General features: G+C 60.8%; 52 protein-coding genes and 3 pseudogenes (2 of these 55 cut by a window edge). 32 read left to right on the forward strand and 23 right to left on the reverse strand.

Annotated elements, in window-relative coordinates:
• The 7 genes from HFK74_RS26945 to HFK74_RS26975 all read left to right on the forward strand — a co-directional run.
• On the forward strand, positions 1-200 hold the 3' portion of the coding sequence (locus tag HFK74_RS26945; RefSeq protein WP_180206144.1) for a type II secretion system protein. The gene continues 175 nt to the left of window position 1, outside the view; the window shows 200 of its 375 coding nt (coding positions 176-375); its start codon lies off the left edge, out of view; the stop codon is at positions 198-200.
• Positions 175-714, forward strand: coding sequence for a type II secretion system protein (locus tag HFK74_RS26950; RefSeq protein ID WP_180206145.1), 540 nt, complete (start codon positions 175-177; stop codon positions 712-714). Before HFK74_RS26945 ends, HFK74_RS26950 begins: the two co-directional genes overlap by 26 nt.
• Positions 711-1,100, forward strand: a complete 390-nt coding sequence (gene csgE / locus HFK74_RS26955; RefSeq protein ID WP_180206146.1) for a curli production assembly/transport protein CsgE — start codon at positions 711-713, stop codon at positions 1,098-1,100. The genes HFK74_RS26950 and csgE overlap by 4 nt, the downstream gene beginning before the upstream one ends.
• Entirely contained in the window at positions 1,097-1,516 is a 420-nt protein-coding gene (locus tag HFK74_RS26960) for a curli assembly protein CsgF (protein ID WP_180206147.1), read from the forward strand. The genes csgE and HFK74_RS26960 overlap by 4 nt, the downstream gene beginning before the upstream one ends.
• 30 nt (positions 1,517-1,546) lie before the next feature.
• The gene (locus tag HFK74_RS26965) at positions 1,547-2,419 is read left to right on the forward strand and encodes a CsgG/HfaB family protein (protein WP_180206148.1); all 873 of its coding nucleotides are present in this window, start codon (positions 1,547-1,549) and stop codon (positions 2,417-2,419) included.
• 992 nt (positions 2,420-3,411) lie between these two features.
• Positions 3,412-3,729, forward strand: a complete 318-nt coding sequence (locus tag HFK74_RS26970; RefSeq protein WP_180206149.1) for a DUF6124 family protein — start codon at positions 3,412-3,414, stop codon at positions 3,727-3,729.
• A gap of 364 nt (positions 3,730-4,093) precedes the next feature.
• On the forward strand, positions 4,094-5,194 hold the full coding sequence (locus HFK74_RS26975) for an RHS repeat-associated core domain-containing protein (protein ID WP_180206150.1): 1,101 nt from the start codon (positions 4,094-4,096) through the stop codon (positions 5,192-5,194).
• A gap of 195 nt (positions 5,195-5,389) precedes the next feature.
• Here HFK74_RS26975 and HFK74_RS26980 read toward each other — a convergent pair whose 3' ends face one another.
• The 4 genes from HFK74_RS26980 to HFK74_RS26995 form a co-directional block, all read right to left on the reverse strand.
• Positions 5,390-6,844, reverse strand: a complete 1,455-nt coding sequence (locus HFK74_RS26980) for a curlin (RefSeq protein ID WP_180206151.1) — start codon at positions 6,842-6,844, stop codon at positions 5,390-5,392.
• 27 nt (positions 6,845-6,871) lie between these two features.
• Positions 6,872-7,333, reverse strand: coding sequence for a curlin (locus HFK74_RS26985; protein WP_180206152.1), 462 nt, complete (start codon positions 7,331-7,333; stop codon positions 6,872-6,874).
• Positions 7,334-7,410: 77 nt separating this feature from the next.
• Positions 7,411-9,660, reverse strand: coding sequence for an Ig-like domain-containing protein (locus tag HFK74_RS26990; RefSeq protein ID WP_180206153.1), 2,250 nt, complete (start codon positions 9,658-9,660; stop codon positions 7,411-7,413).
• A gap of 35 nt (positions 9,661-9,695) precedes the next feature.
• On the reverse strand, positions 9,696-11,042 hold the full coding sequence (locus HFK74_RS26995) for a hypothetical protein (RefSeq protein WP_180206154.1): 1,347 nt from the start codon (positions 11,040-11,042) through the stop codon (positions 9,696-9,698).
• Positions 11,043-11,344: 302 nt separating this feature from the next.
• On the opposite strand from HFK74_RS26995, the gene HFK74_RS27000 reads away from it, so the two are divergent.
• The 5 genes from HFK74_RS27000 to HFK74_RS27020 all read left to right on the forward strand — a co-directional run bounded on the left by HFK74_RS27000 (position 11,345) and on the right by HFK74_RS27020 (position 19,902).
• A complete protein-coding gene (locus HFK74_RS27000) occupies positions 11,345-12,793 on the forward strand; it encodes a HAMP domain-containing sensor histidine kinase (RefSeq protein ID WP_180206155.1) in 1,449 nt (482 codons plus the stop codon).
• Between the two features lie 186 nt (positions 12,794-12,979).
• On the forward strand, positions 12,980-15,790 hold the full coding sequence (locus HFK74_RS27005; RefSeq protein WP_180206156.1) for a multicopper oxidase domain-containing protein: 2,811 nt from the start codon (positions 12,980-12,982) through the stop codon (positions 15,788-15,790).
• Between the two features lie 17 nt (positions 15,791-15,807).
• Positions 15,808-16,908: an SCO family protein gene (locus tag HFK74_RS27010; protein ID WP_257230434.1), complete on the forward strand. Its 1,101-nt coding sequence runs from the start codon at positions 15,808-15,810 to the stop codon at positions 16,906-16,908.
• A 101-nt stretch (positions 16,909-17,009) separates the two neighbouring features.
• On the forward strand, positions 17,010-18,503 hold the full coding sequence (locus HFK74_RS27015) for a HAMP domain-containing sensor histidine kinase (RefSeq protein WP_180206158.1): 1,494 nt from the start codon (positions 17,010-17,012) through the stop codon (positions 18,501-18,503).
• Complete coding sequence (locus tag HFK74_RS27020; protein WP_008054578.1) at positions 18,472-19,902, forward strand: sigma-54 dependent transcriptional regulator; 1,431 nt, start codon at positions 18,472-18,474, stop codon at positions 19,900-19,902. The genes HFK74_RS27015 and HFK74_RS27020 overlap by 32 nt, the downstream gene beginning before the upstream one ends.
• Before the next feature lie 153 nt (positions 19,903-20,055).
• Here HFK74_RS27020 and HFK74_RS27025 read toward each other — a convergent pair whose 3' ends face one another.
• Positions 20,056-20,436, reverse strand: a complete 381-nt coding sequence (locus tag HFK74_RS27025; RefSeq protein WP_180206159.1) for a hypothetical protein — start codon at positions 20,434-20,436, stop codon at positions 20,056-20,058.
• 179 nt (positions 20,437-20,615) lie between these two features.
• Between HFK74_RS27025 and HFK74_RS27030 the strand changes: the two genes are divergently transcribed.
• Positions 20,616-21,422 carry a bifunctional 2-polyprenyl-6-hydroxyphenol methylase/3-demethylubiquinol 3-O-methyltransferase UbiG gene (locus HFK74_RS27030; RefSeq protein WP_180206160.1) on the forward strand — a complete coding sequence of 269 codons (807 nt, stop codon included), beginning with the start codon at positions 20,616-20,618 and terminating at the stop codon, positions 21,420-21,422.
• An 87-nt stretch (positions 21,423-21,509) separates the two neighbouring features.
• On the opposite strand, the gene HFK74_RS27035 is transcribed toward HFK74_RS27030, so the two are convergent.
• Together HFK74_RS27035 and HFK74_RS27040 are read right to left on the reverse strand one after the other, a co-directional pair.
• On the reverse strand, positions 21,510-22,988 hold the full coding sequence (locus tag HFK74_RS27035) for an APC family permease (RefSeq protein WP_180206161.1): 1,479 nt from the start codon (positions 22,986-22,988) through the stop codon (positions 21,510-21,512).
• A 57-nt stretch (positions 22,989-23,045) separates the two neighbouring features.
• Complete coding sequence (locus HFK74_RS27040; protein ID WP_180206162.1) at positions 23,046-24,539, reverse strand: aldehyde dehydrogenase; 1,494 nt, start codon at positions 24,537-24,539, stop codon at positions 23,046-23,048.
• 235 nt (positions 24,540-24,774) lie between these two features.
• Between HFK74_RS27040 and HFK74_RS27045 the strand changes: the two genes are divergently transcribed.
• From HFK74_RS27045 to HFK74_RS33310, 5 genes and pseudogenes are all read left to right on the forward strand, one after another.
• Positions 24,775-25,530: a FadR/GntR family transcriptional regulator gene (locus HFK74_RS27045; RefSeq protein ID WP_180206163.1), complete on the forward strand. Its 756-nt coding sequence runs from the start codon at positions 24,775-24,777 to the stop codon at positions 25,528-25,530.
• Complete coding sequence (locus HFK74_RS27050) at positions 25,527-26,252, forward strand: cache domain-containing protein (RefSeq protein ID WP_180206164.1); 726 nt, start codon at positions 25,527-25,529, stop codon at positions 26,250-26,252. The genes HFK74_RS27045 and HFK74_RS27050 overlap by 4 nt, the downstream gene beginning before the upstream one ends.
• 69 nt (positions 26,253-26,321) lie before the next feature.
• The gene (locus tag HFK74_RS27055; protein WP_180206165.1) at positions 26,322-26,807 is read left to right on the forward strand and encodes an ester cyclase; all 486 of its coding nucleotides are present in this window, start codon (positions 26,322-26,324) and stop codon (positions 26,805-26,807) included.
• A gap of 53 nt (positions 26,808-26,860) precedes the next feature.
• Positions 26,861-27,133, forward strand: a pseudogene (locus HFK74_RS27060) (pyridoxal-phosphate dependent enzyme); the annotation flags it as partial.
• A pseudogene (locus HFK74_RS33310) lies at positions 27,130-27,213 on the forward strand (hypothetical protein); the annotation flags it as partial. The pseudogenes HFK74_RS27060 and HFK74_RS33310, both read left to right, overlap by 4 nt.
• A 66-nt stretch (positions 27,214-27,279) precedes the next feature.
• Here HFK74_RS33310 and HFK74_RS27065 read toward each other — a convergent pair.
• On the reverse strand, positions 27,280-27,618 hold the full coding sequence (locus tag HFK74_RS27065; RefSeq protein WP_157295759.1) for a hypothetical protein: 339 nt from the start codon (positions 27,616-27,618) through the stop codon (positions 27,280-27,282).
• A 273-nt stretch (positions 27,619-27,891) separates the two neighbouring features.
• Here HFK74_RS27065 and HFK74_RS27070 point away from each other — a divergent pair, with 273 nt between their 5' ends.
• From HFK74_RS27070 to HFK74_RS27090, 5 genes are all read left to right on the forward strand, one after another.
• Entirely contained in the window at positions 27,892-28,560 is a 669-nt protein-coding gene (locus tag HFK74_RS27070; protein WP_180206166.1) for an ABC transporter ATP-binding protein, read from the forward strand.
• 1 nt (position 28,561) lies between these two features.
• The gene (locus HFK74_RS27075) at positions 28,562-31,033 is read left to right on the forward strand and encodes an FtsX-like permease family protein (RefSeq protein ID WP_180206167.1); all 2,472 of its coding nucleotides are present in this window, start codon (positions 28,562-28,564) and stop codon (positions 31,031-31,033) included.
• Positions 31,023-32,096 carry a lipocalin-like domain-containing protein gene (locus tag HFK74_RS27080; RefSeq protein WP_180206168.1) on the forward strand — a complete coding sequence of 358 codons (1,074 nt, stop codon included), beginning with the start codon at positions 31,023-31,025 and terminating at the stop codon, positions 32,094-32,096. Before HFK74_RS27075 ends, HFK74_RS27080 begins: the two co-directional genes overlap by 11 nt.
• Before the next feature lie 142 nt (positions 32,097-32,238).
• On the forward strand, positions 32,239-32,820 hold the full coding sequence (locus HFK74_RS27085; RefSeq protein WP_180206169.1) for a hypothetical protein: 582 nt from the start codon (positions 32,239-32,241) through the stop codon (positions 32,818-32,820).
• Positions 32,821-33,202: 382 nt separating this feature from the next.
• The gene (locus HFK74_RS27090) at positions 33,203-33,880 is read left to right on the forward strand and encodes a type 1 glutamine amidotransferase domain-containing protein (protein WP_180206170.1); all 678 of its coding nucleotides are present in this window, start codon (positions 33,203-33,205) and stop codon (positions 33,878-33,880) included.
• Positions 33,881-33,988: 108 nt separating this feature from the next.
• Here the strand turns inward: HFK74_RS27090 and HFK74_RS27095 are convergent, their stop codons facing one another.
• The 3 genes from HFK74_RS27095 to HFK74_RS27105 form a co-directional block, all read right to left on the reverse strand.
• Positions 33,989-35,368, reverse strand: a complete 1,380-nt coding sequence (locus tag HFK74_RS27095) for a VOC family protein (RefSeq protein ID WP_180206171.1) — start codon at positions 35,366-35,368, stop codon at positions 33,989-33,991.
• Between the two features lie 111 nt (positions 35,369-35,479).
• Positions 35,480-36,436, reverse strand: coding sequence for an alpha/beta fold hydrolase (locus HFK74_RS27100; protein WP_180206172.1), 957 nt, complete (start codon positions 36,434-36,436; stop codon positions 35,480-35,482).
• Between the two features lie 22 nt (positions 36,437-36,458).
• Complete coding sequence (locus tag HFK74_RS27105; RefSeq protein ID WP_180206173.1) at positions 36,459-37,910, reverse strand: NAD(P)/FAD-dependent oxidoreductase; 1,452 nt, start codon at positions 37,908-37,910, stop codon at positions 36,459-36,461.
• Between the two features lie 190 nt (positions 37,911-38,100).
• Between HFK74_RS27105 and HFK74_RS27110 the strand changes: the two genes are divergently transcribed.
• Both HFK74_RS27110 and HFK74_RS27115 read left to right on the forward strand, forming a co-directional pair.
• Positions 38,101-39,174: a diguanylate cyclase gene (locus HFK74_RS27110; protein WP_180206174.1), complete on the forward strand. Its 1,074-nt coding sequence runs from the start codon at positions 38,101-38,103 to the stop codon at positions 39,172-39,174.
• Positions 39,175-39,704: 530 nt separating this feature from the next.
• Positions 39,705-39,842, forward strand: a complete 138-nt coding sequence (locus HFK74_RS27115; RefSeq protein WP_180206175.1) for a hypothetical protein — start codon at positions 39,705-39,707, stop codon at positions 39,840-39,842.
• Here HFK74_RS27115 and HFK74_RS27120 read toward each other — a convergent pair.
• From HFK74_RS27120 to HFK74_RS27130, 3 genes are all read right to left on the reverse strand, one after another.
• The gene (locus HFK74_RS27120; RefSeq protein WP_180206176.1) at positions 39,832-40,701 is read right to left on the reverse strand and encodes an oxaloacetate decarboxylase; all 870 of its coding nucleotides are present in this window, start codon (positions 40,699-40,701) and stop codon (positions 39,832-39,834) included. The genes HFK74_RS27115 and HFK74_RS27120 overlap by 11 nt on opposite strands.
• A gap of 42 nt (positions 40,702-40,743) precedes the next feature.
• Positions 40,744-41,880: an arginine N-succinyltransferase gene (gene astA / locus HFK74_RS27125; RefSeq protein ID WP_180206177.1), complete on the reverse strand. Its 1,137-nt coding sequence runs from the start codon at positions 41,878-41,880 to the stop codon at positions 40,744-40,746.
• 61 nt (positions 41,881-41,941) lie between these two features.
• Complete coding sequence (locus HFK74_RS27130) at positions 41,942-42,958, reverse strand: arginine N-succinyltransferase (RefSeq protein ID WP_180206178.1); 1,017 nt, start codon at positions 42,956-42,958, stop codon at positions 41,942-41,944.
• Positions 42,959-43,300: 342 nt separating this feature from the next.
• Between HFK74_RS27130 and HFK74_RS27135 the strand changes: the two genes are divergently transcribed.
• Entirely contained in the window at positions 43,301-43,876 is a 576-nt protein-coding gene (locus HFK74_RS27135; protein WP_180206179.1) for a histidine phosphatase family protein, read from the forward strand.
• On the forward strand, positions 43,873-44,628 hold the full coding sequence (gene cobF, locus HFK74_RS27140) for a precorrin-6A synthase (deacetylating) (RefSeq protein ID WP_180206180.1): 756 nt from the start codon (positions 43,873-43,875) through the stop codon (positions 44,626-44,628). Before HFK74_RS27135 ends, cobF begins: the two co-directional genes overlap by 4 nt.
• Here cobF and ftrA read toward each other — a convergent pair.
• A complete protein-coding gene (gene ftrA / locus HFK74_RS27145) occupies positions 44,607-45,611 on the reverse strand; it encodes a transcriptional regulator FtrA (protein WP_180206181.1) in 1,005 nt (334 codons plus the stop codon). The genes cobF and ftrA overlap by 22 nt on opposite strands.
• A gap of 101 nt (positions 45,612-45,712) precedes the next feature.
• Here ftrA and HFK74_RS27150 point away from each other — a divergent pair, with 101 nt between their 5' ends.
• The 3 genes from HFK74_RS27150 (at position 45,713) to HFK74_RS27160 (ending at position 48,473) form a co-directional block, all read left to right on the forward strand.
• On the forward strand, positions 45,713-46,132 hold the full coding sequence (locus HFK74_RS27150) for a rhodanese-like domain-containing protein (RefSeq protein ID WP_180206182.1): 420 nt from the start codon (positions 45,713-45,715) through the stop codon (positions 46,130-46,132).
• Positions 46,133-46,472: 340 nt separating this feature from the next.
• A complete protein-coding gene (locus HFK74_RS27155; protein WP_180206183.1) occupies positions 46,473-47,252 on the forward strand; it encodes an ABC transporter substrate-binding protein in 780 nt (259 codons plus the stop codon).
• 108 nt (positions 47,253-47,360) lie between these two features.
• Positions 47,361-48,473, forward strand: coding sequence for a succinylglutamate desuccinylase/aspartoacylase family protein (locus tag HFK74_RS27160; RefSeq protein ID WP_180206184.1), 1,113 nt, complete (start codon positions 47,361-47,363; stop codon positions 48,471-48,473).
• An 11-nt stretch (positions 48,474-48,484) separates the two neighbouring features.
• Here the strand turns inward: HFK74_RS27160 and HFK74_RS27165 are convergent.
• The 3 genes and pseudogenes from HFK74_RS27165 to HFK74_RS33315 all read right to left on the reverse strand — a co-directional run bounded on the left by HFK74_RS27165 (position 48,485) and on the right by HFK74_RS33315 (position 50,544).
• A pseudogene (locus tag HFK74_RS27165) lies at positions 48,485-49,101 on the reverse strand (hypothetical protein).
• The gene (locus HFK74_RS27170) at positions 49,098-50,090 is read right to left on the reverse strand and encodes a hypothetical protein (RefSeq protein ID WP_368738181.1); all 993 of its coding nucleotides are present in this window, start codon (positions 50,088-50,090) and stop codon (positions 49,098-49,100) included. The pseudogene HFK74_RS27165 and the gene HFK74_RS27170 overlap by 4 nt, the downstream one beginning before the upstream one ends.
• Before the next feature lie 40 nt (positions 50,091-50,130).
• Positions 50,131-50,544 (reverse strand): PAAR domain-containing protein, encoded by a 414-nt coding sequence (locus HFK74_RS33315; protein ID WP_257230435.1) that lies wholly within the window; start codon positions 50,542-50,544, stop codon positions 50,131-50,133.
• 205 nt (positions 50,545-50,749) lie between these two features.
• On the opposite strand from HFK74_RS33315, the gene HFK74_RS27175 reads away from it, so the two are divergent.
• Entirely contained in the window at positions 50,750-51,466 is a 717-nt protein-coding gene (locus tag HFK74_RS27175; protein WP_180206185.1) for an alpha/beta hydrolase, read from the forward strand.
• A gap of 3 nt (positions 51,467-51,469) precedes the next feature.
• On the opposite strand, the gene HFK74_RS27180 is transcribed toward HFK74_RS27175, so the two are convergent.
• The 4 genes from HFK74_RS27180 to HFK74_RS27195 all read right to left on the reverse strand — a co-directional run bounded on the left by HFK74_RS27180 (position 51,470) and on the right by HFK74_RS27195 (position 54,052).
• Entirely contained in the window at positions 51,470-52,042 is a 573-nt protein-coding gene (locus HFK74_RS27180; RefSeq protein WP_180206186.1) for a hypothetical protein, read from the reverse strand.
• Between the two features lie 108 nt (positions 52,043-52,150).
• Positions 52,151-52,477: a putative quinol monooxygenase gene (locus HFK74_RS27185; RefSeq protein ID WP_180206187.1), complete on the reverse strand. Its 327-nt coding sequence runs from the start codon at positions 52,475-52,477 to the stop codon at positions 52,151-52,153.
• Between the two features lie 28 nt (positions 52,478-52,505).
• Positions 52,506-53,180, reverse strand: coding sequence for a glutathione S-transferase family protein (locus HFK74_RS27190; RefSeq protein WP_180206188.1), 675 nt, complete (start codon positions 53,178-53,180; stop codon positions 52,506-52,508).
• Between the two features lie 83 nt (positions 53,181-53,263).
• Entirely contained in the window at positions 53,264-54,052 is a 789-nt protein-coding gene (locus HFK74_RS27195; protein WP_180206189.1) for a hypothetical protein, read from the reverse strand.
• A 294-nt stretch (positions 54,053-54,346) separates the two neighbouring features.
• Between HFK74_RS27195 and HFK74_RS27200 the strand changes: the two genes are divergently transcribed.
• Positions 54,347-55,669, forward strand: coding sequence for an Nramp family divalent metal transporter (locus tag HFK74_RS27200; protein ID WP_180206190.1), 1,323 nt, complete (start codon positions 54,347-54,349; stop codon positions 55,667-55,669).
• Here HFK74_RS27200 and HFK74_RS27205 read toward each other — a convergent pair.
• Positions 55,659-56,300, reverse strand: the 3' portion of a protein-coding gene (locus HFK74_RS27205; RefSeq protein ID WP_180206191.1) for a LysR family transcriptional regulator. Its footprint extends 252 nt past the window's final position; only the last 642 of its 894 coding nucleotides appear in the window; its start codon lies off the right edge, out of view — the gene reads right to left on this strand; the stop codon is at positions 55,659-55,661. The genes HFK74_RS27200 and HFK74_RS27205 overlap by 11 nt on opposite strands.

The following is a 56,300-nucleotide window of genomic DNA, read 5'->3' on the forward strand; positions in this document are numbered from 1 at the left end:
ACACCGGTCGCTATCCCGACTCCATCGAGCAACTGGTTGAACAGCGCTACCTGCGCAATCCGCCGATGGACCCGATTGCCGAACGCAAGGACGCCTGGGTCATGGTCGCACCGCCTGAGGGCGTGGCCGGCGGTGTCGCCGATATCAAGAGTGGTGCCACAGGGAGGGCGCGTGATGGCAGCCTGTATTCCGAGTGGTAAGCCTGGGGCACAGGACGGCTTCACCTACCTGGGTGTGCTGTTCCTGATCATGGTGATGGGCATGGGCCTGGCCAGTGCCGGCGAGTTGTGGTCCACCGCCTCGCGCCGAGACCGCGAACGCCAATTGCTGTGGGTCGGCACCCAGTACGCCCAGGCACTGCGCAGCTATTACCGCAGTTCGCCAGGCCTGGCCCAGTACCCCAAGGAACTCGCCGACCTGTTGCAGGACGAGCGCTTTCCCAATGCCAAGCATCATATCCGCCAGCTGTACCCGGACCCGATCGGCGGCGGTGAATGGTTCCTGATGCGCGGCTTCGACGGACGCATCACCGGCATCAGCAGCCCGTCCACGGAGCTGCCGCTCAAACAGGCGGACTTCCCCAGCCAGTGGTCGGACTTCAACGGCATGGCCAGCTACAAGGACTGGCAGTTCGTGGCCGAGAAAGCCTTCCTCGATGGCACCTCGGGCCCGGCCAAAGGCCAGTCCACAGCGCCGGAGGCATTGCAGCCATGAAGCGCTTTTGCCTGGTGTTGGTCCTGCTGTTGAGCAGCGCAGTGAGCTGGGCCGGTGAAGAGGACGAAATGCTCGGCTTCATCATCGACGACACGATCTCGCACATCGGCCACGATTTTTACTACTCGTTCAGTGAACGCCTGCGCGCCACCAGCCCGATGGATTTCAACCTGGTGGTACGCGAACGACCTTCGGCTCGCTGGGGCAGCCTGGTGACCGTGGAATTTCAACAACGCCTGGTTTACCGGCGCTTCCTGCCGCCAAACACCGTGGAGCTCAAGGACGAGGCCTATGCCGCCGCCGACTGGGTACGCGGACAGATTGTCCAGCGCAAGCTGGAAGCCTTGCTACAGGACACCACGGACCTTGAGAGGGACGAACTATGAAAGCGAAAACGTTTTTGCAGCGCGCCGGTGGATGCATGCTCGGCCTGGGCTTTTGCGCCCTGGTCCAGGGCACGGAACTGGTCTACACGCCCATCAACCCATCGTTTGGCGGTAACCCGTTGAACGGCACCTGGCTGCTCAACAACGCCCAGGCGCAGAACGACTACGACGATCCCGACTTGAAGGATCGTACCTCGGCGGCCGGGACCTCGGCCCTGGAGCGCTTCAGCGCCCAGTTGCAATCGCGCCTGCTGGGGCAACTGCTGGACAACATTTCCACCGGCAACACGGGGAGCCTGTCCACGGACGCTTTCATCGTCGACGTGGTCGACGACTCCGGTGCGCTGACGATCAACGTGACCGACCGGGCCACGGGTGAAGTTTCGGAAATCCAGGTGAATGGCCTGGCCCCTTGAGGGGAATCGGGACAATGGGGAGTTAAGGACATGAAAAAAATAATAGCGCTAGGGCTGATGTTGGCGGCATTACAAGGGTGCAGTCTGCGCGAGCCGATGCCGGCCGAGCAGGACTCCAAAACCCCGACCCTGACCCCAAGGGCCTCGACTTACTACGACTTGATCAACATGCCACGACCCAAGGGCCGGTTGATGGCGGTGGTCTACGGCTTCCGCGACCAGACCGGGCAATACAAGCCGACCCCGGCCAGCTCGTTTTCCACCAGCGTCACCCAGGGCGCGGCGAGCATGCTGATGGACGCCTTGCAGGCCAGCGGCTGGTTCGTGGTGCTGGAACGTGAAGGGCTGCAGAACCTGTTGACCGAGCGCAAGATCATCCGTGCCTCGCAGAAGAAACCGAACACCCCGGTGAACATCCAGGCTGAGCTGCCACCGCTGCAAGCGGCGAACATGATGCTCGAAGGCGGGATCATCGCCTACGACACCAACGTGCGCAGCGGCGGCGAAGGCGCGCGCTACCTGGGTATCGACATTTCCCGGGAATATCGCGTCGACCAGGTCACGGTGAACCTGCGGGCGGTGGACGTGCGCAGCGGGCAGGTGCTGTCCAACGTCATGACCAGCAAGACCATCTACTCCGTGGCCCGCAGTGCCGGGGTGTTCAAGTTCATCGAGTTCAAGAAGCTGCTTGAAGCCGAGGTGGGCTACACCACCAACGAACCGGCGCAGTTGTGTGTGTTGTCGGCGATCGAGGCGGCGGTTGGGCATATGCTGGCGCAGGGGATCGAGCGGCGTTTGTGGCAGGTGGCTGGAGATAACTCCGTGCCTGCGCAAAATGAGACGCTGGATCGGTACCTGACGCAGAACAGGGTGGTGCCGGAGGGTGAAGAGGCGGATGAGTGAGGCCCGGCGGCCTGGCAGCCGGCCACGCTCCTGCAGATGTACCCGGTCCAAACTGTTGTAGGAGCTGGCTTGCCAGCGAAAGCGGCCTTACAGCCGACCCAGCTCCTGCAGATGTACCCGATCCAAACTGTAGGAGCCAGGCTTGCCGGCGAAAGCGGCCTGACAGCCGACCATTCTCCTTCAGGTGTACATATCCATTCCTGCGGTAACGCCCACCTATGGTTTCGCCCTTACGGCGAGTCACTTGGAAAAGCCCCAAGTAACCAAGGGCNNGCTAAACCGGCATCCATGCCGGTTTACCCACTGCGCAGAACCTCCACTCGGCCTCTCGACGGGGCAAGAAAATCAAAAGCCAGATCAAAATCAAACGCCAAAGCGAGGCGGCCTTAAAGCCGACCTGATTGCAGGTCTGTCGGCGTTCCCTCTGTAGGAGCCAGGCTTGCCGGCGAAGAACGATAACGCGGTACAACAGACACACCGCAGCACCTGGTTCGCCGGCAAGTCGGATCGCCGCCCGCTGGCTCCTACAGGGGGATGTCGCCCACAAAATCACGGTATGGGCGCGCTTTTTTTGTAGGAGCGAGGCTTGCCCGCGAAGGCGGCTTGTCAGTCGACCAATCTCCCACGGCTGTCCACGATCCCAGCAAAATCTGTAGGAACAATCCGAGGCTACATCACCTTGCGCCGTTGCCTACAACTACGCCAGAATCCGCCGGCTTGTGCGCCTTGTCCCTGGTCATTATCGTTTCCGTGTCGCTGCCAATTCGGCGACCGGGTTTAGCGATCCGCACCATGCAAAGGCGCTACAACGCCCCAGACCAGACTTAGTGCAGCCTTCGTTGTCTGCAGTTTTGTGTCATGGCGGCTGTGCGTGGGAGACCTTCGTGTCTACCTGGGTTTCCTTTGCCCCGGATCGCTAACCTGCGTACAGCTGCCACCTTTACTTGTTTAGCGATAGGTCATGGTGGTCCATCTATCAAAGGAGATTGTCCATGCCCAAGCCCAGCCCCAATCCCCCCGAATCAAATTCCGAAAATCCTGCTTCCAACCTTCATCTAAAACTCGCCATCCTCAAATCCTCCACCCCCCACAACCCCAGCTCAATGTTCCTCATCGCCCCGGACATCAGCACCGAAGACCTGCTGGCCCACGCCTGCGAATCTCTGGCATCAGCCAGCATCATGGCCACCGATTTCGCAACGTTCGTAGACGGACCCCAGCGCAGCATGTTGCTGGGCATCCAACAGGTGATCATGCTCGCCGACCTGGCGGTAAACCGAGCGCTGGACAACCTCGATCCGCAGGGCTGAGTGCGTTATCGCCCTTCGCGAGCAGGCTCATTCCCACATGGATCTACTGTAGGAGCTGCCGAAGGCTGCGATCTTTTGATTTTTCGTCTCGCGCAAGGAAGATCAAAAGATCGCAGCCTTCGGCAGCTCCTACAGGGGCTTTGCGTACTTGCATAAAAAAACCGACCCTCTCCCCAAGGTCGCAGTTTTTCACGCGGTGTAATTATTTCTGCAATACGATTGCTCTGTGGCCATACCGTACTGCTGCACGTTAGCTATCTGGGGCATGCCTATGCCGACTTGTACCTATCAGTTCTGCTAGTACCCAACTTCGACATTGCATCAGATACTCACGCTCCAACCCCGGAAAGCACGGAGCACCCCCATGTCTTCCTCTCTACATCGACTGCTCTGCCACTATCGCTACGATCCACTGGACCGTTTGATCAATCAAGCTCAGGCGGATATTCCCGTGCGTCAACGCTACTACTGCAAGAACCGTCTCGTCTCCGAGATCCAGGAGGCTCTGAGTTTTACCATTTTTCAGTACGGTGAGCTGCTATTGGCTGAAAGGCAAAGTGAGAGCGATTCAGGCGAAACCGTGTTGCTTGCCACCAATCATCTGCGCTCCGTGTTGAACAGGCTCAAGGTCAACGATCAGCGCGATACTATTGCTTATGCGCCATATGGGCATCAGTCTGTCGAAAGTGGTTTATCAAGCCTTCTAGGTTTTAATGGCGAACGGCGGGATCCGGTGACAGGACATTATCTGCTGGGTAATGGCTATCGAGCATTCAATCCGGTAATTATGCGGTTCAATAGTCCGGATAGTTTGAGCCCGTTTGGAAAGGGGGGGCTGAATGCGTACGCATACTGCGCAGCAGATCCGATCAATCGATATGATCCCAGTGGACATGTCTCTCCGCTTGTTCAAGATATTGCGTTGAAATGGCTATACAAAACTCAGACCAGATCAATAGCGCGACCCGACAGTTTCACTGTGTGGAGAAATGCGCGTGCCCCGCAGCCTAAGCTGCTCTTGGATAATCCCGTATTTCAGGGGATATCCAAGTACCTTGGGCACGCGGATATGGATAATTTGACGTTGGTTTCAAAAAAAACCAGAGAGCTTGCTGGAGCTGCTTCAGATGGAAATTTGCGTGCTAGGATCACAGGTATGCGAAAAGAAAAAGTACCTATCAATCATTGGTTGAAGAGTGATTACCTACCGCAGAGTAGAAAAGAATTATATATTCCTAAGGCGTCAGGCATCGGTAGTGCATCGTTTAAAAAGTTGGGCCCAACAATCAATGATTCAAAGTCAATGGCTCAACATATCCAGGAAGTTAGACGGGACGCAGTAAGCGATCTCTCAACCCCAAGGAGAGAAGGGCGGAATTTTTATGGCCCTAAACTAGATGATGCTTTCTGGAGCAGGGCTGAAGATTTGCTTGCTGAACGCCTCCTGGAATCATTAAGGAAGTAGTCGACTACCAGCACAGGGCTTCTGCGCGGGCCTGATCGCACATGCGATCCGAAAGCCAAGCAGTTCGTTGTAGTTGTATCCAACCAACTGTGGGAGCTTGCTCGCGAAGGCAGTGGGACAACCAACAATGTTGTTTTGAATGCGTAAAAACCGCGACCCTCCCTCAAGAGCCGCGGTTTTTTTCACGCCCTACACTTACTTCTGCAACACAGTCGCACTGTTAGCCGTACCAAACTGCTGCACGTTCGCCATTTGGGTCATGCCACTCTGGTCGACACTCGCGATGTTGCCAGTCCCCCCCTGGGTCACATAGGCGACGTTCATGCTGTCGGCCTGCTTGATGGTGATCATGTTGTCTTCGCCATACAGCTGCGTGGTGAACGCCTGGTTGCCGGTGCCTTCCTGGTTGATGTCGGTGGTGTTGTGGGTGCCGGTGCTGCTGCCCTGGGCCAGGTTGTTGGTGCCGCGCTGGTCGGCGATGAGGATGTTGTCGGTGCCGTTCTGGTCGAAGTACAGCTCGTTGTAGGATTCGCTCTGGCTGACCGTGGTTTTGTTGCCGTAGCCGGTCTGGTTGGTGGTCATGATGTGGCCGGTGTCTTTCTGGGTGAAGTTGGCGACGTTGCCATTGCCGTTCTGGTTGACGGTGGCGCGTTGGTTGCTGCCGAACTGGCCGCCCATTTGCGTTGCCGGGCCTTTCCAGTTGCTGGCGTAGACCTTGTTGTCGTTGCCCGTGGAGGTGGCGTTGAGCACATGGTCGGTGCCGGTCTGGTAGGTGAAGTGGATGTTGCCGATGCCCTGTTGATTGAGCGTCACGGTCGAGCCCATGGACTCGAACTGGTCGGCATAGATCGCGTTGAGGTCGCCGACCTGAATCACCTGGGCAACGTTGTGGTCGCCGTAGCTCTGGTCGACGATGGTTTCGTTGGTCTGGCCGTTCTGGTCGATGGTGGTTTTGCTGGCGACCTGGGTGTCCTGCCAGACTTCGCTGCCGTTGCCGTCGCCATACTGGTTGATGGTCAGGTTGCCGCCATCGCCGTAGCGCTGGTCACCGTAGGCATAGTTGGTGCCGCCGGACTGGTTGATGTCGATCTGGCCGTTCATGTGGTTGATCTGTTCGGCGGTGGCGTAGTTGGCGGTGCCGTACTGGATGATCACTGCGTTGTTGGCAGTGCCCACCTGGATCTGTTCGATGTTGGCTTCGTTGCTGTCGCCATATTGGTAGGTTTTGCCGGAGGTATTTTCCTGGCTGTCCTGGTAGACGAACGAGAAGTTGCCGTTGCCTTCCTGTTGTTGCAGGACCTCGCCACCGCCGACCCCGATCGACTGGCTGGCATGGCTGACGTTGGTGTCACCGCTCTGGTTCTGGATGATGCTGCTGTTGTTTTCGAACAGTTGCTCAGCGTAGCCGGCGTTGTAATTGCCGGACTGGTTCTGCTCGATGGTGCTGGTGGCGTTGTCTTGCACCGCGGCCGCATCGTTGCCCGTACCGGACTGGTTCTGGGTGGCGGTGCTCATGGGTGCTGCAGTCTGCTTCACATCGGCGATGTTGGTGTCACCGAACTGGTTTTGGGTCGACACGCTGTCATTGGCCAATGCCTGAGCACTGACTATAACCAGGATGGCGGCGGTGAGGGGCGTCAATTTGAACATGATGAAACCTCCAAGTGGTGCAGTGCTTTAGCGATATTGAGTGACCGATACGCTCATTCCATTTCCTGCTTGGGTCACAGCGCTTTGCTGCCCCGTGCCGGCCTGGACAATGCTGGCGTCGTTGTTGTTGCCGTTCTGGGATATCTGCGCGCGGTTATGGCTGCCGGTTTGGGTAATGGATGCGGCGTTGCCGGAACCTTGCTGGTTGATCAATGCCATCAGGTCGCTGCCTTGCTGCAGGATGTAGGCTTCCTGATTGCTGCCCGACTGGACGATCTGGCCGAGCAGCGACTGGCCGTTCTGTTGCAACAGCGCGACGTTGGCCTGGCCGTTCTGGTCGATCAGGGCTTGCTGGCCCACCGGGGGTGGCAGCTCGCCGAGGTCGGCGCTGGGCGCCAGGTCGTCGTTTTCCATCAAGTCGTCGGCGCGCACGCCTGCGCTGCTGCAAAGCAGGAGCAGGCAGAGCAGGGCGGCGGTCGACGTTTTCATGGCATGTTCCTTTTGCTAGAGAACCTTTGCGCGAGAGACCTGCCCCATCGACTCGGCGAGTCGATGGGGCGCCGGGCTCAGTTCGAGATCACCTGCACCGTACGCACGGTGCCTTGGGACGAGGTGATCGTGGCGGTCGGGTTGGCCGATGGCACCACCGTGGTCAGGTTGTTCGCCGTGAACCTCCAGCGACCGGTCACCGGCACCGTGGTGGTGCCCAGGGTTTGCAGTCCGGTCGGGGTGGTGACCTGGATGGTGATGGTGTTGCCGGTGGTCACCGACGACGTGCCTGCAAAGTCCCAGGTGAAGCGGTTATTGGAGCGGGCCGAGACCGTCGCCGTGGTCACCGCGAAGGTTTCCGCTGCTGGCCGTGGCGAGACTTGCACCGTGACCGTGGCTGGCGCCGTCGACACCGCACCGAAAGCGTCCCGGACGAAGTACGTGAAGGTCGTGGTGAAGGCCGTGGTGACCGTGGCCGGTGGGTTGTAGGTCAGGACCGTGCCGTTGCTGGTGACGGTGCCGCGACCTGTCGGTGGTTGGCCGAAGCTGTTGATCGCCAGCGGTACGTTGCCTTCCGGATCGGTGTCGTTGAGCAGCACGTTGATCGGTACCGACACACCCAGCGTCGCGATGCTGTCGGCAACGGCCACCGGAGGCTGGTTAGGCGCCACGGTGATGGTTACTGTTCCTGCAGTGGTGGAGGCCAGGCCTTTGGAGTCTTGGGCCTTGTAGGTGAAGGACGTGGTCAGCGGTACGTTGACCACGGCCGGTGGGGTGTAGACCACGGCGGTGGTGCCGTTAAGCGCCACGGTGCCCTGGCCGGTGGCCGGTTGGGTCAGCGCGGTGATGGTCAGCGGCGTGTTGCCGTCCGGATCGGTGTCGTTGGCCAGCGGGTTGAGGGTGATCGGCACGCCGAAGCTGGTGCTTCCGGTGTCGGCGTTGGAGATCGGCGCCTGGTTCTCGCCGGTGTCTGGCGCTGTTCCGACGACCACGACCGGCTCGGTATCGCTACCGCCAGAGGCCGATTTGATGGTCACGGTTGCCGGTGGCTGGGCCAGGTCGGCGACGGTCAGGCGTTGCAGGGTGCCGGACTTGGTCAACCGTCCGTAGCCCTGGGCGACCATGTCTGGTACCACCACTTCGTCAGACGAGGTGGCTTCGATCAGCAGGCTGTGATTGCTCCAGTTGTAGCGCGCGGTCTGGACTTTCACCACGTCGCTGACTTTGCTCGACGCTGCCGTTGGCCGGGTGGTACCACTCGGGTCGGTAGCGGTGAGCACCACCACTGGAGGCACGGTGGTGCCCGTCAGACGATGGCCGAAGAACAGACCGGTGTTGTCGCCGAGCATGCTGGTCAGGCACGGCGTCTGCGGTGGTCCGGGAACCAGGGCCACGGTTTCGCGGAAGCACAGGCTCGAGCCGTTGACCGACTTGCCGAAGACTTCTACCCGGGTACTGCTGGTGCCCGGGCCCGATGAGGTGCGGCGGTACGTGGCGCGGCTGATTTCCACAGGGGTTTGCGCCCGGTTGTCGAGGACCTTGCCGGAGACGGTAAAGAGGTTGGTCTGGATGGTCCCGGCCGGACCCTGGACACGTACGAAGTTGTTATTGAACGGGCTGCCGGTGACCGCTTCGGTGAGGTTCGGGTCGCCAACGTAGGTCTCGATGGCGCCGGTGTCCGGGTTCACTTCGGTGTACGGCCCGTTGACGCTGCGCAGGAATGGCCCGACTTGCCCGTTCAGGGCACCCGAGAAGTTGCCTGGTGCACCGATGCCGATGTCGCGGGTGATGTTGATCGCCCGACGGCCCGGCGTGGTGACGTTGACCGTTTCCGTGCCGTACGGGTGGGTGATGATGTAGGTCCCGGCGACAGGCACGTTCACCCGCAGACGAATCCGCGCGAAGCTTGCCTGATCGCCGTCGACAGGGTTTTCCGCCGCAAACGCCGCTTCGATCCCGGCCACGTAGGCATCCACGCCATAGCCGCCGACATCGTTGATGCTGGTCTCGGCAAGGAACCAGAACGCTTCCGGTGGCCAGTTATCCGGGAACACCATCGGCAGGGTATCGTCGAAGACCCCTGGCTCAGGGTTCAGGATGCACATGTAGGCAGGCGCGCCAGGCGCACCCGGTGCCCGCGTGCTGGTCGCCCGCGACTGGCACAGTTCCAGCGACAGCAGGTTGTTGTCCTGATACCACATGGGGAATTTCCCCGTGGCAAAGGTGTAGGGGCCGGGGTCGACGGCAGCGAGTTGCGCGAACGCACTGCCGGACAGCGAGAGAGTCAGCCCGAGCGCGTTGAGCGCGAAGCGTGGCCACTTGTTCATGATGCCTCCTGATGCGGATCTGGGCATGAGAGCGTTCATTGCACGATGACCACTTCTTCGGTGTCAGTGCCGCCATTGGATGACGTCACCGTGACCTTGGCCGGTGGAATCGGCGTGATGCCGGTCGACAGGATTTTCTCGGCGCCATCACCGCTCAGGGCGCCGATGGCGGCACCGGTACTGGAAGTGGCGGTGAGTACGGGCGGTGAGGTTTCATCGCTGGTCGAGGCCACGATGGTCAGCTGACCGCCGTTGAGGCTGTACTCGGCACGGGAAATCACCACCAGGTCGGTCAGTTCCATGGGCACCGTGGTCGGCGTGCTGGTGGGGATGGCCAGATGGTTGTCGGCGGTCACCTGCAAGGTGCTCGGCAACGTCGGGTTGGTGGCGGATTGGGCATACCAATGGCCGGTGGTGTCGGCCTCGGTCAGGTTCAGCACCGGGCTGTTGCTGTCCAGTGTCACGGTGGCCGGCGGTGGCGGGGCCATCACAAACACGTCCTGCTGGGCTACCGGGGCGCTTTCGCCGGCCTTGCGCGAGTAAGTGCTGCGTTCGGCAATGATCGGGGTGGGCCGGACGACCGTCGACAACTTGCCGGAAATGGCCATCACTGTCGTGCGCAGGTCCAGTCCGTTAGGCCCTTCGATGCGGATGTAGTTGGTGTTGAACGGGCTGCCGGTGAAGGCTTCCGACAGGTTCGGGTCGCCAACGAATTGGTCGGCCAGGCCTGTGACCGGGTTGATCTCGGTGTACGGGCCATTGACGCTGCGCAGGAACGGGCCGATGTCACTCTTGAGCGCGCCGTCGTAGGTTTTCGGCGAGCCGATGCCGATGTCCCGGGTCATGTTGATCGCGCGGCGTCCACCGGCGGGAACGTCGAATATGTCGACGCCGTAGGGGTGGGTGATGGTGTAGACGCCGGCGGTGGGCACGTCGACCCGGATACGGATACGGCCAAAACTGACCTGGTCGCCTTCGATCGGATCTTCAGCGGCGAAGGCGGCTTCCACGGCACTGACATAGGTCAGGTCGATGCCCCGGGCCGCATCGACGATGGCGCCGTCGCCGGTGAACCAGAACGTTTCATCGGGAAAGTTGCCCGGGAAGACGATGGGCTGCGTGTCGTCGAAAATACCGGGAGCCGGATTCAAAACGCACATGTAGGCGGGTGCACCGGGTGCGCCGGCAACCCTGGAACTGACAGCTTTTGACAAACACAGGTCGAGGGTTCGACCATGGCTGTCCTGATACCAGGAAGCGAAGCCGCCGGTGGCCGGCAGGTAGGGGCCAGGATCTACAGCAAACAGCGCAGCTTGGGCGGCGCCTTGAGCCAGAGCACTCACGATCAGGGCGATCGCGGTTTTGGACAGTAAAGGGTGCATGAGTATTCCCTCTATCAGAGTACCTGCCCCTTGGGATATGGGTCAGTTGAGAGGTCTTCGGCAACTCCCATGCCAACTGCCGAAAATGTCGGTGCGGGCCCCGTTGCACGGGCGTTTGCGACGCGCTCGAAGGTCGAACGGCAAATTACGGTGCGGGCGTCTTTCCCCAGCATTGGGGGTAGATGGGGGCAGAGGGGGTGATGGGGGAGGTGTGGGGGAAGTGGTGAAGGAATGGCCCCAATATCGGGCAAACGGCTGGCAGTGCGCTATAAACCTATAGGGGTTTCGCGGGAACACTATCCATGACCATGCTTGCAAAGACACTGGCGTCCGACCAGGGCGAAATTCGCTTGAGCTCGCGCAAACAGCCGTTCAATCTGCTGCGCTGGTTTTCGCTGATCAGCATGGCGGTGATCGGCACCGTGGCGGTGGCGTTGGGCTCGGTGTCGACCAAGTTCGTGGTTACCGAAAGCGTGCAGCGCGATGCCCTGTTGACGTCGCAATTCATCCAGGCGATCGCCTCGGCCGAGGTGCGCCATGTGTCGATTCCCCATGTGCGGACCATGGGCGAGTTGCTCGACCCGCGCAAGGACCGGGACTTTCCCGACGTCGACCCGCTGGCCCGCGCCAATGCCCGGGGCGAATTCCTCGACCACATCGAACATTTGCCGGATGTGATCCTGGCCAACATCTATGCCCCCGACCGCATGATCATCTGGTCGACCAACCCGGCCCTGATGGGCACCACGATTCACGCCGACGAAGACCTGGACCAGGCCTTCGCCTTGAAGATGCCCGTGTCGGCCAGTTATCACGATGTCGACAAGGCCCGCATGGAGCAGAAGTTCGTCACGCCGCCGGAATACATTTTCATCGAAAACTACATTCCGCTGTTCGATGCCGAAGGCAAGAACGTCACGGCCATGGTCGAGATCTACAAGGAACCCAAGGACCTGATCAGCCGGATGGAACGCGGCCTGGTGCTGATATGGATGGCCACGGCCCTGGGCGGCGGCCTGATTTACCTGGGGCTGTACTGGATCGTGCGGCGGGCGGCGATCCTGCTGGCGGCGCAACAGAAGCAACTGATCACCAACGAAACCTTCGTGGCCCTGGGCGAGATGTCGTCGGCCGTTGCCCACAGCCTGCGCAACCCCCTGGCCACCATTCGTTCAAGCGCCGAGCTGGCACTGGAGTTCGACAGTGGCCCGGCGCACAAGAACATCAACGACATCATCGGCCAGGTCGATCGCATGTCGAAGTGGGTACGGGAACTGCTGCAATCCTTGCGCCCGCTCAATGACGACGGCGAACCGGTCAACCTGGTGGCGGCGCTGCACGACAGCCTCATGGCTTTCGAGCAGCAGATCGTCAAGGGCCGGGTCAATGTGCTGTTCGAACCCATAGGCACGCCGATGGTGCTGAGCCAGCAGGTGCAGCTGACGCAGATCCTCAACAGTTTGCTGGCCAATGCGCTGGAGGCCATGGACGAAGGCGGTACCCTGACCATCACGATGACGCCCATCGATGCCCAACGTGTTCGCGTGGTGGTCAGCGATACCGGCAAAGGCATGAGCGAGGAGCAGCGCAGCATGGCGTTCCGGCCGTTTTTCACCACCAAGCAAGGCGGGCTCGGTGTCGGCCTGGTGCTGGTCAAGCGCATCATGGAGCGCTTTGGCGGGGCGGTGGCCCTGGAAAGCCGCGAGGGCGAGGGGACGCGCGTCAGCCTGACGTTCAGGCGCGTTCCCTGAAAATGGGTGTGAACTTTCCCCGGTAGCGGGTGCCATTCCCCAGTCGATTTTTTCGGTCATGGCACATTGATGTTGATAAGCCATTGTTTTGTCGGGTGTTAATACCTTTGTATAAAACGGTTACAAATTTGGCCGACTCCTTGCAAAACCCCCATCACCCCCTTCACATATTCGAGGCGGCTGGTGATGGACACAAAAGCGCGGTACCCCTTCAACAAATGGTTTGGTCTGTTGACGCCATTGAGCGTCGCCTTGACGATGACACTCAGCACAGGGACCTTGCGCGCCAGCCCCATAGACGATGAGCGACAGCCGGAACCGACTGATCCCTCTGCCTATTACGATGAACCTGCAGACCGGGCAGGGGCACTGAACGCCATCCTGACCATGCCCGAGGCCAACCAGGACTCCTTCGACTTGCCCGACGGGGTCAAGGGTTCACGCGATACCGAACGGTTGGAAAACGTCCTGCCGCCTGCCGCGCAAACCAGTTTCAACTACCCCACCAATGGCAAGCCGAGCCCGCTGTACGGCGCCCAGCCGTTCACCCAGCAACTGCTGCTGTTCGAAGAGTTCGGCCCGGAAAAACTCGACCCCACCACCCCGGCGGCACCCTTGCCGTTTCCCCCGGCGGCCATTGGCCCGTTACCGGCGCAAGACCCCAGCAGCGCGGCCCGCAGCGCACCACCGGGACCGGCACTCGATGCCTTCCTGCGCCAACCGGGGCTGACCCCGTTCCCCAGCCAGTACTCCAACGAGGTGGATCGCAACCCTTGGCAGGCGCAGATCGAGTACTTCCTCAACCGTCATATCGGCTCAGCGGCCGAAGGCCGTCCGCCAGGAAAGGGCTGGTCGCATCAGCGCTGGAACGAGTTCTACCCGCAAAACGCCTACAAAACCGTGCAGACCGGGGCGCGGATCAACGGTGGCTTGCGTGACGCCCGCCAGATGCACGGCTATGCCTTGGGCGAGTTCGGTCCTGGCGGCCTGTATCACAACGTCGCCGGCGTGCCGGCCACGGACGGCACGTCCAAAGGCGTCGATCCACGCTTTCACCCCAATATGCCGGTGCAGAACCACAACTCGGTCTGGACGTTCGACGGCACACTGCCGCCCAAACTGCTGATGGTCCGCTACGGCCAACCGCTGCTGATGCGCCACTACAACGGCTTGCCGATCGATCCGTCGGCCAACATGGGCTTTGGCCTGCACACCATCAGCACCCACGAACACAACGGCCACGCGCCAGCGGAAAGCGACGGTTATGCCAACGCGTTTTTCTTCCCCGGGCAGTACTACGACTATCGCTGGCCGGTCCAACTGGCCGGCTACGACAGCATCAATACCGACGCCCATGATCCGCGCGCGGCGTTCCCGTGCTCGCCAGGCGAAACCCTGTGGACCAATGACATGAGCCCGGGTCGCAAGACCTGCGAGAACGGCACGATCAAGATCCGGGGCGACTGGCGCGAAACCATGAGCACCCACTGGTTCCACGACCACATGCTCGATTTCACCGCGCAGAACGTCTACAAGGGCAACGCGGCGATGATGAACTACTACAGCGCCCTGGACCGTGGCAACGAGTCGGTGAACGATGGCGTCAACCTGCGTTTTCCCAGCGGCAGCGCCTTGCCTTGGGGCAACCGCGACTATGACGTCAACCTGGTGTTCGCCGACAAGGCCTGGGACGCCAATGGCCAGCTGTGGTTCAACCCCTTCAACACCGACGGCTTCCTCGGTGACCAGGTACTGGTCAACTGGCAGTGGAAACCGACCCTGGATGTGCGCGCTCGCAGCTATCGCTTCCGCATGCTCAATGGCTCGGTATCGCGCTACTTCAAACTGGCGTTGGTGCGAGAAATCAAAGGCACCAGCGGTGAGTTCCAGGGGCCCAAGGGTTCGGGTGTGTCCTATGCCCGCGTACCGTTCCACATGATTGCCAACGACGGCAACATCATGGAACACAGCGTGCCGTTCGACGGCACCATGGACCTCGACGCCGACGGCGATAAACAGAACCACAACGCCATCCTGCCGACCCAGGGCATTGCCGAGCGTTTCGACATCATCGTCAACTTCGCGAAAAACGGCATCAAGCCGGGGGACAAACTGTTCTTCGTCAACCTGCTGGTGCATGACGATGGCAAGGGGCCGAAAGAGCCGGTGTCGCTGGCGGACGCGCTCTCGGAAAATTACAAGGCAGTGATCAAGCAAACCAGCAAGGGACCGATGTGGGACAAGGGTGACCCGGCAGTGGGCAAGGTGTTGCAACTCAACGTCAAACCCTACACCGGTCAGGACCTGGCCATGGACCCTGCCGCCTATGAACCGGCCAAACCGGGCAAGGCTGAAGGCCTGGTGATGATCCCGCTGAAAATTCATCGCGACAACGCGGCCGACAAGGCGCTGCTGGCCAAGGCGCGCCACCGCACCTTCACCTTCGGCCGCTCCGACGGCACCGATGAAGCACCCTGGACCGTCAAGACCGATGGCGGCTTCGGTTTCCACATGGACCCTCGGCGCCTGAACGCCTCGACCCAGTTGGCCAGCGGTCCTACCGATGCCGGTACCAACGGTTTCGGCACCCTGGAGGTGTGGAACATCAAGGCCGGCGGTACGGGCTGGAGCCATCCGGTTCACGTGCACTTCGAGGAGGGGATCATCCTCAGCCGCGGCGGCAAGGCCCCACCGGAATGGGAAAAATGGGCTCGCAAGGACGTGTACCGCATCGGTTCGGAAAAGGATGGCCTGGACAGCGTTGAAATGGCGATCAACTTCCGTGAATTCGCCGGGACCTACATGGAGCATTGTCACAACACCCAGCATGAGGACAACTCGATGCTGCTGCGTTGGGACATCGAGAAGCCCGGGCAATTCCAGTTGATGCCAACGCCGCTGCCAAGCTGGGACGGTGTGCGCTACGTGAACTCTGCCGCGCTGCCAACCTTCCGCACTGGCGACGGCCTGGGTCCACAAGTAACAGTCAAACAATGAACCGCGAGGGTGTCGACATGAAGTTGCCTACCGCACGTGCGCAAGCCCTGGGCATGCACCTGGTGCTGATATTGGTCACTGGCCTGCTGGCCAGCCAGCTGCTGGTCGCCAATCCGGCACCGTCGACACCCGCACCGGTTTCCCCTGACTCTGCTTCTGTTTCCGAATCAGCCACCCCCTGGGGTGGCGACTATTTCCCCAACACCCTGCTGACCGACCAGGACGGTCGGCAGGTGCATTTTTTCGATGACCTGATCAAGGGCAAGGTGGTGGTGATCAACTTCATCTTCACTTCGTGCAGCGACTCCTGCCCGCTGGAAACCGCGCGCTTGCGCCAGGTGCAGAAGCTGCTCGGCGACCGGGTCGGCAAGGACATCTTCTTCTACTCCATCAGCATCGACCCCTTGAGCGATACGCCTGCCGTGCTCAAGGCCTACGCGCAGCGTTTTCAGGTCGGGCCGGGCTGGCAGTTCCTCACCGGGGAATTCGCCGACGTCACCGAGCTGCGGCAAAAACTCGGGCTGTTCATCGAAGGTGTCGACAACGGCCGCAGCAAGGACCACAACCTGAGCCTGATCGTCGGCAACCAGCAAACCGGTCGCTGGATGAAAGCCTCACCCTTCGAAAATCCGTGGATCCTGGCTGATCAATTGGCCAATACCTTGCATAACTGGAAACAACCGAGCATCGGCGAAAGCTACGCCAATGCCCCCGAAATCCGCCCGCCGAGCAACGGCGAAGAATTGTTCCGCACCCGTTGCGCGTCGTGCCACAGCCTCGGGCCGATGGACGGGCAGGGCATCGGCATGCGCAGCATTGGTCCGGACCTGGTCGGCGTGACCCGCCAGCGCGATCCGGCCTGGCTGAACCGCTGGATCCGCGAGCCGGACCGCATGCTGGCCGAGAAAGACCCGATTGCCACGGCGTTGTTCGAGCGCTTCGACAAGATCCCGATGCCCAACCTGCGCCTGGACGAGCGCTCGGCGCAGTCGATCATCGAGTTCCTGCAGGCAGAAACCGACCGCCAGCAGCCGCTGCCCGCACCCCTGGCCATCGGCGCTGAAGAACCGCAACACGGCCACGCGATCGCGGCACCGGACAAGGCGCAGGTGCAATAGTGGCAAAATAGTTTTATTGGGCAGCCAGTGACGGTCAATGCCACCTACACTGATCGGGAATGCGGCTGAAAAACGCTTGTTTCAAGCTATCAGGATCTCCCATGCAGATGCTGGAAACACCCAAAGTACCTGCGCCGGACAAGCCGGCATCAGAGGGCAAGGATTGGCGTCCCCCGTTCAACCTGGTGCGCTGGTTTTCCTTGGCGAGCTTTTTCATCATTGCCGGCGTGGCATTGGGGCTGGGCTACATTTCCACGCGTTTCGTGGTCGAGGAGAGCATCGAGCGCGACTCCATGCTGACCGCGCAATTCGTGCAAGCCATTGGCGAAGCCGAAATTCGCCACGCCTCGATTTCGCCGAAGCGGACCATGGGCGAAATGCTTGACCCGCGCACCGACGCAGCCTATCCCGACGTCGACCCGGGCGCCCGTGCCACGTCCCGTATCGAGTTTCTCGATCATGTCGAGCACCTGCCGGACATTCTGCTGGCCACGGTGTACGCCCTGGACCGCACCGTGGTCTGGTCCACCAACCCCGAGCTGATCGGTGTGCGCATCGAAAATGACGAGGAACTCGACGAGTCCTTCGAAATGAAGGAAGCGGTGTCCACCAGCTACCACGAAATCGACGAGGAGCGTCCCGAGCAGCGACTGCTGCATGAGCCCCAATACCTGTTCGTCGAGAACTACATTCCGATGTTCAACGCCGACAAAAGCAAAGTGATTGCCATGGTCGAGATCTACAAGGAGCCGGTGGACCTGGTCGAGCGTATCCAGCGCGGGTTCAGGGCGATCTGGCTGACCACCCTGCTCGGCGGTGCGGCCATCTACCTGGGATTGTTCTGGATCGTGCGCCGGGCGGCCCTGTTGTTGCAAAGCCAGCAGAAACAACTGGTCGCCAACGAAACCTTCGTCGCCCTGGGGGAAATGTCCTCGGCGGTCGCCCACAGCCTGCGCAATCCGCTGGCGAACATTCGTTCCAGCGCCGAACTGGCCCAGGAAATCGCCAACCAGACCGCGCAGAAGAACATCGGCGACATCATCAGCCAGGTCGATCGCATGTCGCGCTGGGTCCGTGAGTTGCTGGTGTCTTTGCGCCCGGTCAACGACGACCACGAAACCGTCGACCTGGTGCTCGCCATCGACGACACCCTGAGCGCCTTCACCCCGCAGATCCAGCGTTCGAACGTCGAGGTGCGCTTCACGCCCATCACAGTTCCACCGGTCGTCAGCCAACAGGTGTTGCTCACGCAAATTCTCAATAGTCTGTTCGCCAATGCCCTGGAAGCCATGCCCAAGGGCGGCGTACTGAGTATCGATATTGAAACACCGGCAGCCGGCCAGGTGCGCATGATCCTCAATGACACCGGCAAGGGTATGACCCCGCAGCAACAGCAAATGGTCTTCAAACCGTTTTTCACCACCAAACAGGGGGGGTTGGGCGTGGGCCTGGCCCTGGTCAAAAGAATAATGGAGCGATTCGAAGGCTCGGTCGAACTGACCAGCCGAGAGCAGGAAGGAACCCGCGTGTGTCTCAATTTCAAAGTGGCAACGGGAGGGGAATATGGAGCACAGCATACTGCTGGTCGAGGATGATGAGTTGCTCGCCGAGAATATCCAGACCTACCTGGAACGCAAGAACTTCGAAGTGACCGTCTGCCACTCGGCCGAAGACGCACTGTCGCAGTTGAGCACCTTCGTTCCGGATGTCGTGCTGACCGACAACTCGTTGCCGGGCATGAGTGGTCACGACCTGATCCAGAAGCTGCGCATCAGCGCGCCGGATCTGAAAGTGATCATGATGACCGGCTACGGCAATGTCGAAGACGCCGTGGTGGCGATGAAAGAGGGGGCGTTCCACTACGTGACCAAACCTGTGGCTTTACCAGAGCTCAAGCTGCTACTGGACAAGGCCCTGGCCACCGACCGCATGGAACGCACGCTGTCGTTCTATCAGGAGCGTGAAGCGCAGAAGTCCGGGGTGCAGGCCTTGATCGGCGAATCGGCGCCGATGGTCTACCTCAAGGGCACCATCGCGCAGTTGCTCGACGCTGAGCGGCGCATGGCCAACACCGATCTGCCGCCGGTGCTGGTGGAAGGCGAGACCGGCACGGGCAAGGAGCTGGTGGCGCGGGCGCTGCATTTCGACGGGCCGCGCAGCAAGGGGCCATTCATCGAGTTCAACTGCGCCTCGATTCCTTCCAACCTGGTGGAGTCGGAGCTGTTCGGGCACGAGAAGGGCGCCTTCACCGATGCCAAGGACCGTCGCCTGGGGCTGGTGGAAGCGGCTGATGGCGGCACGCTGTTTCTCGATGAAATCGGCGAAATGGACCTGATACTGCAGGCCAAACTGCTGAAACTGCTGGAGGACCGGACCATCCGCCGGGTCGGTTCGGTGAAGGAGCGCAAGGTCGACCTGCGGGTGATCAGCGCCACCAATTGCAACCTCGAGCAAATGGTCCAGCAGGGCAAGTTCCGTCGCGATCTGTTCTTCCGCCTGCGCATCATCTCGATCAAGGTGCCGCGCCTGTATGCCCGGGGCGAGGACATCCTGCTGCTGGCCCGGCACTTCCTGGCAACCCATGGCAAACGCTACGGCAAGCCGCACCTGCGTTTCAGCGAACAGGCCGAAGAGATGCTGCTCAACTACACCTGGCCGGGCAATGTGCGCGAACTGCGCAACATGCTTGAACAGACCGTGTTGCTGGCACAAAACGACACCATTGCCGCCCACCAGTTGAACGTCTGCCTGAGCCTGGTGGACGAACCGGCGATGTTTACCCACGAGCTGCCGCCGATGGAGCCCCGTGCGTCCTATAACGGCAACGAGTCGATGAACCTGCCGGAAGTGGAGCGCGACATGGTGCGCAAGATGCTCGACAAGACCGACTGGAACGTCACCAAGTCCGCACGGCTGTTGGGCCTGAGCCGCGACATGCTGCGTTACCGGATCGAGAAACTCGGCCTGGCGCGCCCGGACAAGCGGCAGTGGTAATGAGCAGTTGCAGGGCCGGCATGTGGCGAGGGGATTTATCCCCGTTGGGCCGCGGAGCGGCCCTCAGCGTCCATTCAAACAGACCGAGTTGTTCGGGATTACGACTGCTTCGCAGCCGAACGGGGATAAATCCCCTCGCCACAAGCGGCCTTGTTACAAGGCCGGGTTCTGACCGCTGAGGCAAGCCAGCATGCACGTCGGGTCGAGGACCTCCTGGTTCACGTAGACGCCATGTTCGGCGTCGTAGGTGCGAATGAACACGCGAACGGTGGTATCGGCCACCGTTGGCAATCGGGAATCGGAAAACACGTGCTGGCTCGAAACCGGAGTGAATGTCTGGGGAGACGTCGGGATGTACGATCCCGGTGGCACCGTGCTCAGGGTCGGCGGCACCGGATGGGCAAAGGGCTGGTCCGCTCCGTAGTAGTTGAATTCACTGCTTGATTCTTCGGTTTGCATCGCACTGTCGTCCGCCTGTGCGCAGCTGGCAGCCAGGCACAGGGCAAGCAATAGCGTGGGTACGGTTGTATTCATGGCAGCACCTGCGGCATCGGTTTTCGCGCATTTCCCCAAGGTCATTAACTATAGCGTTCCCGTGGGCGCGCGTCGGCGAGGCGCGTATTACACAATCGCAACAATGCTCCGATGGGTTGGTTTCCAGCCATGGACTAGACTCGGGCCGGTCAAACCCATACCCGATTCTGGAGCGTGCAATGGAAATGCCGACAAAACACCAGGCTATCGCCAGCAACCGCGATGCCTGGAATGATTCCGCCCGTCACCACAAGGACAGCTCTGAATGGCAGGCGCTCTGGCGAGCCGTGGAACACGCGGATTTTTCCTGCCTGGATGAAACACTGACCGGGGTCCTTAACCAGGTCGGCATCGACGGCAAGGACGTGGTGCAACTGGGCTGCAACAACGGCCGCGAAAGCCTGTCGCTGTTTGCCTTGGGGGCCCGCCATGTCGTGGGGGTCGACCAGTCCGCGGCGTTTCTCGAACAGGCGCGGGAGCTGGCGTCACGCTCGCCCCATGGGCCTGAGTTCATCGAGGCCGACATCCACCACCTGCCACAGCCATTGCAGGGGCGCTTCGACGTCGCCCTGGTGACCATCGGCGTGTTGAACTGGATGCCGGACATCGGCGAGTTCTTTCGCCATGCGGCGCAAACCCTCAAGCCCGGTGGCGCGCTGGTGATCTACGAAACCCACCCGTTCCTGGAAATGTTCGACCCCGAGGCCGCCGATCCCTACAGCCTGGCCAGCTCGTACTTTCGCCGCGAACCCTTTGTCCAGGACCAGCCGATCGTCTACGAAGGCAAGGTCGAGGAACAGGCCGCGCCGTCCTACTGGTTTGTCCACAACCTGGGTGCGATTTTCAGCGGCGCCATCGAAGCGGGGCTGCAGATCAGCCATTTCAGGGAGTACCCGCATTCCAACCGCGAGGAACTCTATGACCGCTACCAGGCGCAGGAGGCGCAGTTGCCGATGTGTTTTACCTGGGTGGCGGTGAAGCGTTGATCCGGGGAGTGTTGAAGCTCGCGGGGCAGGTGCCCCCTCGTACTTGCCGTCCATACAGCAAGTACGAGGAGGGTTCACACCCGCGGTTTAACGCTTGTGCAACTTCCAGGCATCGGCAAAGGGTGCAGTGCCTTTGTCATAGGGCTTGAACACGGCCATATAGAACAAGCCGATGCCGATGACCACGGCGGCGGTGAGCAGGATGCCGTAGTTGCTGTACCAAGGGGCATCGGGCGTACGCGGCCAGGACATGTTGGCAATCGCCAGCAAGCCGTAGACCAGCGCGAGGATGTTCACGATCCAGCCCCACCCGCCCAGGGTGAACTGGCCTGCCGGTTTCCAGCCGCGAATCCGAGCGAACAGCGCCCCGCCCACGATCATCTGGAACGACAGGTAAATGCCGATGGCCGCGAAGCTGACGATGATCGCGATGGCGTTCTCCAGGAAGAAACCTGCACAAACGATCGCCGCCGGGATCACGCCGCAGGTGATCAGCGCTGCAGTCGGAACACGCGTGGTGGGAGAAAGGCGCTTGAGTACGCCGCTACCCATGACCATTTCGTCCCGGGCAAAGGAATACAGCAAACGACTGGCCGCTGCCTGCAAGCTGAGCACGCAGGACACGAAGGACACGGTGATCACCGCCGTCACGACCTGCCAACCGGTCGGCCCGAAGGCGTTGACCATGATGGTGTACATCGGGTCCTTGTCTTCACCGGAAATCACCTTGGCAATATCCGGAACCGCCAGGATCAATGCCAACGCGGCGAAGATCGCTGCACCACCACCGATGTAGATGGTCATGCGCATGGCCTTGGGAATACGCTTGCTCGGGTTCGGTGTCTCTTCAGCCACATCACCGCACGCCTCGAACCCATAGTAGAGGAACATGCCAGCCAGAGAAGCGGTCAGGAACGCCGGCCAGTAGCTGCCATCAATGCTGATGTCAAAGGTATTGAACAGTACCGAAAGCGGCTGGTGACGTTCGAAGATCAGCAGGTAGCCACCGATCACAATGGCGCCCAGCAGCTCGCAGATGAAACCGAACATCGCGACCTTGGCCAACAGCTTGGTCCCGCTCAGGTTCAGCACGGTGGCCATCACTGTCAGCGCCAGGGCGACCAGGGTATTGGTCACCGGGCTCGGCTCGAAGCCAAGCATGGCAGCGATGTAAGGACCGGCGCCCAGCGCTACGGCCGCAATGGTCACGCATAACGACACCGAGTAGATCCAGCCCACCATCCAGGCCCAGCGCTTGCCCACCAGGCGGCGTGCCCACGGATAAACGCCCCCGGAAATCGGGAATTGCGAAACCACTTCGCAGAAGATCAGGCAGACCAGCATCTGCCCCAGACCCACCAGCAAGTACGACCAGAACATGGGCGGCCCGCCTGCCGCCAGGCACAGACCGAAGAGCGTATAAACGCCCACGACCGGGGAAAGGTAGGTGAAGCCCAACGCAAAGTTTTCCCAGAGGCTCATGCTTCTTTCGAAGTTCGATGTATAGCCAAGCGCCCTGAGCTGGGCGGCATCGCTATCAGCTGCGGAAAATTCGGAACTGTTCATCTTGTTATCCTGAGGACATTGTCCTGTCGGCAGTTATTGTTTTTTTGCTGTGCTGACTTACAACTTGATCCAGGTCGCCTTCAACTCGGTGTACTTGTCGAACGCGTGCAGCGACTTGTCGCGACCGTTGCCCGATTGCTTGAAGCCACCGAACGGTGCCGTCATGTCGCCGCCGTCGTACTGGTTGACCCAGACGCTACCGGCACGCAGTGCGCGGGCGGTCAGGTGAGCCTTGGAAATGTCGGCAGTCCACACGGCAGCGGCCAGGCCGTACGGGGTGTCGTTGGCGATATTGATGGCCTCTTCGACGGTGTCGAAGGTGATCACCGACAGCACCGGCCCGAAGATCTCTTCCTGGGCAATCTTCATGGCATTGCTGACGCCGTCGAAAATGGTCGGTTCGACGTAGGTGCCACCGGTTTCCTGCAGGGTGCGCTTGCCGCCCACCAGCAGTTTGGCACCCTCGTTGTGGCCGGCTTCAATGTAGGACAGCACGGTGTTCATCTGCTGGGTATCAACCAGGGCACCGACGTTGGTGGCCGGGTCCAGCGGATTGCCCGGTTTCCAGCCCTTGAGGGCTTCGAGCACCAGCGGCAGGAATTTGTCCTTGATCGAACGTTCCACCAGCAGGCGCGAGCCGGCGGTGCAGACTTCGCCCTGGTTGAAGGCGATGGCGCCGGCTGCCGATTCGGCCGCAGCCAGCAAGTCCGCCGTATCGGCGAACACGATGTTCGGACTCTTGCCGCCGGCTTCAAGCCAGACGCGCTTCATGTTCGACTCGCCGGAGTAGATCAGCAGCTGCTTGGCTATCTTGGTCGAACCGGTGAACACCAGGGTGTCGACGTCCATGTGCAGGGCCAGGGCCTTGCCGACGGTGTGGCCGTAGCCTGGCAGCACGTTGAGCACGCCGGCCGGAATCCCGGCTTCGATCGCCAGCTGGGCAATGCGGATGGCGGTCAGCGGGGATTTTTCCGACGGTTTGAGGATGACCGAGTTACCGGTCGACAGAGCCGGGCCCAGTTTCCAGCAGGCCATCATCAACGGGAAGTTCCACGGCACGATGGCGGCGACCACGCCGACCGGCTCGCGGGTCACCAGGCCAAGCTGGTCATGGGGGGTGGCCGCGACTTCGTCGTAGATCTTGTCGATAGCCTCGCCGCTCCAGCTCAGCGCCTGGGCCGCTTGTGGCACGTCGACCGCCAGCGAATCGCTGATCGGCTTGCCCATGTCCAGGGTTTCCAGCAGGGCCAGTTCGTTGGCATTGGCTTCCAGCAGCCCGGCAAAACGAATCATGACCTGCTTTCTGTCCGCCGGCGCCAGGCGCGACCAGACACCCGAGTCGAAGGTGGCACGGGCCACCTCGACCGCGCGATCGGCGTCAGCAGCCGAGCAGCTGGCGACCTGGGTCAGCAGGCGGCCATCGATCGGGCTCAAACAATCGAAGGTTTGCCCCTCGATGGCATGGGTGTAGTCCCCACCGATAAACGCGCGTCCTTCTATCTTCAGGGCCTGCGCGCGAGCTTCCCAGGTACCAAGTGTTGGATTCGTCATGACGTGCCATTCCTCTGTGTCGGTGCCAGTACCGCTCCAGGCGGATTCCGGAGCTAGGCTTTTATTAAACATATGAAACCATATCTTATGGTTGTTCTTCTGCCAAACAGCAGGTCGCTTTTATCTAAAACCGACATGAAAGTGCCTGAATTTTGGCTGGTCCTGGCTTTTTTGTTGCGCGATAGGCTGGATATGACTAAAAGAAACCTGGTTTCATATTTTTTGTGGCGGGTAGATGACTCAACTGAATAAAGTGAACCGCCTTTCCCTGCTGCAGGTCAGTCAGGAAGGCAAGCCCGAGGAAGTGGCACGCCGGTTGATCGAGGTCATCGAGCTGGGCCTGATTGGCGTGGGCGAACAATTGCCCAGCGAAAGCGAGCTGGCGACCCGCTTCGGCGTGGCTACCGTGACCTTGCGCGATGCCCTGGCCATTCTTCGTCAGCGCGGTGTTGTCGCCACCAAACGCGGCAGAAACGGCGGCAGTTTCGTCTGCGCCCCCGTGGAAGTTTCCGATGAGTTTCTCAAGGCCAGGTTGAGCGCCATGAGCTCGCTGGAACTGCGCGACCTCTGCGACGAACAAATTGCCATTTCGGCGACCGCCGCAGGCTTGGCTGCCAGCCGATCTTCCAGTGCCCAGCACCAACGTCTGGAAAACTTCGTCACGGCATTGCAGGACGCCTCCACCCGAAGCGAGCTTCGTCGGGCGGACGCTCGATTCCACATCGAAATTGCCGTGGCCGCGCAATCGGTGCGTCTGACCCACGCGGAAATGCGTCTGCAGGCCGAAATGGGCGAGCTGCAATGGATCTCCACGACCGACGTTCACAAACGTATTGCCATTGATGGGCACCGGGCCATCCTGCAGGCCGTGATGGCCGGCGAATCCAATCTGGCCCGGGCCCTGACAGAAGCCCATGTCAAAGACGGTATAAAGCGCCTGATGGATCTGCGCTTTTCCCTGCTTGGGCAGCAAGAGAGCGCATCCCGATGAGCACGATGGAAAAAAATGACGAGCTTCGCCAGTGCACCCAGCGCCTTGAGGACATCCTCTGCAAGGTGTTCGAGCAACTCGATACGCTGGCCGAAGAAGTGGTGACGGTCTGGAGCGCGCTTGACGCCGAAGGCAAAAAACCAACGTCGAAGGACCTGGCTTTTTTACAACCGACCATCGAAGAACGCCTGTCAGGAAACGATAACTATATTCATGGGACCGGTGTCGTGCTGGAACCGGGGGAGCTCGCCGATCAAGAGCTGTTCCTGGAATGGTTCTACCGCCCCTCGAGCGGAAAAGTCGCCCCCATGATGCTGAACTTCAACCGGCAAAGCGAAAGCTTCTACAACTACCAGGGCATGCCTTGGTTCACGCGCCCCAAGCTGACGGGCGAGGCTTCGGTCGAAGGGCCGTTCGTGGATCTCTATGGCACCGAACTCTACATACTGGCGTTCTCCGTGCCGATTTTCGCCGGCGGACATTTTGTTGGCGTCGCCGCGGCGGATATCGCCCTGCACGAATTCGATCAACTGCTCACCCGTTGCCTGCTGCACATGAAGAACGAGGCATTCATCATCAACGGCGAAGGCCGGATCGTCGCGGCCAATTCGGCGAACTGGTTCGTCGGCAACATGGCCAGTCCCCCTGCTGCCGCGAGGGTACACAAGCTCAAACCGCTGTCGATCGAGTGGTCGCTGGTTGAGCTGCCGGTGCCGCGATAGGTCGCTGCATGCCTGGGCAAAACTGTTTTCCGACTCTCCCACAACAGCAATAATCGAAGAGGAAATACCATGCAGCGGATATCACTACGCATCGCCAGCATTCTTGCCTTTGTGTTGTTTGCCCAGTTTTCGATTGCAGCGGACAAACAGAACACCCTGGACGTCATCAATGCTTACATGAGCGCGTGGAACAAACACGACCCGGACGCGGCGGCACAATATTTTGCCGAGAACGGGGAGTTTCTGGACGCCTCGGTAGGGGTGCCTAAAGTCGGCAGGGAAACGGCCAGGGTCGAAGTCATCAAACTCTTTATCGATGCGGTGCCCGACCTGAAGTGGCAGATGGTTGGCCAGCCGGTCATCGACGGCGACAACATTGCCTTTGAATGGCAGTTCGACGGCAACAATACCGGTGCCTGGGCACCTGAAACGCCGGCAACCAACAAGCCGTTGTCTTTCAAGGGCGTCAGTTTCATTCGGTTGAAGGACGGCAAGATCGCGACGCAGCATGATTATTATGATGCGCTGTCGTTCAACAAGCAGCTGGGTTGGTAATTCAAACACTGCCTGGAAAAAAACGAGCCCATTGGCTGGGCTCGTTTTTACAATTCAAGATCCGTGGTGCCTACAACAAACTGGTGAGCTTGAGTGCTGCACAAAGAGCCCGCGGCGTGATCACCGCATCTGCCGGTAATCATGCTCAGGGTGTGGCACTGGCAGCCCGGGAATTGGGCATTGATGCAACCATTGTCATGCCTGCCACGACGCCGCAATTGAAAGTGTCAGGCGTACGCAGTCGCGGGGCCGAGGCACTGCTGCACGGTGAAAGCTTTCCGTTTGCTTTGGTCTATGCGCTGGAGTTGGCACAGCAAACCGGCAGACCCTTATCGCAATCGATTCTGGTGCCAATATCAATTTTGACACTTTGCGTCACGTGGCTGAGCGCGCTGCATTGAGTGAGGCGTCGGCGTGATGGCGACTTCACCATACGTTTGGGTTGGAGTTGCTTAAGGCCGGCCTCGGCTTCTTAAAATAGCCGGGTGATTTCATTCAAGATCCGATCCTGGGTTTGGGTGCTTGGTCTATGGCGATAAGCCACTGCAAAAAATGCAACGCCTTCGTAGTCGCAGCGAATCGAAAAAGTCATACCTTCACGCAACCCATAGACTGATCTTTCTCCTGCTTCAACAAAGTATTTCGCTTTTGCAAGAGCTGCTCTGGCGTGCTCCAGACAGCCATTTTGGCTAAGTGAGTGTTGTAGCCAGCTCGTAGTGATTCGCACAGACGAAGTCTCGCTGTCATCGATAGGTGGGCGAGTTATTTCATTGGCAGCGTTCTCATCGCTGGTGCAAGCGGTCAACCCCATGGAGATTACACCCAGAAAAAAAACAGACCGAGCTCGCGAATGCTTGAGTGGATTTCGCATCGTGGAACGCACCTTTGACGATCTGCAATGAATGAAGGGCAATTACTTACGTAATAGCGGGTTTATGATCTTTTGCTACTTATGGTCAGTCATTGCGATTGGAAGCGTCGTTCGGTTTCATTCCAAAGGGCCGCGCTGGGCCGAAATCGGCAACGGACAAGAACCATTGCAGGCCGCTATCCTTGAGCCCAGGCTCATCAAACGGGTTCTCCCATGCTTGAAGTCCAGGGTGTCTTCAAAAGCTACCCCACCCCGCAAGGCCCATTGCCGGTGCTGCAGGGCGTCGACCTGAGCCTCAAGCCCGGCAGCAGCCTGGCGCTGATGGGCGAGTCGGGCAGTGGCAAGAGCACTTTGCTGCACCTGATCGCCGGGCTGGACAAAGTCGATCGCGGCAGCATTCGCAGCGGCGGGCAGCGGCTGGAGCAGATGAACGAAGGGCAACTGGCGAGTTGGCGACGTACCGAGATCGGCCTGGTGTTCCAGCAGTTCAACCTGATCGGCAGCTTGCGGGTGGAGGATAACCTGGCGTTTCAGGCGCGCCTGGCCGGGCGCCATGATCCGCGCTGGCAGGCGCATCTGGTGCAGCGCCTGGGGTTGGGCGATTTGCTGCGGCGCTATCCCGAACAGCTCTCCGGCGGCCAGCAACAACGGGTCGCATTGGGCCGCGCACTGGCGTCGCAACCGAAGTTGCTGTTGGCCGACGAGCCCACCGGCAGCCTCGATGAAGCCACCAGCGCCGAGGTGCTGAAGTTGCTGCTCGAGCTGCTCGACGACAGCCCGACGACCCTGCTGATGGTCACTCACAGCCCCAGCGTTGCGGCGCGAATGGCCGAAAAGGTGGTGTTGCACGGCGGTCGACTGGCGGCCGTGGGCAACGGCTGAGATGCGCATTTTTCGCCAGACCCTGCGCGCGCTTCTTAGTCATTGGCGACAGCACCCGGTGCAGTTTTTCAGCGTGCTGACCGGGCTGTGGCTGGCCACCAGCCTGCTCACCGGCGTGCAAGCCCTGAACAGTCAGGCGCGGGACAGCTATGCCAAGGCCAGCCAGCTGATCGGCGGCGAACCCCAAGCCAGCCTGAGTGCGCCAGGCGGCGGGACTTTCTCCCAGCAGTTGTTTGTCGACCTGCGCCGCGCCGGTTGGCCGGTGTCGCCGGTGTTGCAGGGGCGGCTGACGCTCAAGGGCCATGAGGATCAGCGCCTGCAACTGATGGGCATCGAGCCCGTGTCGTTGCCGGCCGGGTCCGAGGTGGCGGGGCGGGCGTTGGCCATTGAGGAGGTTGTGGCGTTCTTCACCGCGCCGGGCAGCACCTGGATTGCGCCGCAGACCCTGCAGTCTCTGGGATTGGCCCAGGGCGATCGGCCACAGGCCTTGAACGGCCAGGCCTTGCCGCCCCTGCGCGCCCAGGTGGACATGGCGCCGGGTGTGCTGCTGGTGGACATCGGTTTTGCCCAGCAGGTTCTCGGGTTGCCCGATCAGTTATCGCGTCTGCTGCTGCCCGGGAATTTCACCGCGACACTGCCCGATTCGTTCAAGGGCCAACTTCAGTTCAAGAGCAGCGGCGAAGAAAACAATCTGGCGCGCCTGACCGAGAGTTTTCACCTGAACCTGGACGCCCTGGGGTTCCTGTCGTTCGTGGTCGGCCTGTTTATCGTGCATGCCGCGATAGGCCTGGCGCTGGAACAGCGGCGTGGATTGCTGCGGACCCTGCGCGCCTGTGGGGTCAGCGCGCGAATGCTGATCGTCTGCCTGGCTGTCGAACTGGGCGCCCTGGCCTTGATCGGCGGCGTGGCCGGCGTCGTCAGCGGTTACCTGCTGGCCAGTGTGTTGTTGCCGGATGTCGCTGCCAGCCTGCGTGGGTTGTACGGTGCCGAAGTGGCGGGGCAGTTGAGCCTGAGTCCGCTGTGGTGGTTCAGCGGCGTCGGCCTGAGCCTGCTCGGCGCCGCGCTCGCCGGTGCCAACAGCTTGTGGCGGGCCGCGCGTTTGCCGCTGTTGGCCCTGGCCGATCCGCAGGCCTGGCATCAGGCCCATGCGCGCTGGCTGCGCCGCCAAGGTTGGGTGGCGGCGATTGCGTTGGGCATTGCGTTGCTGGCATTACTGCGCGGTGACAGCCTGGCCAGCGGATTTGTGCTGATGGCCGCGCTGTTGCTGGGCGCCGCGTTGGCGTTGCCGGTGGTACTCAATGCGGTGCTCAATGGGCTGACGCGGCGCACGACTTCCGTGCTCGGCCAGTGGTTTGTCGCCGATTGCCGCCAGCAACTGCCGGCCTTGAGCCTGGCGCTGATGGCGTTGTTGCTGGCCCTGGCGGCCAACATCGGTGCCGGCAGCATGACCGCCGGTTTTCGCCAGACCTTCAGCAACTGGCTGGAACAACGGCTGACCGCCGAGCTCTACCTCAATCCGCAAAATCCGGCCCAGGCCCGGCAGATGTACGACTGGCTGCAGCAGCAACCGCAACTGACGGCGGTGTTGCCCAACTGGCAGGTCTCGATTCAATTGCAGGGCTGGCCGGCGGATGTGTTTGGCGTGATCGATCACCCGACCTATCGTCAGCACTGGCCGTTGCTGGAAGCCTTGGGCGACAAACCCTGGGACAGCCTGGCTGCGGACGACGCGATGATGCTCAGCGAGCAGCTGGCGCGACGCTTGAAGGTCAAGCTCGGCGACCGCTTGACGATCGCCACGCCCAACGGTCCCTGGTCGCCCCGCATCGTCGGGATCTATGCCGACTATGGCAACCCGAAAGGCCACCTGCTGGTTAACGTCAATCACCTGCTGCGCGGCTGGCCCCGACTGACGCCGAACCGCTTCAACCTGCGCATCGAGCCGGCACTGATCACGCCGTTCGTGAGCGCGCTGCAAGCGCGTTTTGCGCTGGAGGACAGTCGCATTGTCGATCAGGCCCGGCTCAAGGGGTGGTCGACGCAAGTGTTCGAGCGCACCTTCGCCGCCACCGCCGCGCTCAATAGCCTGACCCTGTGCGTGGCGGGCGTGGCGTTGTTCATCAGCCTGCTGACGCAAAGCCAGAGTCGTCTCGGGCAACTGGCGCCGCTGTGGGCGCTGGGGGTGACGCGCCGGCAACTGATGCTGCTCAACCTCGGGCAAACCTGGTTGCTGGCGGTGCTGACGCTGGTGTTGGCGTTGCCCCTGGGCATCGCGTTGGCCTGGTGCCTGGACACCGTGATCAACGTCCAGGCGTTTGGCTGGCGCCTGCCGCTGCGGGTGTTTCCCCTGCAATTGCTGCAGTTGATGGGGCTGGCGTTGTTGGCGACGCTGCTGGCGTCGGCGTGGCCGCTGTATTCGCTGTATCGCACGCAACCGGCGGATCTGCTGAGGACCTTTGCCCATGAGGATTAAGCTCGGGCTATGCCTGGTCGTAGCGTTGCTCGCCGGTTGCGGTCAACCGACGCCGGATGAAAAGGGCTTCGCCGGCCTCGGCAATCAAGCGTCCGCTTTTACCCCGGTGGTGACAGGGCGGGTGTTCAGTTTTGCAGCGGACCACGGCCCGCATGATGGCTTTCGCATCGAATGGTGGTACATCACCGCCAACCTCAAGGATGAGCAGGGCCGCGAGTTCGGCGCGCAGTGGACGCTGTTTCGCAGTGCCTTGAAAGCCACACCCGAGACATCTGGCTGGGCGAACCAGACGATATGGCTGGGCCACGCGGCGGTGACCTCGGCCTCGGTGCATCACGCCGCCGAGCGTTATGCCCGTGGCGGCGTGGGACAGGCCGGCGTGAACCTTGCGCCGTTCCAGGCGTGGATCGACGACTGGCGTTTGAGTAGTCAGGCCAAGGGTGCCGATCCTTTGGCCGACCTGCAACTGAGTGCCAGCGACAAGGCCTTCAGCTATCAACTGCGGCTGACCGCGAACCGACCGCTGGTGCTGCAAGGGGACAAGGGTTTCAGTCAGAAATCCGAACAGGGCCAGGCGTCGTATTACTACAGCCAGCCGTTTTTCCAGGCCAGTGGCACGCTTTCGATCGACGGCAAGGCGTTTCAGGTCAGCGGCCCCGCGTGGCTCGACCGGGAATGGAGCAGCCAGCCCCTGACTGCCAACCAGAGCGGTTGGGACTGGTTTTCCCTGCACCTGGACAGCGGCGAGCAGGTGATGCTCTATCGCATGCGGCAAAAAAACGGCGACCCTTACCTGACCGGCACCTGGATCGACGCCCAGGGCCAGACGCAAATGCTCAGCGCCGCCGACATCCACCTCACCCCGCAGGACACCGCCAAGGTGGCCGGGCGTTCGATGCCGGTGCGCTGGTCGATCAAGATTCCCGGCAAAGACCTTGATATCGTCATCAGCGCCCTGAATCCCAACGCCTGGATGGATTTGCGCATTCCCTATTGGGAGGGACCGGTGCGCTTGAGCGGCAGCCACGGCGGGCAGGGCTATCTGGAAATGACCGGCTATTGAGTCGGATCATCGCCAGCGGCGAATCGACCGCACAAGAAACCGCGAACACTCCCTGATCAGCGTCTATGCTCATTCCCACACACGGCGTCGGAGCTTGTTTCGACGCTGTTTGTCGTCATTGATCACAGGGAATGTTCTGCCTATGAAACTTCACGCACTGACCAAAGCTGTCACCCTTGCCACCTTGTTGTCCGCTGCCAGCCTCAGCGCCGTTGCCGCGGATATCCCGTTGTCTGCCGTCGTGGAAGCTGATGAAGTCAGCACCAAAGTCGTTTCGGTCGATGCCGCCAAGCATCAAGTGGTGCTTGAAGGGCCGGAAGGTCGTCAGGTGCATGTGCAACTGACCGACAAGGCGAAAAACCTTGGCCAGCTGAAAGCCGGCGACCAGGTTGACATCAAGGTCACCCGCTCCGTCGCCGCCTACCTCGACACCGATGTCGACAAGGGTTTGCCGGGCAGCTCGGAGAGTGCCGGCGAAGCGCGCAACGCACCCGGTAGCGTCCCTGGTGGCGAGGCTTATCGCCAGGTACAAGTCCAGCTGCAAATCACCGACATCGACCTGAAGAAAAACCAGGTGTCCTTTAAAAACCCGGCGGGGCAGACCAAAACCATTACTGTCGAAAAACCGGAAGTTCAGGCCAAGTTGAAGGACCTGAAAGTCGGGCAAAGCGTTTACGTGACATACACCGACATATTGCAGGTGACCAGCAAGTCCGGAAGTTGAGTGATCGACCATTGATTGTTCCTGTACAAATTTTTGTATAGGAACAATCAGTTTTGGCCGAACTAGTGGGTTTAAGTTGTTGGTTTCAATTGTATTTGAATTGACATCTTATAGAATATGTATCGGCAAATTTCATGTTTAAGTCGCGGACATATCCATAAACATCAATTAAAATACATCCCGTTCGCCCAGTGTCAGGGTTCTTTACCAGTGCATGGAATGCCGAGGCCATAGCACTGGGCGAACACTTTTCCCAAGTACGACTGCACGTTCAACACGAATGAAGGCGCAGTTGTTGTCTGCTCTGTACTATTCCCGGGCTTGAACTTGTAACTGACTGTTATGTGTTTTGCCCGCAGTCTCGAGATGGAGTGATGACGGCATGAAAATCCTGATGGTTTTAACGTCCCACGATCAATTGGGTAACACCGGCAAGAAAACCGGCTTTTGGCTGGAAGAATTCGCGGCACCCTATTACGCCTTCAAGGACGCTGGCGCGCAGCTGACCCTGGCCTCGCCCAAGGGCGGCCAGCCCCCGCTGGACCCCAAAAGCGACGAGCCGGATGCGCAAACCGAGGCTACCCGGCGCTTTCGCCAGGACCCTGCGGCTCAATCCGCATTGGCCTCTACCAAGGTACTGGGCTCGGTGAAGGCCGGGGACTACGACGCAATCTTCTACCCAGGCGGCCATGGACCGCTCTGGGACCTGGCCGAAGACCGTGACTCGATCACGCTCATCGAAGCGTTCTACAACGCCGGCAAACCGGTCGCGGCCGTCTGCCATGCGCCCGGCGTACTGCGCCATGCCAAGGGTGCCGACGGCCAGCCACTGGTCAAGGGCAAGCGGGTAACGGGATTCACCAACAGCGAAGAAGAAGCGGTACAACTGACCAAGGTCGTGCCATTTTTGGTGGAGGACGAACTCCAGGCCAAGGGCGGGATTTTTTCGAAGGGTCCTGATTGGGCGAGCTATGTGTTGACCGATGGCCTGTTGCTGACGGGGCAGAATCCGGCGTCTTCACAGGCCACGGCTGAAGCCCTGCTGTCAAAACTGAAATAAAGACACTGTAGGAGCCCGGCTTGCCGGCGAAGGCGCCCGATAGGCCAACGCAATGCTTGAGGGCGCCTTCGCCGGCAAGCCGGCTCCTACAAGGGTTGTCAGGGGTGGTTAGTGACGCAGGGCGGCTAGGCACTGCTCGATCGAACGCTGTTGCGTTTGTGCATACAGCTGCAGTTCATCAATCGTCGGGCGCCCCAGGGCTGTTTCGAACGCCTGCTGGTTGGCGTGCACGCCATAGTGGGTTTGCGCCGCATCCCCCAGGTTTGACTGGAAAATCCCCGCGGCGCTGACCGGCAGGAAATCCTCGTAGACCAGCGGTTCAACGCGCAGATACCCGCCGCTGACCAGGTCTTCGAGTGCCAAGGTTTTCAGTTCATCCGCCGCCAGGCCTTTTTCTGTCACAAAGTAGCGAAAGAACGCCAGTTCCTGTTGGCGCATGCCCTCATGGGTGTCAGGAAATTCGCTGAAGTGTTGCGCCATCAAGGCGTTGTAGCGCTCGGCGTTGGCTTCGTTGGGGAAATCCTTGAGTTCGTCCCGCGCGGCATTGAGCAAGCGGTCGTACAGCGCCCGGCCTTTGGGCGTCAGTGCGGCGCCGCGTTGTTCGATTTCACCGAAGCGGGCGCTGTGGCTGCCGCGAGTGTCGGATTGATCGGTGAACGCGACCGGTTCGTCGAGCGCCTTGAAGCTGGTCTGGCGCAGCAGGATAGGGCACTGCCGGCGCGGTGGGCCTTCGATCACCGCTTTGGGGGTGATGCCGTGCGCCGGCATCTGCGCCTGCACGATGTCGATGTCCAGGGTGCGCGGCGTCAGGTGATTGATGTGCGGGCCCTTGAACGCCACCACATCGGCAATCAGGCGATGCTGGGCGCTGAGCGTCTGATATTGCTCGGCGGTGACCGTGGCGCTGTGGTGCCAGCGGAAGGTTTCCAGGGCCTGTTCGACGAATGTCCCGGCTTCCTCTTCGGTCAAGCCGCCTTGGCTCTCGGCGCGATCGATGAGGGCCAGGGCAGTGGGGGTGAAGATCGAGCGTTGGTCCAGCACCGACTGGGCAAACGCCCGCAGCTCAGGGTCTTCGATCAGCTCCAGGCGCAGCAGCGAGGTGAAGACGCGGAACGGGCTGACCTGCAAAGAGGCTTCATGCACCGCGCGAAACGCCGTGGAATGCACCGGCACCCCGGCCGGGGTCAGGTCGTAATAACCCACCGGCTGCATGCCCATGACCGCGAACAGGCGGGCGAGGGTGGCCAGTTCAGCGGCGGTGCCGACCCGGATCGCACCATGGCGCTCAAGGTCGAGGCGCTCGATTTCCCCGGTGCTGTTCAAGCATTGCGCCACTTGCGGGTCGTGGTCCAGCACGTGGCGGTTGGTCTGTTCCACCAGTTCCATCAGCGCGCCGTACAGCGGCACTTCTTCGCGGTACATGTCGGACATCGCTTTGGAGAAGCGTTGGCGGATCAGGTCGGGGCTGACGAAGCTTCGAAGGCTCATGAACAAAATTCCTGGCGCGTTGACGTGAAGGATGGACGAAAAGATCGCAGCCTTCATCGACGCCGGCAAACGAAGTTTCTGACGAACTTCATTCTGCAAAGGACTGCCAGTTCAGTGCAGTCGTTGATCCTGTGGGCTTTCCGAACGCAGCGATGCCAAAAACTCCCGATACAGGCGTGCCGAACCGGCCGGCGCTTCGACCATCGGCATGTGCCCGATGCCTTCCCATATTTCCACCCGCAGATCCGCCAGGCCCTTGCTCCAGATGGCCACGCTGCTGACATCGATCAAGCGATCCTTGCGCCCCCATAGCAACAGCGCTGGCGCCTTGATCGCCGGCAGCCTGGGTTCCATGGGCGGGCTGGCGCGAAATTCGCGGAAGATTTCTTCCAGTTCGTCGCGGGCCTGTTGATAGCGATGGGCGACGGCATCCAGCACCACGCGCGGCACCCACGGTGGTTCGGCCATGGTCATGCCATAGAAATACTTGAATTCTTCCCGGGAGTGGATCAGGAACGGATTGTGGCCCTTGGCCAAATGCCGCTCCAGGTCACTGGGTTCTGGCGCAGTGACCCCGGCAGGGTCGAACAGGGCGAGCGAGGCGATGCGCTCCGGATAGTGGGCCGCCAGCCAGGCCGCGATGTAGCCGCCCATCGAGTTGCCGATGACATGGACCTTGTCCACCCCGCAGACATCGAGCAACTGGATCATGCGCTTGGCTTGCAAGGGAATGTCATAGCCGCCACCCGCCTTGAAGCCGGTTTCGCCATGCCCGGCGATGTCGGGAATGATCACCCGGTAGTTGCCGACAAAATGCCGGGCAAAACGCAGCCAGAGGTTCTTGTCGGCACTGAAGCCGTGGAGCATCAAGACATTGCTGGACGCCTCATACGGCCCGCCTTGCCAGGTCGAGACGGTCATTTCGGCGATGGGCACGACGATCTTGTGCAGTTTGTACAACTTGGCCTCGATGGCCACGCTCAAGTCATACAGCCAATAGCCGATGGCCGGGTAGCTCAACCAGCTCCAGGCGGCGAATACCGCGATAGCGACAACCAGTAAAAGCATCAGGCGTCTTCCTTCTATCTGATCAGGACACGATGTGATCCGCCGGTTTCAAGGTTCGGGTCAAGCGGTGAAAGCTGAAACTGAACCCGGGAAACATGGCAATCACATGACCGCTCTTGCTTTGATACCAACTGTGGCAGCCTCCTGTCTTCCACACGGTGCGTTCCATTTCCCTATGGATCATTTCAGTGTAGGTACGTTCTGCCTCGGGGCGTACTTCGATGCTGCGCAAACCGCGTGCTTTTATCGTGCGAATGCAATCGAGGATGTAGTTCATCTGCGATTCGATGATGAACAGCGCCGATGTGTGGCCGATCCCGGTGTTCGGCCCGGTGACGATAAACAGGTTGGGGAAGGCCGGCAGGCTGGTGCCGAGGTAGGCGCGGGGGTATTGCGCCCAGACGTCCTTGAGGCGGGTGCCGTTTTTTCCCGTTACGGGGTAGGAAATCACTCCGTCGGTGGCGTCGTAACCGGTGGACCAGATGATCAGGTCCAGGTCGATGTGCTGCCCGTCCTGCATGAGGATGCCGGTTTCATCGATGGCTTTGATGCCCTGTTCGCGGCTGTGCAGTGTCACGTTGGTGCGGCACAGCGCGGGGTAAAGGGTGCTCGACAGGATCACCCGCTTGCAGCCGAGCGTGTAGTCGGGGGTCAATTTTCGCCGCAGCTCGGCATCGGGCACCTGGCGCTTGAGCAAACGCAGGGCTTGCAGCTGGACCATGCGCACTGCCGGCCTTGAATATTTGAAGGCAATCACCCGGGTTTCAAACTGCCAGTAGATCATCCAGCGCAGCAGCTTGTACGCCGGCTTGAGCCCCAGCAACCAGCGCTGGAAACGGCCGAAGGTGCGGTCCGCCCGTGGCAGTACCCAATGGGGCGTGCGCTGGAATACATGCAGGTGCGCGACGTCCGGGGCGATCGCCGGAATCACCTGGGCCGCACTGGCGCCACTGCCGATGATGGCCACACGCTTTTGCCGGTAATCGTAGGAATGATCCCAATTGTTGGTATGAAAGGCTTTGCCCCTGAAGCGTTCCTGACCTTCAAAGTGCGGAACCACTGGTTGGCTCAGGGGGCCGGTGGCATTGATCAGGAACTGGGCATGAAACACACCCTTGGTGGTATGTACCGCCCAGCGTTTTTGTTCTTCGTCCCATGCCACACGCTCGACATTGGCCTGCAGTTCCACCTTGCCTCGCAAGCCGAAGTGCTCCACCACGTAACGGGTGTAGCGGTGCAGTTCAGCCTGTTCGGCGAACATCTGCGTCCAGCGGTAGGGGGCGAACGACAGCGAATAGAGCGGCGAGGGCACGTCGACCGCGGCGCCCGGGTAGGTGTTCTGGCACCAGGTGCCGCCGAAGAAGTCCCGGCGTTCAAGCAGGCGAAAATCGTCGATGCCGGCCTTGAGCAAATTGACCGCCGCGCACTGGCCGCCAAAGCCGCTGCCGATGATCAGCACTTGAAAGCTCTGCATGGGCCTCCTTTTCAACGTTGTGAAGCAATCCCTACCTTCATGTATAGCCGTTTCTGCGCCTGCAACGATTTGCCGATGACGGGAGCTCGTCCCGCCGGCCGGTGATGGCTATTTGCCGTTGCCCTGATAGACTTCGAGCACACCTGCAATCCCGGTGTGAACAGGTTTCGTTCTGTGGTCAGAGGTCCCAATGGGAAAGATGGGAGGAAAAGGACTTTCATTGGCCAGGAGGCTCTACACATCGCGAATCCTCGGCCTGGTGCTGGGTTTGATCTGCGTGAGCGTGGCGATGTACCCCTTGGACCCGGCGCCCTGGGTATGGGGCTTGATGCTGTTCAACGGCTTGCTCTGGCCGCACCTGGCCTATCAATGGGCGCGTCGGGGAAAGACGCCCTATCACGCCGAGCACCGCAACCTGTTGGTCGACGCGTTCATGGGCGGCTTCTGGGTCGCCGCGATGCAGTTCAATCCGCTGCCCAGTGCAACGACTATTTCCATGATGGCGATGAACAACGTGGCCATCGGCGGTTTGCGTTTTCTCCTGGTGGGCAGTGCGGCGCAGATTCTCGGGGTGTGCGTCGGCTGGCTGATCTTCACCCCGGCCTTCATCCCTGAAACCAGTCAGCTGCAGCTTTACGCCTGCTTGCCCCTGATGTGTTTTTATCCCATGGCACTGGGCTGGATCTGCTATCGCCAGGCCTATACCCTCGGCCGGCAAAAGCGTGAGCTGCTGGCCCTGAGCCGCACTGACAGCCTGACCGGCCTGCTCAATCACGGCGCCTGGAAGGATCAGTTGGAGATCGAGTTCCAGCGCTGCCAACGCCAGCATCAGGGCGGGGCCATCGCCCTGATCGACATCGATCACTTCAAGAGCATCAATGACACCTACGGCCACGTTGCTGGTGACATTGTGCTGCGTCAATTGAGCAAGATGCTCAGGCAGAACCTGCGGGCCACCGACGTGGCCGGGCGTTATGGCGGCGACGAGTTTTGCGTGATTCTTCCCGACCTGCCGCTGGGCAGTGCGGCCGTGGCCATGGACGCTTTGCGTGATCGTTTCGCGACACTGGGCTACGAGCAAACCCCGGCATTGAAAGTCAGTTTGAGCATTGGTTTGGCGGCCTTCAACGCACGCCACGCCGATGCGACGCTGTGGCTCAATGATGCTGACCAGGCGTTGTATGAGGCCAAGACCACGGGGCGTAATCGGGTTATCTGTTGCAGCAATGACCGGCCCCATCGCGAGCTGCTCGACTCGGTCTGACCCTCACCGCTGAACCCTTGTAGGAGCTGGCTTGCCAGCGAAGGCAGCCTTATAGCCGACCAATCTCTCGCGGCTGTACCCGATCCACTGTAGGAGCTGGCTTGCCAGCGAAGGCGGCCTTATAACCGACCAATCTCTCGCGGTTGTACCCGATCCACTGTAGGAGCTGGCTTGCCAGCGAAGGCGGTCTTATAGCCGACCAATCTCTCGCGGCAGTACCCGATCCACTGTAGGAGCTGGCTTGCCAGCGAAGGCGGTCTTATAGCCGACCTATGTTTGTTGACTGTGTACATATCCATTGCTGCGGTAACGGCCACTTAGGGTTTCGCCCTTACGGCGACTCACTTTTTTTTCAAACGCCAAAAAAAAGTAAGCAAAAAAAGGCTCGCCCCAGCGTCCGGCCCCTCGCTAAGGCTCGGGGTTCCTTCGCTCCGGTATCCATCCGGGGGCATCGCCCTCCGGTTGGCTTCGCTGGCACCTACATGCGATGTGTTCGACTGCGTCGAACGGCGCTGCGCGCCAATCCCCGGATGAACACCTCCACTCAGCCTCCCGAAGGGGCGGGTGGATCAAAAGCAAAAGCAAAAGCAAAAGCAAAAGCAAAAGCAAAAGCAAAAGCCAGAGCAAAAGCCAGAGCAAAAGCCAGAGCAGAAGCCATTACTCTTTAACGTGCATAAACTCTTCCGCCCAGCGAATGTATTCCTCCGGCTGCGTGTAGGTATGCGTCAGTTCGGTAGCGCTCAGGTCCGCTGCCTGGGTAAATATCTGGCGTTGTTCGCGCAGGCTGTCGTAAGTCGCCTTGATGGCGGCGAAGTAGGCGCCGTGGCCGTCGATGACGATGCGCACGCCGAGCTCGGCAAGGCGTTGGTCGTCACGCAGCAGTGGATTGCCGTAGGTCACCAGCATCAGCGGCACGCTCAGGTGCTCGGCAATCTGCTCCAGGTGGTCGAAATCCTTGACCCCCACCATGCAGATTCCGTCCGCGCCCGCGGCCTGGTATTGCCTGGTGCGGCTGATGATTTCCTGGACCGGCAGGATGCCTGCATGGGTGCGGGCGATGATTGCCATTTGCGAGTCGCACCGGGCTTCCAGTGCCGCGCGAATCTTGCCGACACCTTCGGCGACCGTGATCAGGTCGGTGGATTTGCGGCCAAATTGTGCCGGCAGCAGGGTGTCTTCGATGGTCAGGGCCGCCACGCCGGCGCGTTCCAACTCGACAATGGTGCGCATGACATTGAGCGCGTTGCCGTAGCCATGGTCGGCGTCGGCAATCACCGGCAATTGGGCGACGCGGCCGATGCGGGTGGCCTGTTCGGCGAATTCGCTGAGGGTGATCAAGGCAAAGTCAGGGGCGCCCAAAACCTGCAACGACGCGACCGACCCACCGAGGATCCCCACTTCAAACCCCAGGTCAGCAGCGATGCGCGCCGACATCGGGTCGAAGACCGAGGCGGTGTGATAGCAGGTGTTGGAGGCGAACAGTTGGCGAAAATTGCGGCGCAAATCTTGATGAGAAAGCCTGGACATATGAGTTCCACCAATGGAAATGGAAAGGCTTGAGCAAAAGTGTCAACGCCGAAGATGTGGAAGGCTATCACGTGGGCAGGTCTGAAATGATGACGAATTTGCAGGTTTTCCGGCCAAGGACATCAATCTTTCGGCGAGCCAAGGCTCATCCGCGACCTGCTGCTGTCGATCGGGCAGCGGCACCGCACGCACCGAGTCGCCGGGTTGCAGCTGCAGGCGTTTGGCGGTGAGGCGGTCGACCATCAGGCTGTTACCCCCCGTCAGTCGCGCCGGGGCGGCGGTGACGCGGCAGTTTTCCAGGCGGCGATTATGGATCAGCCAGACCGGTGCCTGTTCGTCCGGGGTGCCGATGGCCAATTGCAGGTGCTGGCTGTCGCGCACGGTGCGAATGCCCGAGACCGGGGCTTCGATCACCGGGCCCGCGTCGAAAATGTCGATGTAGCCCTGGTGGGAGAATCCCTCGGCAGTTAGGATCTTCAGGGCCGGCTCCGAATTGGGATGCGGCTTGCCGATCACCGCCCGGGCCCGTTCGGTGAGCAGGCAGGTGTAGAGCGGTTGACGTGGCATCAGCTCGGCGATGAACGATTTGTTGCCCAGCCCCGACAAATGATCGGCATGACTGAAATCCATCTTGAAAAAATGTCGGCCCACACTGTCCCAGAAGGGGGAGCAACCTGTTTCGTCGGCACTGCCGCGCAGCTCGGCGATCAGTTTCTCGCCGAACAGGTGCGGGAACTCCGCCACCAGCAACAGGCGTCCCAGCGACAGCAGCCGGCCGTTACTGCCCCAGCGTTGATCGGGGCGCAGGAACAATGAGCAGAGTTCCGATTGTCCGGTCATCTCGTTGTTGAGAAACAAGGTCGGGATATGGCGCGAAATACCCAGGTCGGGTGAAGCGTTGACGGTCAGCCCGACACGATAGTTATACCAGGGCTCGCGTAGGCCAATCGCCCCGGTCATGGCGCTGACCCCGACCACTTGCCGGTCGTCGTCTTCGAGCACAAACAGGTAGTCGGCGTCGGCGCGTTCGACCTGTTCGGCGAAGGTCCTTTGGGCCCAGCGCAAGCGATGGGTCAGGCGCTCTTCGTTGACCGGCAGGGTCGTCAAGCCGCGGCCCGCCAGGCGGCCTAGCGCGAGCAAGGCGGGCAGGTCGGTCACCTGGACCGGGCGGACAATCATGTTGCGCTGCCTTTTGCATGCCCGCTCGGGCATTGTCGACGGAGCTCCCGGTGCTTGATGCTCACAGGGCGATCAGCCGGATCGTGCTGCCTTCAGTCACCTGCAGGGCCTGGCACATGCTGGTGTCCAGCGTCACGGGTTGCCCGGCGCGGTAGTCGAGATCGGCGACGATGGCGCGGTAGTCCTCAAGCGAATCGTTGCTGAGCAGATAGCGACCACGGGCGTCGATGGATTCGCCGGTCTTGACCTGTGCGGTCTGGCTGTGCGCGATCGAGCGAATGTCGACCGTGCGTGCATACAGCGTCGGGCCACCATCGAACAGGTCGACATAGCTGTTGGTTTCGAACCCTTCGCGGGCAAGGATATCGAAAGCTTCCTGGCCATCGGGGTGGATGCGCCCGATGCAGTCTTGCGCGGCTTGGGGCAGCATCGGCACGTAGATCGGGTATTGCGGCATCAGGTGGGCGAGGAACGTCCGGCTTCCGAGGCCGCAAAGACGCTCGGCCTCGACGTAGGGCAGGTCGAAAAAATGCTTGCCCACCGCATCCCAGAAGGGGGAATGGCCGTCATCGCTACTGAAGCCGACGATTTCGCTGATCACGGCGTCGGCAAAGCGTTGTGCATGGGCGGCAATGAACAGCAGTCGCGCCCGCGACAACAGTTCGGCATGCGGCGTACGCACCAGCGCCGTATCGATATGGAAGCCGCGCAGCAAGGTGTGGCCGTTGAGGTCCTGGCACAGTGACAGGGCAGGCACCCCGTGCTCGATGTTCAGCTCGCGGGAGGCACTGGTGAAAGGGCGGTTGCGCAGGCTGTAGAAGGGTTCGCTGGAACCGGTCGTGGCGACGATTTCCGAGCAACCTGCCAGGCGCCGGTTCATCTGGTCTTCGAGGACGAAAAAGTAATTCTGCGGGCCGGGACGCTGGACGTTTTGTTGCAGTGACGAACAAGAGTCGAGAATCCTCTCGCGCAAGCGTCCGGTGTCATCGGGCAGGGACGTGACGCCCACCAGGCTTTCCTGGGCCAGTCGCTGTAACTGGGGCAAGTCGGTTGGTTTCACCGTGCGCAAGACCAGCATGGGGGCACTCCTGTATCAAAGGGCTCGGTGACCGGCCTTCGCATGAGGGCATCCCGGCTCCTGCTGGATGAGGTGTTCGTTAATCCGTTGAAAACAGTATTTATAGATGCCGCACTACATGTCTAGTTAATTTTCACGGGGCTTTTTCTCGGTTGAACCGGCGGGAAATGGCTGTCAGCAGCAGACGAAGGGGAGGTTGATGGGCTGTGTAGGGCGTCGCCATTAAAGAGCGTCCGAATCGTTGAAATGAGGCCCCCTGACGATCTTTCTTACGGCACAATTGAGCAATGACTGACGGCTTGGCGCCGGTTTTCCTTTCTATCCCATAGAGTGATTTTTTTCGTGCAGGCGACCCGTTTGACCTTGATCTGCCACGCTCGAACCCTGGCGCAGAAGCTGGCGCGCTTTCCCGTGGACGAGCCCCTGGAGATGGATTGGCAATCGGCGCGGGGCTCGCGAGGCGCTCGACTCAAGGAAACATCGCGCCTGTTGTGCGCTCCGGAGTTACGCACCCGACAGACCGCCGAGCTGTTCGGCAAGCCCGTGGAAATCGTCGAGGCCCTGCGCGATTGCGACTTCGGTGATTGGCGCGGTGTGCGAATCAGCGACCTGCAAAAAAACCACGGCGAATTACTTCAGGCCTGGCTTGCCGACCCGCGCTCGGCACCCCACGGCGGCGAGTCCGTGGCGCAAGTCGGCGAACGCGTCGCCGCCTGGATGAAAACCCTGGAAGCGCTGCCCGGCCATGTGCTTGCGGTGACCCATCCATTCGTCATGCGTGCCGCGTTGATGCACGTGCTGCAAGGTTCGGCCTTCAACCTGATCGATGTCGAGCCGCTGGCAACGCTAGACCTGCAGTTTCATGGTTGCTGGCGGCTGCGGCTGTCGTGCAACGATAACGAAGGAATGACCAGATGAAAAAACTCCTGGTCATCGGCATCGGCGCGGGCAACCCCGACCACATCACCCTGCAGGCCGTGAAGGCACTGAATCGGGTCGATGTGTTTTTCATCATGGACAAGGGGCTGGGCAAGGACAAGCTGATCGACCTGCGCCGCGAGCTCTGCGAGCGCCATATCACCGATCCGCATTACCGCTTTGTCGAGGCTCCAAGCCCGGAGCGCGAACGTGGCAACCTGGACTACAGGACCAGCGTCGATGCGTTGAACCTGGCCAAACAGCAAACTTTCGAAAGGCTGATCAACGAGGAACTGGCCGATGACCAGTGCGGTGGTTTTCTGGTGTGGGGCGACCCGGCGTTGTACGACAGCACCCTTCGCATCCTGCAGGCGATCCTGGATTCAGGCTCCTGTGCCTTCGAGTTCGAGGTGATCCCCGGCATTACCAGCGTCCAGGCGCTGGCCGCGGCGCACAAGGTGACGCTCAATCAAATTGGCCGCCCGGTTGAAATCACCACCGGCCGGCGCTTGGCGGCGGGGCAGGTGAGCGATGCCGACAGTCTGGTGGTGATGCTCGACGCCCAGGATGCCTACCAGCATGTGGCGGATCAGCAGACAGAAATTTACTGGGGCGCCTACCTCGGGACGCCGGACGAAATCCTCATCAGCGGCAAGCTTGGGGAAGTGGCGCAGAAGATCGAGCGGGTGCGCAAGGCGGCCCGGCAGGCCAATGGCTGGATCATGGACACCTATCTGTTGCGCAAGCCCTGAAGCACTTCTGCGGACAGGCGTTTGTCGGTTTGCCCAAACCGTTCCCGGTACACCGACGGCGGTACGCCGACCACGTTGCGAAACGCCACGCGAAAGCTTTCCACCGAACGATAACCACAGTGCTGGGCGATCTGCTCGGTGTGCTGGTCAGTGCTTTCCAGCAGTTCCCGGGCACGGCCCAGGCGTTCATGTTGCAACCAGGTCTTGGGCGACTGGCCGCTGGCTTCGGTGAAACGGCGCAGGAAGGTGCGCTCGCTCATGGCGGCTTCGCTGGCCAGGTCGCGAACCTCCAGCGGTTGGTGCAAACGCTCCCGTGCCCACTGCATCACGCGCGAAAGATCGCTGCGCGGCGTAGGGCTGACCGGCGTTGGAATGAACTGCGCCTGGCCCCCGGTGCGTTGCGGTGACATCACCAGGCGCCGCGCCACCGAGTTGGCGACCTGGGTACCGAAGTCCCGCGCCACCAGATGCAGGCAGGCGTCGATGCCGGCGGCGCTGCCGGCCGAGGTGATCAACTGCCCCGAATCGACGTAGAGCACGTCCGGGTCCACCAGGATGTTCGGGAAGCGTTCGGCCAGTTCCGCGGTGTAGCGCCAGTGAGTGGTGGCGCCATGACCGTCGAGCAAACCGGTGGCGGCCAGCACGAACACCCCCGAGCAGATCGACAGCAACCGCGCGCCCCGCGCATGGGCCTGGCGCAGGGCCGTCAACAACGCCTCGGGTACGGCTGCCTGACGATCGCGCCAGCCGGGAATGATCACGGTTCGGGCCTGTTCCAGCAATTCCAGGCCGCCATCGGCCAGTACCCGGATGCCGCCCATGGCGCGCATCGGGCCCTGATCGACGGCCGCGATCTGATGGCTGTACCAAGGGAAATCGAACTCTGGCCGCGCCAGGCCAAAGATCTCCACGGCGATGCCGAATTCGAAGATGCACAGGCCGTCGTAGGCCAGGATCGCGACCAGCCCTGGAGAAGAATGCATTTGGCGGAAAGTTCCCGGTGAGTGTCTTATGCGCCACTTTAGCCGCTGTGGGCGGGCAGATAAAGTCTGTTCACACCCAATCACATCCAGGAGCCCTGCCCATGACCAGCCTCGTGCGCGACATTCCCGCCGCCCCTTCAGCCATTGCCTTGATGCATTTCAGCAACCGCCTGACATTCGAAACCGACTGTTCCGACGTCTACGCCAGCCAACAGGCCGGTGAAGTCGATTTTGTCCTGGTGGATGTGCGGGGTCCGTTGGCGTTCGACCGGGGGCATGTACCTGGCGCGATCAACATTCCTGGGCGGTTGCTCACTGCCGATGGTTTGCGCACCTACCCGAAAACCAGCCTGTTCGTGGTCTATTGCGCCGGCCCCCACTGCAATGGCGCGAACAAGGCGGCGGTGAAGCTGGCGGCGCTGGGTTACCCGGTCAAGGAAATGATCGGCGGGGTGGCCGGCTGGCTGGATGAAGGGTTTGAGTTGAGTGCGGCGGGTGCTGCTATTGGCTGTGCGTGCTGAGGTTCCCTGCGTAGGAGCTGGCTCGTCGGGTCGCCGCATCGCAGCGATGGCGGCCTGAAAACCAACCAGTCGCTCGCGGATGTAGCCGATCTACTGTAGGAGCGAGGCTTGCCCGCGAAGAACGATAACGCGGTGCGTTAGATCGACCGCGGCGCCCGGTTCGCCGGCAAGCCTGGCTCCTACAAGTGAACGGTGTGCTGACCACTTTCTATAAATATTTGTCGCCTTGAAATAATTTGCCCTGTGAAAGCCGCTCTAGACTGCCGGCCACTTCGGTCCCCCAGCCACAAGCTATCGACCGAAAGCTGCCAATAAAAGTCTCCGCACACAGGAGTTATAAATGAACAAGCTAGTGATGTTCGGTGCCCTGGCACTGTCGATGTTGTCCCTGACCGCCGTGGCCGCGGATACCAAACCTATCCGCATCGGTATCGAAGCCGGTTACCCGCCGTTCTCGATGAAAACCCCTGACGGCAAACTCACCGGTTTCGACGTGGACATCGGCGACGCCCTTTGCGAGCAGATGAACGTCAAGTGCACCTGGGTCGAGCAAGAGTTCGACGGCCTGATTCCGGCACTGAAGGTCAAGAAAATCGACGCCATCCTGTCGTCCATGACCATCACCGACGATCGCAAGAAAAACGTCGATTTCACCATCAAGTACTACCACACCCCGGCGCGTTTCGTGATGAAGGAAGGTACCGCCATCAAGGACCCGCTGACCGAGCTCAAAGGCAAGAAAGTCGGTGTGCTGCGCGCCAGTACCCACGACCGCTTCGCCACGGAAGTGCTGGTGCCTGCCGGCATCGACCTGGTGCGTTATGGCTCGCAACAGGAAGCCAACCTGGACATGGTCTCCGGTCGCGTTGACGCGCTGCTGGCCGACTCGGTCAACCTGGATGACGGTTTCCTGAAGACCGACGCCGGCAAAGGTTTCGCTTTCGTCGGGCCTGAGTACAACGATCCGAAATACTTCGGCGGTGGCGCCGGGATTGCCGTGCGCAAGGGCGATACCGCCCTGGCCGAGCAGTTCAACAAAGCCATTACCGAGATCCGCGCCAACGGCAAGTACAAGCAAGTGCAGGACAAGTACTTCAAGTTTGACGTTTACGGCGAGTAAGCGAGTGGTTCAAAAAATGGCAGCCGTTGACGCGGCTGCCATTTTTTTATGCTCATGATTTATCCTGCCCAACACATTTCCCAACCGTGGGCGAATCGGAGTTCTGCCATGCAACGCATCGACCATCCACTGCCCTGGAGCCACCTGGGCACAGAGCGCACCCTCAGCGTGTTTCGTTATGGCGCAGGCCCGCGCAAGGTCTATATCCAGGCCAGCCTGCACGCCGATGAACTGCCAGGCATGCGCACGGCCTGGGAGCTCAAGCAGCGCCTGGCCGAACTGGAAAGCCAGGGACAACTGCAAGGCCTGATCGAACTGGTGCCGGTGGCCAACCCCATCGGTCTCGACCAGCACCTGCAAGGCAGCCACATGGGGCGCTTCGAACTGGGCAGCGGCAAGAACTTCAACCGCTCGTTCGTTGAACTGAGCGCACCAGTGGCGCAGCGGGTGGGTGATCGTCTGGGCCGCGATGCCGAGGCCAACATCGCCTTGATTCGCCAGGCCATGGGCCAGGTGCTCGACGATCTGCCGGCCCCGACGTCGCAACTGGAAGCGATGCACCGCCTGTTGCTGCGCCACGCCTGCGACGCCGACATCACCCTCGACCTGCATTGCGACTTCGACGCGGCGATTCACCTCTACGCATTGCCGCAACACTGGCCGCAGTGGCAATCGCTGGCAGCGCGCCTGAAAGCCGGGGTTGCCTTGCTGTGCGAAGATTCCGGCGGCAGTTCCTTCGACGAATCCTGCTCTTCGCCCTGGTTACGCCTGGCCAGGGCTTTCCCCGAAGCGGCCATTCCATCGGCCAACCTGGCGACCACGCTGGAACTTGGCAGCATGGGCGACACCCGGGTCGATCAGGCCCAGGCCAATTGCGAGGCGATCCTGGGCTTTCTCGCCGAGCAGGGTTTCATCAAGGGTACCTGGCCGGCGGCACCGGGCGAGTGCTGCGAGGGCATGCCGTTCGAAGGCACCCAATACCTGTTTGCGCCGCATCACGGGGTGGTGAGTTTCCTGCGCGACGCCGGTGAATGGGTGGAGCAGGGCGATGCACTGTTTGAAGTGGTCGACCCGTTGAACGACAAGGTCACCACCGTGCGAGCGGGCACCAGTGGCGTGTTGTTTGCGATCGATCGTGGTCGTTATACGCAACCGGGCACCTGGCAGGCGAAAGTGGCCGGGCGCGAGCCGATTCGGGTTGGGAAGTTGATTAACGATTGAGGAGGGGAGGTTCATTGCACTCCCCGTGATCGATGGATGCCCAGGGTGATGAGGTAGCGTTCTTCTGTGGGGTGCTTGACGTCCTTGAAACGGCCAACCACCAGCATCAGTTGGTACTTGTCACCTGCTCGCCAGTAGACTTTTTCGACGTTTTTTACACCTTGCAATTGGGCGCGCCATTGCGGGGTGTCGGCGAACGAGGGGAAGTCCTTGACCCGGATGGGTACCCAGCCAGCGTTGCGCCATTGCTCCTGCAGATCCAGCACGACCCTGAGGGTGTCGTCGAGCAGCAGGGGTTCGATTTGCGGGGACATATTGACACCGTTGATTGACTCGTCACGGTTGAACGTAACCGTGAAGTAGCGTGCCAGCGGAGTTATGAACCCATATTGAGGATCGATGAAGCGAAGGCGGGCATCCGACTTAGGCAAACGACCCCAAAAGTGGCCGGGAATGGCTGGATCAATGGCTGCACTGGAGCGACGGCGCATATCCTCCCAAGGCTCGCCGATCACCAGGGCGATTTCCGGCTCTTCCGAGAGTCTTGAATTGCGGCTAACGTCAGGAGGACCGCGACTGCCAGTGCCAACGCCCTCCGTCGCCAGCCTGTGTGTAGCAGCAGGCTCATCGCACGCCACCACCCAGGGCAATATCCCGAATCGACCGCTCAATCTGCTCACTCTGGTCGCTTTGCAGCAGATCATCAAACTGCTTCGCCGCCCTGAGCACGAAGGGCATGCGCTGATTGATATCGGCCAGGTTGGCATTGAGGCTGGTACTGAAACCAATGGTGCGTCCGTCGTCGACGCGCCGGCACTGACTGGCCAGGGTCAGCTCGACGGCTTCGGCGGCGCCAGTCGGGATACCGATGACGTAGGAAAAATGGTTACTGCGCAACAGCGCGTTGAGTCGCCAGTCGCTGTACATCGCCGGTTGTAGAATATTCCGCTGCTCGTGCCAAGCCAGATGCTCAACGCTTTCGGCGATGTTGCCCGCTTCAATCGCCTCAAAGGCCAGGAGAATTTCCTCATGGTCAATCCCGAACTCTAGCGTTTTCTCCCCGACCGGCCACAGCACTGGATGTTGGCCATGCCCGTAAATGTTGCTACGTGAACCCAGACAATCTTTCAGCGCCTCCAACCCCCGCTCCTGATAGAACACATGCAGCGGATACACATCCAGAAACAGCGTGGTATTGCCCATCGCCAGCATCTCGTACACGAACCGGTACATCCGTTGCGAGTACGACAAGGGAAGGTCGGCACCCCATTGGGTGAAGCCCCACACCGGGTTGTCACGGTTGGCCTCTTCGTACTCGCGCTGGCGTTGCTCGAACTCGCGAATTTTCGCGCGCTTTTCCCACTCACTGGGGCTGAGCAACCCCGCCAGCCCGTGCCTGCTGCTGTCCTTCAGTTGCTGCATGGCCTCCTCTTCCGCCTGGATTTTCTCGATCGTGTCGGCCGCGTGCAGCAGGCCACAACCCACCTGTTTCGAGGCAAAGGCCGCCAGCCCGGCCCACTGGAAACGTGGGTCATGGCGCCACAGTTGGGCGTAGGCGGCGTTGATCGCCTTGTTACGCGCCTTCGGGTCGGCAATCAGCTTGCCACCCGGTGCCACGACGTTTTCGACCCTTTGCTGGTAGCGGCGCCAGTGGTTTTCACAGACCGTCCCTGGCCGTTCGTTGCGCGTCGGTGAAGGTGCCCGCGCTGGAGTGAAACTGGCTTGTCGCGGCGCGACCGGCGCGGCCGCCTGTGGAGGGGCACTCCTCGCCGGCGGCGGCGCGGCATCCTGTCTGGACACATAGGTAGCGGTGGTAAAAGAGGGGAGGAGCCCGGCCTTGCAGGGGGCAGCTACTGCGGCTGTCCAGCGAGCCCGCCATCAGTTTACCGTGACTGTCCATGAACGAGATGCCGCCGAGGATTTCGTAGGTTTCGTCGTTTTTGCCGCAGGACACCGGATCCCCTACGCGAGCATGGGCGAAGCCAAACATCATGATGCGGGTATCGGTCTCCAGCACCTGGCCACCGCAAGTGGTCTTGTCACCCTTGCGAATGAAATATCCGTCTGCCATTGCTTGAACTCCCTGTCTGATGACGATCAAATTGCCCCTGCTCCCGATGGAACGCAGGAGTGGCAAAGTGCCGCGCACAGAGTTCTATACGAAGCAGTCAGGGGTAAATCAGACGTTTCCTTGTCTGGTGTAGGCCGATTCCGCAATCGCTCCAACGAAGGTGCTAGGCTCTGTCCCGAACCCTGCGCACGGTGAAGGAAGGTTTATGCTGAAGTTTCTCGCTCTGTTCACGCTGCTGGCATCCACCGCTGTCCACGCTCAAACTCCCCTGCAAACCGATTTGCCGCTCAAGTACCTGGAGCAGGCCAACGCCGATTCCCGCGAGCAGCCGCTGGTGATTTTTCTCCACGGCTACGGCAGTAACGAGCAGGATCTGTTCGGCATCAAGGATGAGTTGCCCCGCGAGTACAACTACCTGTCGGTGCGGGCGCCGATGGTGATGCAAGAGGGGAGTTACCAGTGGTTTCGCAAGAAAGGCGAGGGTGCCTACAACGGCGAGACCGATGATCTGAAGGCCAGCGGCCAGTTGTTGCTGGATTTTGTCGCACAGGCGGCGAAGAAATATCACACGCAACCGGAGAAAGTGTTCCTGGTGGGTTTCAGCCAGGGCGCGATCATGTCCTACGAAGTCGCCCTGCGTCATCCCGAGGCGGTGGGCGGGATTGCCGCGTTGAGCGGGAGGATTCTGCCGGTGCTCCGGTCCGAGCTCAAGCCGGATGAAAAACGCCAGTCACTGGCGATTTTCATCGGCCATGGCACGGCGGACCAGCGACTTCCGTTGAGCGATGGCACCGAGGCCAACAGCCTGCTGCAAAGCGTGTCGCTGGAACCCGAGTTCCACGCCTACCAGGGTGTCGGCCACAGCATCAGTGCCGAAGAACTGCAGGACTTGAGCGCCTGGCTGCAACGCCGCAACCCCTGAGGCCTACTTGCCGCTGACGATCTGCTTGATCAGGGTCTCGTGGGCCGCCATGTCGCCGGGGCGGGAAATGACCTGAATCACGGTCATGTGGCTGCCCGATGCCGCCATCAGCGTGGTGTTGAGGGTCATGCCGCCGCCCTGGGTGGCGGTGCTGTCGACCTGGCGCACGCCCAGGCCTGTCGACTTCAGGGTCAGGCTTTTTTCGCTGAGCTTGTTGTAGTCCGCCAGGGCCTTGTGTTGCGCTGCGTCGAAGTCGGCGGCGGTGCCGTCGAGAAATTCACCGTCGTTGTCCTTGACCTTAACGCCCTCGGGGAGGCTGTTCTGCGCGGCGATCACCACGGTCTTGGTGGTTTCATTGGCGTACATGGTGCCGCTTGCGCCGGTGGGGCTGGCGGGCAACGGGTTGGCAATGAAACCCTTGGGCAGGGTGAAGGTGAACTTGCCGTCGAGCATCGAGACTTTCTGGCCCTGCACCGTCTCTTTGGCAGGAGCCTTGGCCGCCTGCACATTCAAAGCCCCCAGGCTGGCAGCCGCTGCCAGCAGCAGGACAACGGCTTTTTTACTCAACAATGACATTCGAAAAACTCCAGGGATGGTCGCGCGGTGGGGGGCGATCATCCCATGGAGGTTGTGACGCATTCCAGTGCGGGCTAACGGACGGTCACTCCAAAGATTCCGGCGCAATCACACTTCCCGCCGCCCCGGATAGCTCTCGATCACCTCCAGGAACTCAATCCGCCGTTCGCTGGCCAGCAGCTGCGGCAGCAGTCTTTCGTACGCCTGGCGATAGGGTTTGCTCAGGTGACGAGCGATGAAGTCTTCCTTGCTGCAGTTCCAGGTTTCGTAGAGCACCAGGGTGTTCGGTTCGTCCTGCAACTGGTGCACCCAGGTATTGACGAAGTCCGGCTCGGCCGACATCTGGTGCACGACGTCCAGCAGTCGTTCCCTGGTTTCGGCGAAACGTTCAGGTTTGGCCGGCAGGTACACGATAAACGCGACTTGATCACTCATTTCATCACCTTTGAATGTCGGGAGCGGCTTACTGGGCCTGGTTCTGCGGGAACAGGTTGCGGCGGGTTTCTTCGTCGAATTCGGCCTTGAGCACAAGCTTCTCTTTCAGGCCCAAAGCACGCTGCGCCGCCGGACGAACGCTGATTTCATCGAACAGGCGCTTGACGTTGGGGTAGGCCGCCAAGCCGTTTTCGCCGAGGATGTAGGGTGCGTAGTTGGCCCAGCCCCAGAGTGCCATGTCGGCGATGCTGTAGCTGTCGCCAGCCAGATACTGATGGTCGGCCAGGCGTTGGTCCAGCACGCGATAGTGGCGTTCGACTTCCTTGAGATAGCGATTTTTCGCGTAGGGCAGGTCTTCCGGTGCGTGATGCAGGAAATGCACGGCCTGGCCGGAGAACGGCGACAAGCCGGTGGCGATGAACATCAGCCACGACAGCAGTTCGGCATTGCCGGCAGCGCTGTTGGGCAGGAAACGCTGATGCTTTTGCGCCAGGTGCAGCAGGATGGCCTGGGAGTCGAAAACCGTCGCGTCGCCATCGACCAGGGCCGGAACCTTGGCGTTCGGGTTGATCGCGAGGAAGGCTGGCAAGTGTTGCTCGCCCTTGAAGGTGTCGACGCCGATCAACTCATAGGGCGTTTGCAGTTCTTCGAGCAGCAGGGCGACTTTCATCGGGTTCGGCGAAGGATGGAAAAAGAATTTCATGGTGTAGGCCTCAGTCGGGAGTGGTTTGGAACTGAGGCTGATGGTGGGGCAAACCTGTTCGATTGACGTACGAGGATGTTGCGCTACTCGTTCGAAATTGTTGAACGTGTTGCCACGGGAGCGGGTTTTGCCAGCAACCGCCGGGTGACGCCGAGCATGGCCACCGAGACCGCCACGCCAACACCGAAACCCAGCATGCCCATGCTGGGCAAGGTCAGCGTCACGACCAGGCAGAAGGCGGAAAATGAATACATCCCGGTGGCCGTCGCCCGCAGTAACGCGGCGGTAAACGCCGGGCCCCGGGTTTGCTGGGAGAACACCGCCATCACACTGCCAAGCACCGGGAACACGGCGAGCAGGCCGCTCCAGCGGTCACCGACGGTGCTGGCGAGCAAGGTGACTGCCAGGGTCAACAAGGCGCCGGCAACCATTCGCAGCAGCAATTTATCGGACTTGGGCGCCGGCCCTGAAACGATCGGCTGCACGGCCGGGAACAGGTGCGGCGCGGCCAGCAGTGCAGTGGCGGCGGCTATCACCGAGAGTGGCAGCGACGACGGGAGCAACGACAGGACCACGGCAATCAGGGCCCATACCAGTAGCGAGATCGTCAGTGCCAGCGGCCATTTTGCGCGTTGCGCGACCTGCGCATAGGTCACGCAGAAGGCAATCATCGCGAACATCGCCGACAGCGCTGCCATGGCCGACTGGGCGGCGAACGCCTCGCCTTGTTCGATGGCGAGGAACAGCAGAATAGGCCCGACCACCACCGGCAACCCCGACAACCAACCCGCCACGCTTGGCCCCCAACGTTTGCCCGCCAGGGAAATGAGCAGCAGGAAGCCTGGAATCACCAGCAGTTTGAGCATCAACACGCGCACTTCTCCGACCTGTGTGTGGCGGCAACGGTAGCATTTTACGAGATGGTTTGCTCTATATGTATGCATGTTTTGTATACAAAGCTGAGTCTGTAGGAGCCCGGCTTGCCGGCGAAGGCGTCTTTGAGCATTGCGCTGGTCTTTTGGGCGCCTTCGCCGGCAAGCCGGGCTCCTACAGGGGGTATGCGTACACATGGCGGTATTGTGTGCAGCAATGCAGCAACCACCTTGCTCCGGCAGGGCCAAGACGGTATCAATGCTGAGCCTTTCCACCTGTTGACGGATCATTGCGTGAAATTCAGCCTGCCCAAAGTTGGCACCGCGCCATTTTGCCCGCCGGAGGTGGCGGGTACCGTTGCCGTTGACCCTGGCGCCTCGTTCTACAAGCGCGTGCTGCGCTTTGCCGGCCCGGGTTTGCTGGTGTCGATCGGGTACATGGACCCGGGCAACTGGGCGACCGCCATCGAGGCCGGGTCTCGCTTTGGCTACAGCCTGCTGTTCGTGGTGCTGTTGGCGAGCCTGGCGGGAATGGTGGTGCAGTGTTTGTGTTCACGCCTGGGGATCGCCACCGGGCGCGATCTGGCGCAATTGTCCCGCGAACGCTACAGCACCCGGACCGCGCGCACGCAGTGGCTGTTGGCGGAAATCTCGATCATTGCCACCGACCTCGCCGAGGTGCTCGGTTGTGCCCTGGCGTTTCATCTGTTGCTGGGCTGTTCGCTGACATTCGGCATTGCCCTCACGGCGTTCGATACCTTGTTGGTGCTGGCCCTGCAGAATCGTGGTTTCCGTCGCCTGGAAGCGATCATGCTGGTGTTGGTGGCAACCATCGGCGTGTGTTTTTTCGTCGAGTTGCTGCTGATCAAGCCGTACTGGCCGGACGTTGCCCAAGGCTTCAAGCCAACGCTTGCGGCCCTCAGCGATGCGGCGCCGCTGTACCTGGCCATCGGCATACTGGGTGCCACGGTGATGCCGCATAACCTGTACCTGCACACCTCGATCGTCCAGACCCGGATGATCGGCAAGGACCTGGCGAGCAAGCGCGACGCGGTCAACCTGGCGCGCATCGACACCATCGGTTCCCTGGCGCTGGCGCTGCTGGTGAATGCGGCGATCCTGATCCTCGCCGCCGCGGCATTTCACCAGAGCGGGCATACCGATGTGGTCGACATACAGGATGCGTATCACTTGCTTGATCCGCTGGTGGGCGGGGCGTTGGCCAGTGTGCTGTTTGGCGTTGCTTTGCTGGCTTCGGGGCAGAGCTCGACCTTCACCGGCACCATCGCCGGCCAGGTGATCATGGAGGGTTTTCTCAATTTGCGGCTGCCGTGCTGGCAACGGCGCCTGATCACCCGAGGGCTGGCCTTGATCCCGGCGTTCGTTGGCGTCTGGCTGATGGGGGACGACGCGGTGGGCAAGCTGCTGGTGTTGAGCCAGGTGGTGCTGAGCCTGCAGTTGCCGTTTGCGCTGTATCCGCTGATTCGCATGACCAATGATGAAAAACTCATGGGGGCATTGGTCAATCGCCTGCCGACCCGGGCGCTGGCGTGGGGCTTGTTCGTGGTGATCAGTGGGGCTAATAGCTGGTTGATCCTGCAGCTTTTCAGCGAGTAAACGCCTGCACCACAAAATCAATGAACGCCCGGGTCTTGGCCGGCATCAGCGTGCGGCTCGGGTAGTACAGCGAAATCGCCCCGGCATCGCCCTGCCAATCGGGCAACAGGTGCACCAGCTCACCGCGCTGGATGTTCGGTTGCACGTCGGACAGCACCAGCAGCGTCACGCCCAATCCCAGCATGGCCGCCTCGCGCATGGCGGCAGGGTCGTTGAGCACGATGTTCTCGTTGAGGCTGGCGGGCATTTCATGGCCGGCGCCATCGCGCATGAGCCATTGCCGGATCCGCCCGGTGCGGCTGCCGCGCATCACGATCCCGGTGTGCCGGGCCAGGTCCGCCGGAGTGGCGGGCAGGCTGCGTTGTGCCAGATACGCTGGTGAGGCGACGGCCACGACGGTGGCCGGTGCCAGGGTTCGGGAGACCACGCCCGGGGTCAACTCGAAGCCACCGCCGATGGCGGCGTCGTAACCTTCGGCGATCAAGTCTACGGCACGGTTTTCGAAATGCCATTCCGGGCGTATCAGCGGGTAGCGCGCCAGAAACGCCGGCAGCAGTGGCAGGACATGGCCGATGCCGAACGTCGGCGCCAGGCTGACCTTGAGCACGCCTGCCGGCTCGCCCCGATCGGT

It is taken from the genome of Pseudomonas sp. SbOxS1 (genome assembly GCF_013416725.1).
Classification (GTDB): Bacteria; Pseudomonadota; Gammaproteobacteria; order Pseudomonadales; family Pseudomonadaceae; genus Aquipseudomonas.

Bases quoted from the DNA above. Each gene is read 5' to 3' on its own strand.
- HFK74_RS26950 (WP_180206145.1), top strand. From the start codon at position 175: ATGGCAGCCTGTATTCCGAGTGGTAAGCCTGGGGCACAGGACGGCTTC.
- csgE (WP_180206146.1), top strand. From the start codon at position 711: ATGAAGCGCTTTTGCCTGGTGTTGGTCCTGCTGTTGAGCAGCGCAGTG.
- HFK74_RS26960 (WP_180206147.1), top strand. From the start codon at position 1,097: ATGAAAGCGAAAACGTTTTTGCAGCGCGCCGGTGGATGCATGCTCGGC.
- HFK74_RS26965 (WP_180206148.1), top strand. From the start codon at position 1,547: ATGAAAAAAATAATAGCGCTAGGGCTGATGTTGGCGGCATTACAAGGG.
- HFK74_RS26970 (WP_180206149.1), top strand. From the start codon at position 3,412: ATGCCCAAGCCCAGCCCCAATCCCCCCGAATCAAATTCCGAAAATCCT.
- HFK74_RS26975 (WP_180206150.1), top strand. From the start codon at position 4,094: ATGTCTTCCTCTCTACATCGACTGCTCTGCCACTATCGCTACGATCCA.
- HFK74_RS26980 (WP_180206151.1), bottom strand. From the start codon at position 6,844: ATGTTCAAATTGACGCCCCTCACCGCCGCCATCCTGGTTATAGTCAGT.
- HFK74_RS26985 (WP_180206152.1), bottom strand. From the start codon at position 7,333: ATGAAAACGTCGACCGCCGCCCTGCTCTGCCTGCTCCTGCTTTGCAGC.
- HFK74_RS26990 (WP_180206153.1), bottom strand. From the start codon at position 9,660: ATGAACAAGTGGCCACGCTTCGCGCTCAACGCGCTCGGGCTGACTCTC.
- HFK74_RS26995 (WP_180206154.1), bottom strand. From the start codon at position 11,042: ATGCACCCTTTACTGTCCAAAACCGCGATCGCCCTGATCGTGAGTGCT.
- HFK74_RS27000 (WP_180206155.1), top strand. From the start codon at position 11,345: ATGACCATGCTTGCAAAGACACTGGCGTCCGACCAGGGCGAAATTCGC.
- HFK74_RS27005 (WP_180206156.1), top strand. From the start codon at position 12,980: ATGGACACAAAAGCGCGGTACCCCTTCAACAAATGGTTTGGTCTGTTG.
- HFK74_RS27010 (WP_257230434.1), top strand. From the start codon at position 15,808: ATGAAGTTGCCTACCGCACGTGCGCAAGCCCTGGGCATGCACCTGGTG.
- HFK74_RS27015 (WP_180206158.1), top strand. From the start codon at position 17,010: ATGCAGATGCTGGAAACACCCAAAGTACCTGCGCCGGACAAGCCGGCA.
- HFK74_RS27020 (WP_008054578.1), top strand. From the start codon at position 18,472: ATGGAGCACAGCATACTGCTGGTCGAGGATGATGAGTTGCTCGCCGAG.
- HFK74_RS27025 (WP_180206159.1), bottom strand. From the start codon at position 20,436: ATGAATACAACCGTACCCACGCTATTGCTTGCCCTGTGCCTGGCTGCC.
- HFK74_RS27030 (WP_180206160.1), top strand. From the start codon at position 20,616: ATGGAAATGCCGACAAAACACCAGGCTATCGCCAGCAACCGCGATGCC.
- HFK74_RS27035 (WP_180206161.1), bottom strand. From the start codon at position 22,988: ATGAACAGTTCCGAATTTTCCGCAGCTGATAGCGATGCCGCCCAGCTC.
- HFK74_RS27040 (WP_180206162.1), bottom strand. From the start codon at position 24,539: ATGACGAATCCAACACTTGGTACCTGGGAAGCTCGCGCGCAGGCCCTG.
- HFK74_RS27045 (WP_180206163.1), top strand. From the start codon at position 24,775: ATGACTCAACTGAATAAAGTGAACCGCCTTTCCCTGCTGCAGGTCAGT.
- HFK74_RS27050 (WP_180206164.1), top strand. From the start codon at position 25,527: ATGAGCACGATGGAAAAAAATGACGAGCTTCGCCAGTGCACCCAGCGC.
- HFK74_RS27055 (WP_180206165.1), top strand. From the start codon at position 26,322: ATGCAGCGGATATCACTACGCATCGCCAGCATTCTTGCCTTTGTGTTG.
- HFK74_RS27065 (WP_157295759.1), bottom strand. From the start codon at position 27,618: ATGGGGTTGACCGCTTGCACCAGCGATGAGAACGCTGCCAATGAAATA.
- HFK74_RS27070 (WP_180206166.1), top strand. From the start codon at position 27,892: ATGCTTGAAGTCCAGGGTGTCTTCAAAAGCTACCCCACCCCGCAAGGC.
- HFK74_RS27075 (WP_180206167.1), top strand. From the start codon at position 28,562: ATGCGCATTTTTCGCCAGACCCTGCGCGCGCTTCTTAGTCATTGGCGA.
- HFK74_RS27080 (WP_180206168.1), top strand. From the start codon at position 31,023: ATGAGGATTAAGCTCGGGCTATGCCTGGTCGTAGCGTTGCTCGCCGGT.
- HFK74_RS27085 (WP_180206169.1), top strand. From the start codon at position 32,239: ATGAAACTTCACGCACTGACCAAAGCTGTCACCCTTGCCACCTTGTTG.
- HFK74_RS27090 (WP_180206170.1), top strand. From the start codon at position 33,203: ATGAAAATCCTGATGGTTTTAACGTCCCACGATCAATTGGGTAACACC.
- HFK74_RS27095 (WP_180206171.1), bottom strand. From the start codon at position 35,368: ATGAGCCTTCGAAGCTTCGTCAGCCCCGACCTGATCCGCCAACGCTTC.
- HFK74_RS27100 (WP_180206172.1), bottom strand. From the start codon at position 36,436: ATGCTTTTACTGGTTGTCGCTATCGCGGTATTCGCCGCCTGGAGCTGG.
- HFK74_RS27105 (WP_180206173.1), bottom strand. From the start codon at position 37,910: ATGCAGAGCTTTCAAGTGCTGATCATCGGCAGCGGCTTTGGCGGCCAG.
- HFK74_RS27110 (WP_180206174.1), top strand. From the start codon at position 38,101: ATGGGAAAGATGGGAGGAAAAGGACTTTCATTGGCCAGGAGGCTCTAC.
- HFK74_RS27115 (WP_180206175.1), top strand. From the start codon at position 39,705: ATGAACACCTCCACTCAGCCTCCCGAAGGGGCGGGTGGATCAAAAGCA.
- HFK74_RS27120 (WP_180206176.1), bottom strand. From the start codon at position 40,701: ATGTCCAGGCTTTCTCATCAAGATTTGCGCCGCAATTTTCGCCAACTG.
- astA (WP_180206177.1), bottom strand. From the start codon at position 41,880: ATGATTGTCCGCCCGGTCCAGGTGACCGACCTGCCCGCCTTGCTCGCG.
- HFK74_RS27130 (WP_180206178.1), bottom strand. From the start codon at position 42,958: ATGCTGGTCTTGCGCACGGTGAAACCAACCGACTTGCCCCAGTTACAG.
- cobF (WP_180206180.1), top strand. From the start codon at position 43,873: ATGAAAAAACTCCTGGTCATCGGCATCGGCGCGGGCAACCCCGACCAC.
- ftrA (WP_180206181.1), bottom strand. From the start codon at position 45,611: ATGCATTCTTCTCCAGGGCTGGTCGCGATCCTGGCCTACGACGGCCTG.
- HFK74_RS27150 (WP_180206182.1), top strand. From the start codon at position 45,713: ATGACCAGCCTCGTGCGCGACATTCCCGCCGCCCCTTCAGCCATTGCC.
- HFK74_RS27155 (WP_180206183.1), top strand. From the start codon at position 46,473: ATGAACAAGCTAGTGATGTTCGGTGCCCTGGCACTGTCGATGTTGTCC.
- HFK74_RS27160 (WP_180206184.1), top strand. From the start codon at position 47,361: ATGCAACGCATCGACCATCCACTGCCCTGGAGCCACCTGGGCACAGAG.
- HFK74_RS33315 (WP_257230435.1), bottom strand. From the start codon at position 50,544: ATGGCAGACGGATATTTCATTCGCAAGGGTGACAAGACCACTTGCGGT.
- HFK74_RS27175 (WP_180206185.1), top strand. From the start codon at position 50,750: ATGCTGAAGTTTCTCGCTCTGTTCACGCTGCTGGCATCCACCGCTGTC.
- HFK74_RS27180 (WP_180206186.1), bottom strand. From the start codon at position 52,042: ATGTCATTGTTGAGTAAAAAAGCCGTTGTCCTGCTGCTGGCAGCGGCT.
- HFK74_RS27185 (WP_180206187.1), bottom strand. From the start codon at position 52,477: ATGAGTGATCAAGTCGCGTTTATCGTGTACCTGCCGGCCAAACCTGAA.
- HFK74_RS27190 (WP_180206188.1), bottom strand. From the start codon at position 53,180: ATGAAATTCTTTTTCCATCCTTCGCCGAACCCGATGAAAGTCGCCCTG.